This window comes from Pseudomonas sp. OF001 (genome assembly GCF_904426495.1).
In the GTDB taxonomy this organism is placed as follows: Bacteria; Pseudomonadota; Gammaproteobacteria; order Pseudomonadales; family Pseudomonadaceae; genus Geopseudomonas.
In genome coordinates this window covers 1-56138 of record NZ_CAJGBM010000001.1, presented here as the reverse complement: position 1 = coordinate 56138, position 56138 = coordinate 1, and the positions used below count along the sequence as shown (strand labels likewise).

General features: G+C 68.1%; 49 protein-coding genes (1 of these 49 running past the window's edge). 24 read left to right on the top strand and 25 right to left on the bottom strand.

Annotation, left to right across the window (positions count from 1 at the left end; all coding sequences use genetic code 11):
- On the bottom strand, window positions 1-1077 hold the 5' portion of the coding sequence (locus RA210_RS00245; protein ID WP_201485260.1) for a benzoate/H(+) symporter BenE family transporter. The gene continues 135 nt to the left of window position 1, outside the view; only the first 1077 of its 1212 coding nucleotides appear in the window; the start codon lies at window positions 1075-1077; its stop codon lies beyond the left edge, outside the window.
- 130 nt (window positions 1078-1207) lie between these two features.
- Here RA210_RS00245 and RA210_RS00240 point away from each other — a divergent pair, with 130 nt between their 5' ends.
- Window positions 1208-2098, top strand: a complete 891-nt coding sequence (locus RA210_RS00240) for a LysR family transcriptional regulator (RefSeq protein WP_136490860.1) — start codon at window positions 1208-1210, stop codon at window positions 2096-2098.
- Here RA210_RS00240 and RA210_RS00235 read toward each other — a convergent pair whose 3' ends face one another.
- The 3 genes from RA210_RS00235 to RA210_RS00225 form a co-directional block, all read right to left on the bottom strand.
- Complete coding sequence (locus tag RA210_RS00235; protein ID WP_136490861.1) at window positions 2099-3703, bottom strand: FMN-binding glutamate synthase family protein; 1605 nt, start codon at window positions 3701-3703, stop codon at window positions 2099-2101.
- Between the two features lie 92 nt (window positions 3704-3795).
- Entirely contained in the window at window positions 3796-4314 is a 519-nt protein-coding gene (locus tag RA210_RS00230; RefSeq protein WP_136490862.1) for an ATP-dependent zinc protease family protein, read from the bottom strand.
- A gap of 167 nt (window positions 4315-4481) precedes the next feature.
- Entirely contained in the window at window positions 4482-4949 is a 468-nt protein-coding gene (locus RA210_RS00225; RefSeq protein ID WP_136490863.1) for an Lrp/AsnC family transcriptional regulator, read from the bottom strand.
- Window positions 4950-5146: 197 nt separating this feature from the next.
- Here RA210_RS00225 and RA210_RS00220 point away from each other — a divergent pair, with 197 nt between their 5' ends.
- The 3 genes from RA210_RS00220 (at window position 5147) to RA210_RS00210 (ending at window position 11204) form a co-directional block, all read left to right on the top strand.
- Window positions 5147-8614 carry an indolepyruvate ferredoxin oxidoreductase family protein gene (locus RA210_RS00220; protein ID WP_201485015.1) on the top strand — a complete coding sequence of 1156 codons (3468 nt, stop codon included), beginning with the start codon at window positions 5147-5149 and terminating at the stop codon, window positions 8612-8614.
- An 81-nt stretch (window positions 8615-8695) separates the two neighbouring features.
- Entirely contained in the window at window positions 8696-9739 is a 1044-nt protein-coding gene (locus tag RA210_RS00215; RefSeq protein ID WP_201485014.1) for a Leu/Phe/Val dehydrogenase, read from the top strand.
- A gap of 67 nt (window positions 9740-9806) precedes the next feature.
- Complete coding sequence (locus tag RA210_RS00210; RefSeq protein WP_201485013.1) at window positions 9807-11204, top strand: sodium-dependent transporter; 1398 nt, start codon at window positions 9807-9809, stop codon at window positions 11202-11204.
- A 60-nt stretch (window positions 11205-11264) separates the two neighbouring features.
- Here RA210_RS00210 and RA210_RS00205 read toward each other — a convergent pair whose 3' ends face one another.
- On the bottom strand, window positions 11265-13223 hold the full coding sequence (locus tag RA210_RS00205; protein ID WP_201485012.1) for a PhoX family protein: 1959 nt from the start codon (window positions 13221-13223) through the stop codon (window positions 11265-11267).
- A gap of 197 nt (window positions 13224-13420) precedes the next feature.
- Between RA210_RS00205 and RA210_RS00200 the strand changes: the two genes are divergently transcribed.
- The gene (locus RA210_RS00200) at window positions 13421-13852 is read left to right on the top strand and encodes a CBS domain-containing protein (RefSeq protein WP_136490868.1); all 432 of its coding nucleotides are present in this window, start codon (window positions 13421-13423) and stop codon (window positions 13850-13852) included.
- Between the two features lie 3 nt (window positions 13853-13855).
- Here RA210_RS00200 and bamE read toward each other — a convergent pair whose 3' ends face one another.
- Both bamE and RA210_RS00190 read right to left on the bottom strand, forming a co-directional pair.
- On the bottom strand, window positions 13856-14113 hold the full coding sequence (bamE, locus tag RA210_RS00195; protein ID WP_136490869.1) for an outer membrane protein assembly factor BamE domain-containing protein: 258 nt from the start codon (window positions 14111-14113) through the stop codon (window positions 13856-13858).
- Between the two features lie 170 nt (window positions 14114-14283).
- Window positions 14284-15291 carry a class 1 fructose-bisphosphatase gene (locus tag RA210_RS00190; RefSeq protein WP_136490870.1) on the bottom strand — a complete coding sequence of 336 codons (1008 nt, stop codon included), beginning with the start codon at window positions 15289-15291 and terminating at the stop codon, window positions 14284-14286.
- Between the two features lie 185 nt (window positions 15292-15476).
- Between RA210_RS00190 and RA210_RS00185 the strand changes: the two genes are divergently transcribed.
- Window positions 15477-15884, top strand: a complete 408-nt coding sequence (locus RA210_RS00185; protein ID WP_136490871.1) for a YkgJ family cysteine cluster protein — start codon at window positions 15477-15479, stop codon at window positions 15882-15884.
- A gap of 46 nt (window positions 15885-15930) precedes the next feature.
- Here the strand turns inward: RA210_RS00185 and hpaD are convergent, their stop codons facing one another.
- Together hpaD and RA210_RS00175 are read right to left on the bottom strand one after the other, a co-directional pair.
- Window positions 15931-16782 (bottom strand): 3,4-dihydroxyphenylacetate 2,3-dioxygenase, encoded by an 852-nt coding sequence (gene hpaD, locus RA210_RS00180; RefSeq protein ID WP_201485011.1) that lies wholly within the window; start codon window positions 16780-16782, stop codon window positions 15931-15933.
- Window positions 16783-16986: 204 nt separating this feature from the next.
- Window positions 16987-18015 (bottom strand): AraC family transcriptional regulator, encoded by a 1029-nt coding sequence (locus RA210_RS00175; protein WP_136490873.1) that lies wholly within the window; start codon window positions 18013-18015, stop codon window positions 16987-16989.
- A gap of 236 nt (window positions 18016-18251) precedes the next feature.
- Between RA210_RS00175 and RA210_RS00170 the strand changes: the two genes are divergently transcribed.
- From RA210_RS00170 to RA210_RS00155, 4 genes are read left to right on the top strand one after another with little or no spacing between them, the layout of a single operon-like run.
- Window positions 18252-19757, top strand: a complete 1506-nt coding sequence (locus RA210_RS00170; RefSeq protein WP_268932773.1) for an efflux transporter outer membrane subunit — start codon at window positions 18252-18254, stop codon at window positions 19755-19757.
- Window positions 19754-21892, top strand: coding sequence for an FUSC family protein (locus tag RA210_RS00165; protein WP_201485010.1), 2139 nt, complete (start codon window positions 19754-19756; stop codon window positions 21890-21892). The genes RA210_RS00170 and RA210_RS00165 overlap by 4 nt, the downstream gene beginning before the upstream one ends.
- Before the next feature lie 4 nt (window positions 21893-21896).
- Window positions 21897-22097 carry a DUF1656 domain-containing protein gene (locus RA210_RS00160; RefSeq protein WP_201485258.1) on the top strand — a complete coding sequence of 67 codons (201 nt, stop codon included), beginning with the start codon at window positions 21897-21899 and terminating at the stop codon, window positions 22095-22097.
- Window positions 22098-22114: 17 nt separating this feature from the next.
- Window positions 22115-22996, top strand: a complete 882-nt coding sequence (locus RA210_RS00155; protein WP_236574590.1) for an efflux RND transporter periplasmic adaptor subunit — start codon at window positions 22115-22117, stop codon at window positions 22994-22996.
- Here the strand turns inward: RA210_RS00155 and RA210_RS00150 are convergent.
- Both RA210_RS00150 and RA210_RS00145 read right to left on the bottom strand, forming a co-directional pair.
- Window positions 22984-23919, bottom strand: a complete 936-nt coding sequence (locus RA210_RS00150; protein WP_201485008.1) for a LysR family transcriptional regulator — start codon at window positions 23917-23919, stop codon at window positions 22984-22986. The two genes, RA210_RS00155 and RA210_RS00150, sit on opposite strands and share 13 nt — an antisense overlap.
- Before the next feature lie 256 nt (window positions 23920-24175).
- Window positions 24176-24430, bottom strand: coding sequence for a DUF2790 domain-containing protein (locus RA210_RS00145; RefSeq protein WP_201485007.1), 255 nt, complete (start codon window positions 24428-24430; stop codon window positions 24176-24178).
- Window positions 24431-24690: 260 nt separating this feature from the next.
- Between RA210_RS00145 and RA210_RS00140 the strand changes: the two genes are divergently transcribed.
- The 4 genes from RA210_RS00140 to RA210_RS00125 all read left to right on the top strand — a co-directional run bounded on the left by RA210_RS00140 (window position 24691) and on the right by RA210_RS00125 (window position 27485).
- Window positions 24691-24846 (top strand): hypothetical protein, encoded by a 156-nt coding sequence (locus tag RA210_RS00140; protein WP_201485006.1) that lies wholly within the window; start codon window positions 24691-24693, stop codon window positions 24844-24846.
- Window positions 24847-24864: 18 nt separating this feature from the next.
- Window positions 24865-25074: a hypothetical protein gene (locus RA210_RS00135; RefSeq protein WP_201485005.1), complete on the top strand. Its 210-nt coding sequence runs from the start codon at window positions 24865-24867 to the stop codon at window positions 25072-25074.
- A gap of 116 nt (window positions 25075-25190) precedes the next feature.
- The gene (locus RA210_RS00130; protein ID WP_201485004.1) at window positions 25191-26249 is read left to right on the top strand and encodes a helix-turn-helix transcriptional regulator; all 1059 of its coding nucleotides are present in this window, start codon (window positions 25191-25193) and stop codon (window positions 26247-26249) included.
- 219 nt (window positions 26250-26468) lie between these two features.
- Window positions 26469-27485 (top strand): TerB family tellurite resistance protein, encoded by a 1017-nt coding sequence (locus tag RA210_RS00125; protein ID WP_201485003.1) that lies wholly within the window; start codon window positions 26469-26471, stop codon window positions 27483-27485.
- Between the two features lie 111 nt (window positions 27486-27596).
- Here RA210_RS00125 and typA read toward each other — a convergent pair whose 3' ends face one another.
- Together typA and thiI are read right to left on the bottom strand one after the other, a co-directional pair.
- Complete coding sequence (gene typA, locus RA210_RS00120; protein ID WP_136491253.1) at window positions 27597-29417, bottom strand: translational GTPase TypA; 1821 nt, start codon at window positions 29415-29417, stop codon at window positions 27597-27599.
- Window positions 29418-29558: 141 nt separating this feature from the next.
- Window positions 29559-31016: a tRNA uracil 4-sulfurtransferase ThiI gene (gene thiI, locus RA210_RS00115; RefSeq protein WP_201485002.1), complete on the bottom strand. Its 1458-nt coding sequence runs from the start codon at window positions 31014-31016 to the stop codon at window positions 29559-29561.
- Window positions 31017-31341: 325 nt separating this feature from the next.
- Between thiI and glnA the strand changes: the two genes are divergently transcribed.
- From glnA to ntrC, 5 genes are all read left to right on the top strand, one after another.
- Entirely contained in the window at window positions 31342-32748 is a 1407-nt protein-coding gene (gene glnA / locus RA210_RS00110) for a type I glutamate--ammonia ligase (protein ID WP_201485001.1), read from the top strand.
- Window positions 32749-32919: 171 nt separating this feature from the next.
- On the top strand, window positions 32920-33465 hold the full coding sequence (locus RA210_RS00105) for a DUF4124 domain-containing protein (RefSeq protein WP_201485000.1): 546 nt from the start codon (window positions 32920-32922) through the stop codon (window positions 33463-33465).
- Window positions 33466-33469: 4 nt separating this feature from the next.
- A complete protein-coding gene (locus RA210_RS00100; protein ID WP_201484999.1) occupies window positions 33470-34084 on the top strand; it encodes a DUF4124 domain-containing protein in 615 nt (204 codons plus the stop codon).
- 293 nt (window positions 34085-34377) lie between these two features.
- A complete protein-coding gene (glnL, locus tag RA210_RS00095) occupies window positions 34378-35463 on the top strand; it encodes a nitrogen regulation protein NR(II) (protein WP_136491600.1) in 1086 nt (361 codons plus the stop codon).
- A complete protein-coding gene (gene ntrC / locus RA210_RS00090; RefSeq protein WP_201484998.1) occupies window positions 35460-36890 on the top strand; it encodes a nitrogen regulation protein NR(I) in 1431 nt (476 codons plus the stop codon). The genes glnL and ntrC overlap by 4 nt, the downstream gene beginning before the upstream one ends.
- A gap of 119 nt (window positions 36891-37009) precedes the next feature.
- On the opposite strand, the gene RA210_RS00085 is transcribed toward ntrC, so the two are convergent.
- The 3 genes from RA210_RS00085 to hpaC (RA210_RS00075) form a co-directional block, all read right to left on the bottom strand.
- On the bottom strand, window positions 37010-38269 hold the full coding sequence (locus tag RA210_RS00085) for an MFS transporter (RefSeq protein ID WP_201484997.1): 1260 nt from the start codon (window positions 38267-38269) through the stop codon (window positions 37010-37012).
- Window positions 38270-38435: 166 nt separating this feature from the next.
- Entirely contained in the window at window positions 38436-38945 is a 510-nt protein-coding gene (hpaC, locus tag RA210_RS00080) for a 4-hydroxyphenylacetate 3-monooxygenase, reductase component (RefSeq protein ID WP_201484996.1), read from the bottom strand.
- Window positions 38946-39086: 141 nt separating this feature from the next.
- Entirely contained in the window at window positions 39087-39596 is a 510-nt protein-coding gene (gene hpaC, locus RA210_RS00075; RefSeq protein WP_201484995.1) for a 4-hydroxyphenylacetate 3-monooxygenase, reductase component, read from the bottom strand.
- A 490-nt stretch (window positions 39597-40086) separates the two neighbouring features.
- Here hpaC (RA210_RS00075) and tyrS point away from each other — a divergent pair, with 490 nt between their 5' ends.
- Window positions 40087-41325 (top strand): tyrosine--tRNA ligase, encoded by a 1239-nt coding sequence (tyrS, locus tag RA210_RS00070; RefSeq protein WP_201484994.1) that lies wholly within the window; start codon window positions 40087-40089, stop codon window positions 41323-41325.
- Between the two features lie 93 nt (window positions 41326-41418).
- Here tyrS and RA210_RS00065 read toward each other — a convergent pair whose 3' ends face one another.
- Both RA210_RS00065 and RA210_RS00060 read right to left on the bottom strand, forming a co-directional pair.
- The gene (locus RA210_RS00065; RefSeq protein ID WP_201484993.1) at window positions 41419-41946 is read right to left on the bottom strand and encodes a hypothetical protein; all 528 of its coding nucleotides are present in this window, start codon (window positions 41944-41946) and stop codon (window positions 41419-41421) included.
- 241 nt (window positions 41947-42187) lie between these two features.
- Window positions 42188-43687 carry an aldehyde dehydrogenase family protein gene (locus RA210_RS00060; protein ID WP_201484992.1) on the bottom strand — a complete coding sequence of 500 codons (1500 nt, stop codon included), beginning with the start codon at window positions 43685-43687 and terminating at the stop codon, window positions 42188-42190.
- Window positions 43688-44003: 316 nt separating this feature from the next.
- On the opposite strand from RA210_RS00060, the gene RA210_RS00055 reads away from it, so the two are divergent.
- Complete coding sequence (locus tag RA210_RS00055) at window positions 44004-45080, top strand: extracellular solute-binding protein (protein WP_201484991.1); 1077 nt, start codon at window positions 44004-44006, stop codon at window positions 45078-45080.
- Between the two features lie 444 nt (window positions 45081-45524).
- On the opposite strand, the gene RA210_RS00050 is transcribed toward RA210_RS00055, so the two are convergent.
- The 6 genes from RA210_RS00050 to RA210_RS00025 all read right to left on the bottom strand — a co-directional run bounded on the left by RA210_RS00050 (window position 45525) and on the right by RA210_RS00025 (window position 50395).
- Entirely contained in the window at window positions 45525-46292 is a 768-nt protein-coding gene (locus RA210_RS00050; protein WP_201484990.1) for an SDR family oxidoreductase, read from the bottom strand.
- Window positions 46289-47086 (bottom strand): SDR family NAD(P)-dependent oxidoreductase, encoded by a 798-nt coding sequence (locus tag RA210_RS00045; RefSeq protein WP_201484989.1) that lies wholly within the window; start codon window positions 47084-47086, stop codon window positions 46289-46291. The genes RA210_RS00050 and RA210_RS00045 overlap by 4 nt, the downstream gene beginning before the upstream one ends.
- The gene (locus RA210_RS00040) at window positions 47083-47904 is read right to left on the bottom strand and encodes a molybdenum cofactor biosynthesis F family protein (RefSeq protein WP_136491171.1); all 822 of its coding nucleotides are present in this window, start codon (window positions 47902-47904) and stop codon (window positions 47083-47085) included. Before RA210_RS00040 ends, RA210_RS00045 begins: the two co-directional genes overlap by 4 nt.
- Before the next feature lie 87 nt (window positions 47905-47991).
- On the bottom strand, window positions 47992-48645 hold the full coding sequence (locus RA210_RS00035) for a helix-turn-helix transcriptional regulator (RefSeq protein ID WP_201484988.1): 654 nt from the start codon (window positions 48643-48645) through the stop codon (window positions 47992-47994).
- A gap of 57 nt (window positions 48646-48702) precedes the next feature.
- Window positions 48703-49062 carry a cupin domain-containing protein gene (locus tag RA210_RS00030; protein WP_201484987.1) on the bottom strand — a complete coding sequence of 120 codons (360 nt, stop codon included), beginning with the start codon at window positions 49060-49062 and terminating at the stop codon, window positions 48703-48705.
- Window positions 49063-49096: 34 nt separating this feature from the next.
- Complete coding sequence (locus RA210_RS00025) at window positions 49097-50395, bottom strand: NAD(P)/FAD-dependent oxidoreductase (protein WP_201484986.1); 1299 nt, start codon at window positions 50393-50395, stop codon at window positions 49097-49099.
- 352 nt (window positions 50396-50747) lie between these two features.
- On the opposite strand from RA210_RS00025, the gene RA210_RS00020 reads away from it, so the two are divergent.
- From RA210_RS00020 to RA210_RS00010, 3 genes are all read left to right on the top strand, one after another.
- Window positions 50748-52166, top strand: a complete 1419-nt coding sequence (locus RA210_RS00020) for an APC family permease (RefSeq protein WP_201484985.1) — start codon at window positions 50748-50750, stop codon at window positions 52164-52166.
- Window positions 52167-52366: 200 nt separating this feature from the next.
- Window positions 52367-53311: a transcriptional regulator FeaR gene (gene feaR, locus RA210_RS00015; RefSeq protein ID WP_201484984.1), complete on the top strand. Its 945-nt coding sequence runs from the start codon at window positions 52367-52369 to the stop codon at window positions 53309-53311.
- A 312-nt stretch (window positions 53312-53623) separates the two neighbouring features.
- Complete coding sequence (locus tag RA210_RS00010; protein WP_201484983.1) at window positions 53624-54961, top strand: hypothetical protein; 1338 nt, start codon at window positions 53624-53626, stop codon at window positions 54959-54961.
- A 256-nt stretch (window positions 54962-55217) separates the two neighbouring features.
- Here the strand turns inward: RA210_RS00010 and RA210_RS00005 are convergent, their stop codons facing one another.
- Window positions 55218-55910, bottom strand: a complete 693-nt coding sequence (locus RA210_RS00005; RefSeq protein ID WP_201484982.1) for an SDR family oxidoreductase — start codon at window positions 55908-55910, stop codon at window positions 55218-55220.
- Window positions 55911-56138: the final 228 nt, after the last annotated feature.

The window sequence follows — 56138 nt, the reverse complement described above, 5'->3', positions numbered from 1 at the left end:
GGCGGTGGCGATGAAGGTGATCACCGCCGCCTCGCGATGTCCGGCATCCTCCAGCGCGCCCTGCAGGTTGGCGGTGATCGCGCCGAGCAGGGCGAGACCGGCCAGCACCGCGACGAAGGCCTGCGGCATGGCGGCGAACAGCAGGATGATCGCGCCGGCGAAGCTGCCGCCGATCAGGTAGAACAGGCCGTTGGCCATGCCGGCGACGTAGCGCCTGCCCGGGTCCTCGTGGGCCTCCTTGCCGGTGCACAGGGTGGCGGTGATCGCCCCGGTGACTATGGTGATGCCGCCGAAGCAGGCCACCGCCAGCGAAGCCAGGCCGCAGCCGGCGATCAGCGGGCGGGCCGACACCTCGTAGCCGGCGTTGCGCAGCAGGGCCAGTCCGGGCAGGAACTGCCCGGTGATGCTGACCAGCAGCAGCGGCACGGCCAGGCTCAGGGTGGCGTTCCAGCTCCACTCGGGGACGATGAACTGCGGAGTGACCAGGCTCAGCTCCAGGCTGGGCAGGCGGGTGCCCTCGACGCCGAGCGACAGCGCCACGCCGACCAGCATCAGCAGCACCAGGCAGTAGCGCGGAAACAGCCGCTTGAGCGCCAGATAGGCGCCGAGCATGCCCAGCGCCAGCAGCGGCGTGCCCTCCACCGCGCGGAAGGCACCGACGCCGAACTGGAACAGGATGCCGGCCATCATCGCGCTGGCGATGCCCCGCGGGATCAACCGGACGATGCGGTCGAAGGCGCCGGACAGGCCGATCAGCAGCACCGCCACGCCGGTGGTGATGTAAGCGCCGACCGCCTCGCCGAGGCTCAGCGCGGGAAACAGCGGGACCAGCAGGGCGGTGCCCGGCGCCGACCAGGCGATCACCGCCGGCACCTTGAGCCACCAGCTCAGCACGATGCTGCCGAGCGCCGCACCGATGGAGATCGCCCAGATCCACGAGGCCATCATCTCGTGGGACACCTGGGCGCTCTGCGCGGCCTGGAAGAAGATCACCGCCGGGCCGGCGTAGGAAATCAGCACGGCGAGGAACCCCGCCGCCACCGCGGAAAGCGAAACGTCTTTGTGCAGCATGACCATCGACCTCTTGTTCTGGTGCGCGCCGGCCAGCGGCCGGAAGCGTGCCGCCATCTTGGCTGTCTTGTCTGGATTGATAAATCCGCTGGCAATGGCAACACTGTTCTGAATTTCAGAACAATGGTCATTCGCCATGGACCGCTTCCAGGCCATGCAGCTGTTCACCCGCATCGTCGAGCTGGGCAGCTTCAGTCGCGCCGCCGAACAGCAGGGCATCTCCCGCGCCGCCGCCACCGCACTGGTCAAGCAGCTGGAGGGCCGCCTCGGCGCCCGCCTGCTGCAGCGCACCACCCGCCAGGTCAGCCCGACCCTGGACGGCCGCGCCTACTACCAGCACTGCCTGCGCATCCTCGCCGACCTCGAGGAGGCCGAGAGCGAGCTGTCGCAGACCGCCCGCCATCCGCGCGGCCGGCTCAAGGCCGACCTGCCGGCCTCGCTGGCGCGCCTGGTGGTGATCCCCGCCCTGCCCGCCTTCCTCGCACGCTATCCGCAGATCAGCCTGGAGATCGGCATCGGCGACCGCATGATCGACCTGGTGCGCGAGGGCGTCGACTGCGTGCTGCGCATCGGCGCGCTGGGCGACTCCAGCCTGGTGGCGCGCAACCTGCCGGCGCTGGAGCAGGTGACCTGCGCCAGCGCCGAGTACGTGGCGCGCCACGGCCGGCCGCTGAATCTGGCCGAACTGGCCGGGCACCGCGGCGTCGCCTACCTGTCGGCCACCAGCGGCCAGCTGCAGCCGCTGGAATTCAGCGCCGGCGGGCGGATCGAGCGCATCGACCTGCCGGCGACGCTGGCGGTCAACAACGGCGAGGCCTACGTCGCCGCCTGCGCCGCGGGCCTGGGCCTCATCCAGGTGCCGCGCTACCACGTCGCCCGCCAGCTGGCCGAGGGCAGCCTGGTCGAGCTGCTGGCGTCCTACCGTCCGCCGGCGCTGCCGATGAGCGTGCTCTACCCCCACCACCGCCACCTGACCCCGCGCCTGCGGGTGTTCATCGACTGGCTGGTGGAGCTGTTCGGCGCCTGATCAACCCATTGCGGGGGCGAAGCTGTCCGCCTGGGCCATGCGCCACATGCGTGCGTAGAACTCGCCCTCGATCTGCCCGCCGAGCAGCTCGCCGGGCTTGAGGTAGACGTGCTTCTGCGAGAACAGGCTGAGTTCGCTGGGCGACACGCGCAGCGCCAGGTGCCTGGGCTCGAGCTGCGACGGATGCTCCAGGCCGGCGGCGGCGAGCATCTCGGCCAGCGCCTTGAGGGTGTTGCGGTGGAAGCTGTGCACCCGCTGCGCCTTGTCCTCCACCACCAGCGCGCGCTGGCGCAGCGGGTCCTGGGTGGCCACCCCGGTCGGGCACTTGTTGGTGTGGCAGGACTGCGACTGGATGCAACCGATGGCGAACATGAAGCCGCGCGCCGAGTTGGCCCAGTCGGCGCCGATGGCCAGCACGCTGGCGATGTCGAAGGCGCTGACGATCTTGCCGCTGGCGCCGAGGCGGATCCTGTCGCGCAGGTTGAGGCCGACCAGGGTGTTGTGCACGAACAGCAGGCCCTCGCGCAGCGGCACGCCGATGTGGTCGGTGAACTCCAGCGGCGCCGCGCCGGTGCCGCCCTCCTTGCCGTCGACCACGATGAAATCGGGGAGGATGCCGGTCCTGAGCATCGCCTTGGCGATGGCCATGAATTCCCACGGGTGGCCCAGGCAGAACTTGAAGCCGACCGGCTTGCCGCCGGACAGCTCGCGCAGGCGGGCGAGGAATTCGAGCAGCTCCACCGGCGTGGAGAACTCGGCGTGGCGCGCCGGCGAGATGCAGTCCTGGCCGAGCGGCACGCCGCGGGTGGCGGCGATCTCGGCGGTCACCTTGTGTTTCGGCAGGATGCCGCCGTGGCCCGGCTTGGCGCCCTGGCTGAGCTTGACCTCGATCATCTTCACCTGCGGGTCGCTGGCCTGCATGGCGAACTTCTGCGCATCGAAGCGGCCGTCGGCCGTGCGGCAGCCGAAGTAGCCGCTGCCCAGCTCCCAGATCAGGTCGCCGCGGTGCTCGCGGTGGTAGGGGCTGATGCTGCCCTCGCCGGTGTCGTGGGCGAAGCCGCCGAGCGCCGCGCCCTGGTTCAGCGCGCGGATGGCGTTGGCGCTCAGCGAGCCGAAGCTCATCGCCGAGATGTTGAAGATCGACGCCGAGTACGGCTGCAGGCACTGCGGGCCGCCGATGGTGATGCGGAAGCTCGCCGGGTCGACGTGCTCGGCCGGCAGCATGGAGTGGCCGATGAACTCGAAGCCGGTCTGGCTGACGTCGCTGAGGGTGCCGAACGGCTTGTCGGCGCCCTCGTTCTTGGCCCGTGCGTAGACCAGCGAGCGCTGCGCGCGCGAGAACGGCAGGCGCTCGTTGTCGCCCTCCAGCAGGTACTGGCGGATCTCCGGGCGGACGAACTCCACCAGGTAGCGGATGTTGCCGAGGATCGGGTAGTTGCGCCGCACCGCGTGGCGGCTCTGGCGCAGGTCGTTGACGCCCACCGCGCTCAGCGCGCCGCACAGCAGGGTCAGCGGCCAGAGGTCGGCGAGGAACGGCAGGCTGACCAGGGTGAGCAGCACGCAGGCGGCGAAGAAGGCGTAACGGCTGAGCAGCGACAGATTCATCCACATGGCTCCGGGCATCTCCTGATGGGTCGGCCGGCCACTGTACCCGAGCCGGCGGATCAGGACAGTGACGGCGCGCCGGAGCCGGGGCCTCAGGCGCAGCCCGGGCGGCCGTGGGCGTAGGAGCGGGTCGGGTCGACCAGCGCGTCGAACTCGCCGAGCGCGGTCGAGCCGAGCAGCAGCGGGAAGTCGAAGGCGCTGCGGTCGGTGAGGTTGACCTCGATCTGCTGCAGGCTGTCGCCCAGGCACACCGGCATCTCGATCACCGGGCGGGCGGTGTAGGCCTCGGTATCGCCGGGCGCCATGTCGCCGGCACGGCGCTTGATGTAGCTCATGCGCACCAGCGGGCGCACCAGGGTGAGCGGCTCGGCGTGACCGTCGGCGGCCAGCTGGAAGCGCACCCAGCGCTCGCCATCGCGCTTGAAGGTTTCGATGTTGCGCGCGCTCAGCGAGGCGGTGACGGCGCCGGTGTCCAGCTTGGCCGGCAGCACCAGGTCCAGTTCGGGGAGCAGGGCTTTCTCGTGCAGGCCGTAGACCTGCTTGTCATCGGCCATGGCCTGGGCCGCCAGCAGCGACAGGCCGGAGAACAGGGCGATCAGGGAAGCTTTCATGCGGGGAACAGCGTCTCTACGTTTGCAGCGGCCGGCGCTGCCCGGGGCGGGCCGGCGGGGTGAATGGAACGGTCCGGAGCCATGCCGGGGGACGGAAAGGATAGCCGTCCCCCGGCCGGCGCGGCCAGCCCGGCGCGACGCATGACCGCTTGCCCGCCGAACGTCCCTCACTCCAGCGGCAGCTCGGTGGTGCGCTTCACCTCACTCATGGTGATGTGCGAATGGGCCTCCTGGACCAGCGGATTCTGCAGCAGGTGGTCGCGCAGGAAGCGCTCGTAGCCGGCGATGTCGCGGGCCACCACCTTGAGCAGGTAGTCGTACTGGCCGGCCATCGAATAGCACTCCAGCACCTCGGGATAGCCCACCACGTCCGCCTCGAAGGCCTCGAGGTTGCGCCGGCCGTGCGTCGACAGCTTGATGTCGACGAACACCGTCATGCCCAGGCCGAGCTTGCGCGGGTCGAGCAGGGCGACCTTGCGCTCGATCACCCCCTCTTCCTGCAGGCGGTTGATCCGCCGCCAGCACGGCGACTGCGACAGCTCGACCTTCTCGGCGATTTCCGCCGCCGACAGGTCGGCGTCGTGCTGCAGCAGGCGCAGGATGCGCCGGTCGAGGGGGCTCAGTTGGTTCTGCATGATCATTTCCCGTTTGGAGTTGTTATGGAAAGAGTCATGCACAAAATAGCCATTGCGGACGAAAAATAGAAAGAAAAAGCCCGCTGCCCTGCCCCATATTCTTGTCCACACCGTCTGCCGCGGCGATCCCGCGGACAGGCCGACCGCGGCGCCCACCGGTGCCGCTTCGCTCGCCATAAGAATAAAAGGAGCGCCCCATGTCTCTGGCCGAGATCCGTCTGGACGACAAGTACCGCCTTGCCACCGGTCATCTGTACCTCACCGGCACCCAGGCGCTGACCCGCCTGCCCATGCTGCAGAAGCAGCGCGATGCCGCCTTCGGCCTGAATACCGCCTGCTTCATCTCCGGCTACCGCGGCTCGCCCCTGGGCAACCTCGACAAGAGTCTGTGGGAAGCCAAGCAGTACCTCAGGGACAACCACATCCACTTCCAGCCCGGGGTCAACGAGGAGCTGGCCGCCACCGCGGTGTGGGGCAGCCAGCAGACCAGCCTGTTCCCCGGTGCGCGCTACGACGGCGTGTTCGCCATGTGGTACGGCAAGGGCCCGGGCGTCGACCGCTGCGGCGACGTGTTCAAGCACGGCAACTCGGCCGGGGTGTCGCCGCACGGCGGCGTGCTGCTGCTGGCCGGCGACGACCACGGCTGCAAGTCCTCCAGCATCGCCCACCAGAGCGAGCACGCCTTCATCGCCGCGTCGATCCCGGTGCTCAATCCGGCCAACGTCCAGGAAATCCTCGACTACGGCATCCTCGGCTGGGAGCTGTCGCGCTACAGCGGCTGCTGGGTGGCGCTGAAGACCATCGCCGAGAACGTCGACTCCTCCGCCGTGGTCGAGGTCGACCCGCTGCGCGTGCAGGTGCGGATTCCCGAGGATTTCGTCCTGCCCGAGGACGGCGTGCATATCCGCTGGCCCGACCCACCGCTGGTGCAGGAGGCGCGCCTCAACACCTACAAGATCTACGCCGCGCGCGCCTTCGCCCGCGCCAACCAGCTCAACCAGATCAAGCTGGATTCGCCCAACCCGCGCCTCGGCATCATCACCACCGGCAAGTCCTACCTCGACGTGCGCCAGGCCCTCGACGACCTGGGCCTCGACGACGAACTGTGCGCCCGCGTCGGCCTGCGCGTGCTCAAGGTCGGCATGAGCTGGCCGCTGGAGCCGGTGTCGGTGCACGAGTTCGCCGAGGGTCTCGACGAGATCCTGGTGGTCGAGGAGAAGCGCAGCATCATCGAGGACCAGCTCACCGGCCAGCTGTACAACTGGCCGGTGGACAAGCGCCCGCGGGTGGTCGGCGAGTTCGACGAAGACGGCCATTCCCTGCTGCCCAACCTGGCCGAGCTGACCCCGGCGATGATCGCCCGGGTGATCGCCAAGCGCCTGGCGCCGATCTACAGCAGCGCGCAGATCGACGAGCGTCTGGCCTTCCTCGCCGCCAAGGAAGCGGCGCTGGCCGCGCCCAGGCACCACACCCTGCGCACCCCGCACTTCTGCTCGGGCTGCCCGCACAACAGCTCGACCAAGCTGCCCGAGGGCAGCCGGGCGCTGGGTGGCATCGGCTGCCACTACATGACCCAGTGGATGGACCGCAATACCGACACCTTCACCCAGATGGGCGGCGAAGGCGCCACCTGGATCGGCCAGGCGCCGTTCACCGACACCCCGCACGTGTTCCAGAACCTCGGCGACGGCACCTACTTCCACTCCGGCCAGCTGGCCCTGCGCGCCGCGGTCGCCGCCGGGGTCAATATCACCTACAAGATCCTCTACAACGACGCGGTGGCGATGACCGGCGGCCAGCCGATCGACGGCGAGCTGCGCATCGACCAGCTCAGCCAGCAGGTGTTCGCCGAGGGGGTCAAGCGCATCGCCCTGGTCAGCGACGAGCCGGACAAGTACCCGAGCCGCGCCGGCTTCGCGCCCATCGTCAGCTTCCACCACCGCCGCGAGCTGGACGCCGTGCAGCGCGAGCTGCGCGAGTTCAAGGGCGTGTCGGTGATCCTCTATGACCAGACCTGCGCCACCGAGAAGCGCCGCCGGCGCAAGCGCGGCAAGCTGGTCGACCCGCAGAAGCGCGCCTTCATCAACCCGGCGGTGTGCGAGGGCTGCGGCGACTGCAGCGTCAAATCCAACTGCCTTTCGGTGCTGCCGCTGGAGACCGAGCTGGGCCGCAAGCGGCAGATCGACCAGAACGCTTGCAACAAGGACTTCTCCTGCGTCGAGGGCTTCTGCCCGAGCTTCGTCACCGTGCACGGCGGCGAGCTGCGCCAGCCCGAGGCGCAGGGCCGCAACGCGCAGTTCGCCGAGCTGCCGGAGCCGCAGCAACCGAGCCTCGCGCGGCCGTGGAACATCCTGCTGCCCGGGGTCGGCGGCAGCGGGGTGACCACCGTCGGCGCGCTGCTCGGCATGGCCGCGCACCTGGAGGGCAAGGGCTGCACGGTGCTCGACCAGGCCGGTCTGGCGCAGAAGTTCGGCCCGGTGATCAGCCACATCCGCATCGCCGCCCAGCAGGACGACATCTACGCGGTGCGCATCGCCGCCGGCGAGACCGACCTGCTGCTCGGCTGCGACCTGGTGGTGGCGGCCAGCGAGGAGGCGCTGGCCAAGCTCAACGACAAGATCGCCCATGCGGTGATCAACAGCCATGAGGCGGCCACCGCCGAGTTCACCCGCAACCCCGACGCCGAGGTGCCCGGACAGGCGATGCGCGAGGCACTGAGCGAGGCGGTCGGCGCGAGCAAGACCCACTTCGTCGACGCCACCCGCCTGGCCACCGCGCTGCTCGGCGACAGCATCGCCAGCAACCTGTTCATGCTCGGCTTCGCCTACCAGCAAGGCCTGGTGCCGGTGTCCGCCGCGGCCATCGCCAAGGCCATCGAGCTCAACGGCGTGGCGATCCAGCTCAACCAGCAGGCCTTCCTCTGGGGCCGCCGCGCCGCCCATGACCTGGCCGCGGTGGAAAAGCTGGCCGCGCCCAAGGTGGTCGAGGCGCCGCGCTGCGAGACGCTGGAGGAGATCGTTGCCGACCGCGTGGCGCGGCTGACCGCCTACCAGGACGCCGCCTACGCGCAGCGCTACCACGCCCTGGTCGAGCGCGTGCGCGCCGCCGACCGCGATCCGCAGCAGCGCCTCGCCCAGGCGGTGGCGCGCAGCTACCACAAGCTCTTGGCCTACAAGGACGAATACGAGGTGGCGCGGCTGTACAGCGACGGCGAGTTCGTCCGCCAGCTCGAGGCGCAGTTCCAGGGCGACTACCGCCTGCAGTTCCACCTGGCGCCGTCCTGGCTGTGCAAGACCGATCCCACCACCGGCGAGCCGCGCAAGCGCGAATTCGGCCCGTGGCTGCTCAAGGCCTTCGCCGTGCTGGCGCGCGGCAAGTTCCTGCGCGGCAGCGTCCTCGATCCGTTCGGCCACAGCGCCGAGCGCAAGCTGGAGCGTGCGCTGATCGCGGAGTTCGAGCAGGACGTCGAGCTGCTGCTCGGCGCGCTCAGCCCGGCCAACTACGCCAGCGCCGTGGCGCTGGCCGAACTGCCGGCGCAGATCCGCGGCTACGGCCACGTCAAGGAACGCGCGCTGGCCAGGGTTCGCGAGCAGGCCGCGGCGCTGCGCGAGCGCCTCACCGCCCGCACAATCCCGGTGGTGCAGCTCTGCCAGCCGGTGGCCTGAGCCTCCCCCGCTAACCCCATCCCCTCTCCCGCCACGGGAGAGGGCTGCCTCCCGACAACCACAAGAAACCGAGGTAATCCGATGTCCGTGTTCTCCCACCCGGAATTCGACCAGCACGAGCAGGTGGTCTTCGGCCACGACCAGGCCAGCGGCCTGAAGGCCATCATCGCCATCCACGACACCACCCGCGGCCCGGCCCTCGGCGGCTGCCGCATGTGGTCCTACGCCAGCGACGAGGAAGCGCTGCGCGACGTGCTGCGCCTGTCGCGCGGCATGACCTACAAGTCGGCGCTGGCCAACCTGCCGCTCGGCGGCGGCAAGGCGGTGATCATCGGCCATCCGCAGCAGGGCAAGAGCGATGCACTGTTCCAGGCGATGGGCGACTTCATCGACAGCCTCGGCGGGCGCTACATCACCGCCGCCGACTCCGGCACCGGGGTGGTCGAGATGCGCCTGATGGCCGAGCGCACCCGCCACGTCGCCGGCGCCAGCGTGCGCGAGGGCTTCAACGGCGATCCGTCGCCGTCGACCGCCTACGGCGTGTTCGTCGGCCTCAAGGCCGCCGTGCGCCACCGCCTCGGCCGCGACGACCTCAGGGGCCTGAAGGTGGCGATCCAGGGCGTCGGCCAGGTCGGCTTCGGCCTCGCCCGTCACCTGCACGAGGCCGGCGCCGAATTGTTCGTCACCGACATCGTCGCCGCCAACGTGCAGCGCGCGGTCGACGAGCTGGGCGCCCACGCGGTGCGCCAGCAGGACATCTACGGCCTCGACGTCGACGTGTTCGCCCCCTGCGCCCTCGGCGCCATCGTCAACCCGCACAGCCTCGAGGCGCTGCGCGCGCCGGTGATCGCCGGCGCCGCCAACAACCAGCTGGCCAGCCCGGAACTGGCCGAGGAGCTGCGCAGCCGCGGCTGCCTGTACGCACCGGACTACGCGATCAACGCCGGCGGCATCATCGACGTCGCCTTCCAGCGCGGCGACGCCACCCCCGCCGAGCTGCGGGCGCACCTCGACGGCATAGGCGCGACCCTGGCGGAGATCTTCGCCCGCGCCGACGCCGAGGGCGCCACCACCACGGCGATCGCCGACCGCCTGGCGCGCGAGCGCCTGCAGGCCGGCCGCTGATGTACCCGGGGGCGCTCGCCCGCCCCCTGTTCCTGACCCATCGACAACAACAATGAGGGCAAGCCCCATGAGTCAAGAGAGCATCGCCGCCGGCGCCATCGCCGGCTCCATCCGCGCCGAGGCCGGTCGCGGCCTGTGGTCGTCGCGCTGGGTATTCTTCCTCGCCGCCACCGGCTCGGCGGTCGGCCTGGGCAACATCTGGAAGTTCCCCTATATCACCGGGCAGAACGGCGGCGGCGCCTTCGTGCTGGTCTACCTGGCGTGCATCCTGGCCATCGGCATCCCGCTGCTGATGGCCGAGTTCATGATCGGCCGGCGCGGGCGCGCCAACCCCGAGGGCGCCATCGCCGCGGTGGCGCGCGAGGCCAGCGCCAGCAAGCATTGGCGGCGCATCGGCAGCATGGCGGTGCTCACCGGCTTCCTGATCCTCAGCTTCTATGCGGTGATCGCCGGCTGGACCCTGGCCTACACGCCGACGGCATTCAGCGGCGGCTTCACCGGGCTGGACGGCGCCAAGAGCGGCGCCCTGTTCGACGCCCTGCTCGCCGATCCGTGGCAGCTCGCCCTCTACGGCAGCCTGGTGCTGGCGGTGACCCTGGGCATAGTCGCGCTCGGCGTGCGCGAGGGCCTGGAACGCTCGCTGCGCTTCATGATGCCGGGGCTGTTCCTGATCCTGCTGGTGATGGTCGGCTACGCCGCCACCACCGGGTACTTCATGCAGGCGGTGGAGTTCCTGTTCGCCCCCGACTTCAGCGAGCTGACCGGCAAGGGCGTGCTGATGGCCCTCGGCCATGCCTTCTTCACCCTGAGCCTCGCCAGCGGCGCGATGATGGCCTACGGCTCCTACCTGCCGGCCGGCACCTCGATCGTGCGCACCTCGCTGCTGGTGGCGCTGGCCGACACCACGGTGGCCCTGCTCGCCGGCCTGGCGATCTTCCCGCTGGTGTTCGCCAACGGCCTGGAGCCGGGCTCCGGCCCGGGGCTGATCTTCGTCACCCTGCCGATCGCCTTCGGCCAGATGCCGCTGGGCGCGCTGATCGGCGGGCTGTTCTTCATCATGCTGGCGCTGGCCGCGCTGACCTCGACCATCTCGCTGCTCGAGCCGACCATCGCCTGGCTCGGCGAGCGCTTCGGCATGGGCCGGGTCAAGGCGGTGCTGCTCAGCGGCGCGGCGGTGTGGCTGCTGAGCCTCGGCTCGGTACTGTCGTTCAACCACTGTAGCGAGGTCACCCTGTTCGGCAAGACCTTCTTCGACGGCCTGGACTTCCTCACCAGCAACCTGATGATGCCGCTCGGCGGGCTGTTCACCGTGCTGTTCACCGGCTGGGTGATGCAGCGCGCCATCGCCGCGCAGGCCCTCGGCCTCGAGCAGTCCGGCGGCTTCGGCCTGTGGTGGCTGGCGGTGCGCTGGATCACCCCGCTGGCGATTGCGCTGATGTTCCTGCACAGCCTCGGCCTGTTCTAAGAACCGGCTCGGTCAAGCAGCGGGGCGGGTCGTGCGCAGGCATGGCCCGCCCCGTTTTTTTCAGGCGCCGATCACCCCGCCGTCGTCGCGGGTCACCAGCACCGTGGTCGAGCGCGGTCGGCTGCGGCCGTCGCTGGCCGGGTAGCTCAGCCCCGGGTGCTGCACGTTGACCCACATCGCCCGGTAGTCCGGGCTCCAGGTGATGCCGGTGATCTCGCAGCCGCGCGGGCCGACCAGGAAGCGGCGCACCTCGCGGCTCACCGGGTCGGCGCACAGCAGCTGGTTGCAGCCCATGGCCTGCATGGCCGGCTCGGCGTCGCCGTAGTCGGTCTGGATCCACAGGCGCCCGGCGCCGTCGAAGGCCAGGCCGTCCGGCGAGGAGAAGATGTCGCCGTGGATGGTGCCGGTGAGGTGGGCCGGCAGCGCCTGGCCCTGCAGGTCCTTCGCTCCCGGCGGCTCGCCGGCGAGCAGGAACAGCTCCCAGCGGAACTCGGTGGCGGCCGGGTCGCCATCCTTCTCGTTCCAGCGCAGGATCTGCCCGTGCAGGTTCTCGCGGCGCGGGTTGGCCGCATCCAGCGGCTGCGCCTCGCCGCGCGCGTCGTTGTTGGTCAGGGTGACGTAGACCTCGCGGCTGAGCGGATGCACGGCGACCCACTCCGGGCGGTCCATCGGCGTCGCGCCGACCTGGTCCGCCGCGGCGCGGGCGTTGACCAGCACCTCGGCCTGGCTGGCGAAGCCGTTTTCCGCGGTTAGGCCGTTCTCGCCGTGCAGCAGCGCCAGCCAGCGCCCCGTGCCGCCGGCCTCGAAGCGCGCGACGTACAGGGTGCCCTCGTCGAGCAGGTCGCGGTTGGCGCGCGGGTTCGCGGCGTCGAAGCGCCCGGCCGGGACGAACTTGTAGACGTACTCGCCCTTGGCGTCGTCGCCGGAGTAGAAGGCCATGCGCCCGTCGGCGCCGAGGGAGAGCACCGCGCACTCGCGGCCGATGCGGCCGAAGGCGGTGCGCTTGACCGGCGTGCTGTCGGGGTCGAAGGGGTCGATCTCCACCACCCAGCCGAAGCGGTTGGGCTCGTTGACCTGGCCGCCGTGGGGCTGGCCGGCGTCGGGGGTGGCGTCGAAGCGCGGGTCGGCAGTTTCCCAGGCGTAGTACTTGCTGCGCTCGCCGTTGCCGACGCCGTAGCGGCGGTGCGCCACGCGCTGCGCGAAGTCGGCCGCGTCGCGGTTGACGAAGTAGTGGGGCCAGTTCTCCTCGCAGGCCAGGTAGGTGCCCCAGGGGGTGACGCCCATCGCGCAGTTGTTGAGGGTGCCGAGCACGGTGCGCCCGGCCGGGTCGCTGGCGGTCTGCATCAGCGCGTGGCCGGCCAGCGGGCCGCCGATGGCCAGCGGCGTCAGCGCCGAGATACGCCGGTTCCAGCGCGAGGGCAGCACCCGCTGCCAGTGGCCGGCGGTGTCCTTGCGCACCTCGATAACGCTGACCCCGTGAGCCGCCTGTTCCTTCTTCACCTCGGCCAGCGGGCGCTTGCCGCCTTCGAAGGTCATGCCGGCGGGGTGCAGGGTCGGGTTGACGTACTCGTGGTTGATCACCAGCAGACCGTGGCGCTCCGGCGCCTCCGCGAAGGGGAAGAAGTGCATGCCGTCGTGGTTGTCGCCGGCCTGCTGGAGCTGCGCCTGCCAGTCGTCGCCGGCGTCGGGGTTCCAGGCCGGCGCGTCGGCCAGCACCGCATCGCCCCAGGAGAAGAACGCCCGCGCGGTATAACCCGACGGCACCAGCACGCGGTCGAAGTCGGCGGCGGTCTGCACCGGCACGCCTTCGAAGCCGAGCAGGCCGGAGCCGGCGAAGGCCACGCGGCTGCCGAGCACGCCGCCGAACAGGCTCAGCGCGGCCAGGCCGAGGCCGCCTTTGAGCAGGTTGCGCCGGCCGCGGTCGACCAGTTGGTCGAGGGTGGGGTTGGCGCTGGGGTTGATCGACTGGTCGTCGTGGGCGGCCAGCGCCGCGTGGAACTGCCGGAAATCCTCGCGCATCGCGACTCCTTGCTGATCGGTGCCCGCCCGCCGGGCGGGGCGTTGTCCGTGTTGTAGGCGTCCGCCGTGACAGGACGGTGACGGCCGGGCACATCCGGCAACATCCGCACAGGTGCGCGCGACGCGACTATCGGTTACATACTGCTTGTGTCTGGCCGCACCCGCGCCGGGCCAGGGAACCGAGACCAGGAGGACGCATGAGAACAGTCGCGCAAATGCTCCGCGCCAAGCCCAACCAGGACATCTACACCATCGCGCCCACGGCGACGGTGCTGCAGGCCCTGCAACTGATGGCGGAAAAGAACATCGGGGCGCTGATCGTCACCGAAGGCGAGCAGGTGGTCGGCATCGTCAGCGAGCGCGACTACGCGCGCAAGATGGTGCTGCAGGGACGCTCGTCGGTGGCCACCCCGGTCAGCGCGATCATGGCCGCGCCGGTGATCAGCGTCACCTCGGCGCAGACCACCCGCGACTGCCTGCGCCTGATGGGGCGCGGCCACCTGCGTCACCTGCCGGTGATCGACGACGGCAAGCTGCTGGGCATGCTGTCGGTGGGCAACCTGGTCAAGGAGGCCCTCGCCGAGCAGGACGAGCTGATCCAGCAGCTGGAGCAGTACATCCGCGGCTGAGGACTACTTGAGTCCCTTGCCGGAGAACACCAGCACCTTGTCGTTGCCGAACTGGATGCTGACGAAGGCGCCCTGCTCCTTGCCCCAGGAGCAGCTGGTGAAGCCCAGGGCGCCGGCGCATTCGGTCGGCGCGCCCAGCAGCTGCTCGACCTCGGCCTTGCTCATGCCAGGGCGGATCTTGGAGAAGTTTTCCTGGTTGACCTTGTTGCAGGCGGCCAGCAGCAGGCAGCAGGCGAGCAGGGCGAAGGAACGCAGCGACATCGGGGAACTCCTGAACGGGGAAAGGGCGGCAAGCATGGCACAGGCGCCGCCCGCCAACCCTGCGTTGGACGGCAAAAGCGCCGCCGCGTTCCGGCCGGACGGCACGACGCCGGCACGGGGCCGGCGTCGGGGATGGCAGGAACGCAGCCCTGCCGGGAGCGGAGCGCGGATCAGCCCTGGTGGTAGCCGGTGATGCGCTCGACCTCTTCCTTCGAACCGAGGAACACCGGCACGCGCTGGTGCAGCGAGGTCGGCTGGATATCGAGGATACGCTGCACACCGTTGGTCGCCGCGCCGCCAGCCTGCTCGATGATCATCGACATCGGGTTGGCCTCGTACATCAGGCGCAGCTTGCCGGCCTTGTCCGGCTCGCGGGCATCGCGCGGGTACATGAACACGCCGCCGCGGGTGAGGATGCGGTGCACGTCGGCCACCATCGAGGCGATCCAGCGCATGTTGTAGTTCTTGCCCAGCGGGCCTTCCTTGCCGGCCAGCAGCTCGCCGACGTAGCGCTGCACCGGGGCTTCCCAGTGGCGCTGGTTGGACATGTTGATGGCGAACTCGGCGGTGCTTTCCGGTACGCGGATGTCTTCGTGGGTCAGCACGAAGCTGCCCAGCTCGCGGTCGAGGGTGAAGCCCTTGACGCCGTTGCCGAGGGTCAGCACCAGCATGGTCTGCGGGCCGTAGATGGCGTAGCCGGCGGCCACCTGGCGGGTGCCCGGCTGCAGGAAGGCTTCCTCGCCGAGGTCGCAGCTGTTGTCGCACTCGTCCGGGCAGCGCAGCACGGAGAAGATGGTGCCGACCGAGACGTTGACGTCGATGTTGCTGGAGCCGTCCAGCGGGTCGAACACCAGCAGGTAGGCACCCTTCGGGTACTGGCCGGGGATCTGGTAGGCGTTGTCCATTTCCTCGGAGGCCATGCCGGCCAGGTGGCCGCCCCACTCGTTGGCCTCCAGCAGGATCTCGTTGGACAGCACGTCGAGCTTCTTCTGCACCTCGCCCTGCACGTTCTCGCTACCGGCGCTGCCCAGCACGCCGCCCAGCGCGCCCTTGGACACCGCGTGGCTGATCTCCTTGCAGGCGCGCGCCACCACTTCGATGAGGAAGCGCAGGTCGGCCGGGGTGTGGTTGCTGCGGGTCTCTTCGATCAGGTAGCGACTGAGGGTAACGCGGGACATGGACGGCTCCGAGGGTGGGGCAGGATAAAATGCGGGCATTTTAACCCGACTCGGCCGCCGCCGCCTCATGCCGCGCGTCAATCCGGCCCCATCCAGGCGACCGCCGGACGACAAAAACAGCTGCAGGCGCGCCTCCGTCTGCTTATCATCGCGCGCCTTCCGCCCTGCCACCCTGCGACCCCCCAATGAGCAAACACCTGCTGGTCGGCGCCGATCCCGAGCGCCTGGAAACCTGGATCAAGTTCAGCGGCAACGACATGTGCCACGACTGCCGCGCCACCTGCTGCAGCCTGCCGGTGGAGGTGCGCCTCAAGGACCTGATCCGCCTCGGCGTGGTCGACGAGTTCGAGGCCGGCGAGCCGCCCCGGCAGATCGCCAAGCGGCTGATGAAGGACGGCATCGTCGGCCGCTTCAACCAGAAGTCCGGCATCTTCATCCTGGAGCAGCACTCCAGCGGCGATTGCCTGTACCTGGACCAGAAGACCCGCCTGTGCACGGTCTACGCCAACCGCCCGGACACCTGCCGCAACCACCCGCGGATCGGCCCCAAGCCCGGCCACTGCGCCTTCCGCCCCAAGGCGCTGCACCGCTGAAACGACAAAGGGCGCCGAACGGCGCCCTCTGCTTTTGCTGCCGGGATCAGGCCAGCGGGAACAGCACGTTGCACTGCCCGGTGCCCGAGCTCTCGAAGTACGGGGTGAGCACCTCGGCTTTCCCCTGGTAGTTCTTCCAGCCGAGCAGGCCGTAGAGCATCGCGGTGTCGTGCATGCCGCCCTCGCCGTCGCAGTCGCGAGCGTACTGCGGCAGCATGTCGAGGAAGTCGGCGTGGTCGCCGCGCTGCCACATGTCCATCACCTTGAGGTCGACCTGCTTGTTGAACGGCCGGCTGATCTTCTGCAGGTGGTCGCTGACCTCGCGGTTCGGCGCGATGCGGTGCGACAGCGAGCCGCTGGCGAGGAAAGCCACCCGGCGGTCGGAAGCCTCCACCGCCTGGCGGATCGACTCGCCCATGGTCTTTGAGTCTTCCAGGTGCGCGTCGTACAGCCAGGCGGCGATCGAGACGATCTTCACGCGCTTGTCGATGCCCATGTAGCGCAGCGGCACCAGGGTGCCGTACTGCAGGCCGAGCGACGGCACGTCGGTGTGGCTGCGGGTGAACACGTCGTTGGCGCAGGCCGCGGCGGCGATGGCGTCGCCCAGCTCGGCGTCGCCGACGTAGTCGTAGGGCAGGTCGCGGATGAAGTGCGGGAACTCGGTGCTGGTGTACAGGCCCGAGCAGTCGGTGTTGGCGTTGATGTGGTAGCCGGCGTTGACCAGCCAGTGGGTGTCGGCGACCACGATGGTGTCGACCGCCAGCTCGCGCACCAGCTCGCCCAGACGACGATGGCCGGCGATGGCGGCGGCGCGGCAGCCGTGGTGCGGGCCGGGCTGCTCGGAGATGAACATCGACGGGACGTGGGTGACCTTGGCGGCCAGAACGATCTCACCCATGGCGGCTTCCTCTTGTTGTGGTCTCGGGGACTGGCGCCGGAGTGGCGCCTGGTGCGTCCAGTATCCGCACAGGCCGCAGGGAGAGCATTGCCGCTGGCGGCAAAAGACTAGCCTTTACGCGCAACCTGCTGCATGCAGAGGCTACCCGTAGGGTGCGCCATGCGCACCAGAGGGCATCGTCAAGACGGTGCGCACGGCGCACCCCTACGGAGCGCTTGCCCGCCCCAGCCGCGTCCGGTAGCGACTCGGCGTCTCGCCGGTCCAGCGCTTGAAGGCGCGGTTGAAGTGGCTCGGCTCGGAGAAGCCCAGCGCATAGGCCAGCGCGCTGAACGGCTGCTGCGACTGCTGCACGTAGCGCCGCGCCAGGCTGGCGCGCACCTCGTCGAGGATCTCGCTGAACGAGGTGCCCTGGCGCGCCAGGCGGTACTGCAGGGTGCGCGGGCTGCTGCCCAGCTCGGCGGCCACCGCCTCCAGGCTCGGCGTGCCGCCGGGCAGCAGCTCGAGCAGGCGCGCACGCACCTGCAGGGCCGGGTTGAGCAGCTGGTGGCGGGCCAGGTACTCGGCCACCAGGCGGTCGTTCTGCCGCGCCAGCTCCGGGTTGCCGGTGGGCAGCGGGCGCTGCAGCTCGGCGCCGTCCAGCAGCAGGCTGTTGCCTTCCGCAGCGAACTGCACCGGCGCGGCGAAGTGCTCGCGCCAGGGCACCGGATCGGCCGGCGCCGCGCGCATCAGGCTGACCGCGCGCGGCGCGAAGCTCGGCCCGCGCATGTCCTGCAGCAGCTTGCTCACCGCGCCGAGGAAGTAGTCCACCCCTTCCGGGGCGATCTGTGGCTGGCCGTCGATCTCCTGCACCAGCATGCGGAAGCGGAAGGCGTCGCCCTCGGCTTCCAGGCTCAGGTCGGCGCCGTCGTTGAGCAGCGCGGCGAAGCGCACCATGCGCTCCAGCGCCTCCAGCAGGGTGCTGCTGGCCCATAGCGAGAAGCCGAGGGCGTGGAAGGTGGTCGGGCAGACGAAGCGCGCGGCGTGCAGGCCGATGTCGGCATGCCCGGTGCGCGCCACCGCCAGCGGCCAGAAGCGCCGGGTCAGCGCCGAGGAGAAGCGCGCCTCCTGGGCGTACTTGGCCGCCGGATCGGCGCCGGCCTCGGCCAGCAGGGCGTCGGCGTCCACCCCCAGCGCCTCCAGGGTGCGGGTCACCGCGGCCAGCCAGCCGGCCACCACCGAGGATGTCTGCGTCATCTGCTGTCCCCACTGCGAGCGTTTGCGGACGCACAGCCTAGCGGGCAGCGCGCCGCTCCATCTTGCGCCGGATCAGTGCAGCCGGCAAAAGGCCACCCCGGCCAGCCGCCGCATTGTTACGGACGGCACAACTGAGCTTCTCCGCCACCACGATTTATCCACTGCCAGCCGCCTCCCTAGAATCCGGTTGCCGCATTTCCCGCCGCGTTTCCCCGTTTTCGCCAGGATCTCCCGCCTTGTCTTCTCGCACCTGCCTCGCCGGCGCCCTGCTCGCCTCCGCGCTCGTCCTCGGCGGCTGCATGAGCACCGGCGGCATCGCCCCGCAGCAGGCGCGTCTGGATGCCAACACCCTGAGCCCCGGCGCCGCCCTCGCCCAGGCGCGCCGCGAGGCCGGCTGGCCACGGGAAAGCTGGTGGCAGCAGTACCACGACCCGCAGCTCGATGCCTGGATCGCCCGCGCCCTGGAGCACAGCCCGAGCCTGGACGAGGCCGAGGCGCGCGTGCGCCAGGCCATGGCCCTGGCCGAGGTGACCCGCGCCGCCGAGGCGCCACAGATCGGCGCCAGCGCTACCCTCAGGCGCCAGCACTGGCCGGACGACGCGCTGCACGGCCCCGGCGCGCTGGGCGGCAGCAGCCACTGGAACAGCGACGCCGGCCTCGGCCTGCGCTACGCCCTCGACCTCTGGGGCCGCGAGCGCAGCGCCAGCGAGGGCGCCCTGCACGCCGCCTACGCCAGCGCCGCCGAGGGCCGGGTGGTGCAGCTGGAGCTGGAGCGCAACATCGTCCAGGTCTACGTGCAGCTGGCGCTGCGCCATGCCGAGCGCGACATCCTCAAGGCCACCCTGGCGCAGCAGGAGCATGTCCTCGCCATTGCCCGCCGCCGCCTGGCCGGCGGCCTGGGCACCGCCTTCGAGGTCAGCCAGGCCAGCGCGCCGCTGCCGGAGACCCGCCGGCAGATCGCGGAGCTGGATGCGCGCATCGCCCTGGCCGGCAACCAGCTGGCCGCCCTCGCCGGCCAGGGTCCCGGTGCGGCGGCCCAGCTGCAGCGGCCGAAGCTGCAGCTCACCACCCAGCCGGCCCTGCCGGCGGTGCTGCCCGCCGACCTGCTCGGCCGGCGCCCCGACGTGGTCGCCCGGCGCTGGCAGGTGGCCGCGCGCGCCAGCGGCGTGGACGTGGCGCGCGCCGACTTCTATCCCAACATCGACCTGGTCGCCGGCCTCGGCTTCGGCGCAGTGGGCGGCGGCGCGCTGGCGCTCTTCCAGGCCGGCAAGCTCGGCGGCAGCATCGGCCCGGCGCTCTCCCTGCCGCTGTTCGACGGCGGCCGCCTGCGCGGCCGGCTGGGCGCCGCCAGCGCCGACTACGACGCCGCGGTGGCGCGCTACAACCAGACCCTGATCAGCGCGCTGCGCGAGATCTCCGACCAGCTGATCCGCCTGCGCTCGCTGGACCAGCAGCAGCGCCTGGCCGCCGAGGCGACCGCCACCGCCGAGGCCAGCTGGCGCATCGCCGAGCAGGCCTGGCGCGGCGGGCTGACCGACTACCTCGCCGTGCTCGAGGCGCAGACCCGGCTGTTCGCCCAGCAGCGCGTGCAGCAGCAGGTGTGGGCAGCGCGCCTGGCCGCCCACGCCGAGCTGATGGCCGCCCTCGGCGGCGGCCTGCTCGACCCGCAGCACGGCCCCGCCGAGCGCCTGCTCGAACCGCGCCGCGTGCCGGTGCTGTCTGCCGGAGCCGGCTCACGATGAGCCTGCGCGACGACCTGACCGTGTGGGCGCGCAGCGAGGGCCTCTGCTGGATCTTCATCTTCAAGATGCTGGCGGCGGCGCTGACCACCCTGTGGCTGGCGATGCGCCTGGACATGCCGCAGCCGAGCACCGCAGTGATGGCGGTGTTCATCGTCATGCAGCCGCAGAGCGGCCAGGTGATCGCCAAGAGCCTGCACCGCCTGCTCGGCACGGTGATCGGCCTGCTGGCCATGCTGCCGCTGATCGCCCTGTTCAACCAGGAGCCGGTGCTGTTCCTCGGCGGCATGGCGCTCTGGGTCGCCCTGTGCACCGCCGGCGCGGCGCGCTACCGCGACCTGCGCAGCTACAGCTGCCTGCTGGCCGGCTACACCGCCACCCTGGTCAGCCTCACCGCCATCCAGCATCCGCAGACCGCCTTCATCCAGGCGCTGTGGCGGGTGCTGGAGATCGGCCTGGGCGTGCTGTGCTGCTCGGTGTTCAGCGCCGCGATCCTGCCGCAGAGCACCGGCAGCGCCATGCGCCAGGCCGTCGCCCGGCGCTTCGGCGACTTCGCCGCGCTGGCCGTGACCCACCTGCACGGCGGCGACCGAGCCACCCTCGAGGCCGCCCAGGCGCGCCTCGCCGCGCAGACCGTGCGCCTGGAAACCCTGCGCAGCATGAGCGGCTACGACGACCCGCAGCTCGCCCTGCGCATGGGCCGCCTGAGCCGCCTGAACCACGACTTCATGGCCATCGGCAGCCGCTTCCACGCCCTGCAGCAGCTGCTCGCGCGCCTGCGCAGCCAGGGCGCCAGCCTGGCCCTGGACGCCTTCGTCCCCTGCCTGGACAGCCTGAGCGGCCTGCTCGCCCCCTGGCAGCAGCGGACGCTGGACGAACGCGGCGCCGCCGAACTGGCCACGCAGCTGGAGGACTACCGCGCGCGGCTGCTGCCGCTGATCCGCCAGTGCCGCGCCGGCCTCGGCGGGCTGCCCGCGGACAGCCCGCTGCGCCTGGACTTCGACACCGCCGCCGAGCTGCTCTACCGCCTCGCCGACGACCTGCACGACTACGCGCAGACCCACGCCGCGCTGGCGCCGGCCCGCCATGCCCGCGAGCGCGGGAGCGAGCGCTTCGCGCCGCGCGCCAACCGCCTGGCCGTCGGCGTCGCGGCCCTGCGCATGCTGCTGCTGATCGGCCTGGGCAGCGCCCTCTGGCTGCAGAGCGCCTGGCCCAGCGGCCACATGTTCCTGATCACCGCGGTGATCATCGGCTCGCTGTGCTCGGCCTCGGCCAATCCGGCGCGCATGGCCCTGCAGATGGCCGGCGGCACCTTCCTCGCCGCCCTGTTCGGCTTCGTCGAGAGCTTCCTGCTATTCCCGCGCATCGGCGGCTTCCCCATGCTCGCCCTGGCGCTGGCCCCGGTGTTCCTGTTCGGCCTGTACCTGGTCACCCGCCCGCGCTGGGCCGGCTACGGCCTGGGCCTGCTGATCCTGTTCGGCTTCGGCACCCTCCCGGCCAACTTCACCGTTCACGACCCGGCCAGCCTGCTCAACAACTACATCGCCCTGGTGCTGTCGCAGCTGCTGGTGGCGGTGGTGATGGCCTGCGTGCTGCCGCCCAACCGGCCGTGGATGTGGCGCCACCTCGAGCGCGACCTGCGCCGCCGCGTGGTGCATGCGGTGCGTGCGCCGCTCGCCGGGCTGCCCGCGCGCTTCGACAGCTCCACCCGCGACCTGCTGACCCAGGCCCACGACCTCGCCGCCGGCCACCCCGCGGTGCAGCGCGACCTGCTGCGCTGGATGACCCTGGTGCTGGAGATCGGCCACGCGGTGATCGAGCTGCGCCAGGAGAAGGCCGCGCTGCCCGACGAGTCCAGCTACGCCGCGGGCACCAGCTGGCGGCTGGCCTTCGACGCCCTCGCCGCGGCGCTGGTGCGGCTGTTCGCGCGGCCCACGCCGGCGCACCTGAGCCAGGCGCTGGCCCGGGTCGAGCGGGCCATCGACGCCGTGCGGCGCACCCCGGAGGCGCGCGCGCCGCACTTCGCCAGCTCGCCGCTGCGCCGCCTGGAAAGCTACCTGCACTTCATCCGCACCGCCCTGCTCGACCCGCACTCGCCGCTGGCCGAGCGCCTGCCCGGAGCCGCCCATGCTGCCTGATCCCCTGCCGCGCGAGATCGCCTTCCACGGCGTGCTGCTGCCCAGCGTCGCCGCACTATTCCTGCTCGCCATGCTGCTGACCTGGGGCCTCGACCGCCTGCTCGCCGGCAGCGGCGTCTACCGCCACGCCTGGCACCCGAGCCTGCTGCGCATGGGCCTGTTCGCCTGCGTGTTCGCCGGCCTGGCCCTGACCGTTTACCCCTGAGCCGGAGACTGTCCATGTTGTCCCGCCAATCGTTCATCAGCTTTCTCGCCACCCTCGGCGTGGTGCTCGCCGCCCTCTGGCTCGGCCGCAGCCTGTGGGTCAACTACATGGAATCGCCCTGGACCCGCGACGGCCGCGTGCGCGCCGACGTGGTCACCGTGGCGCCGGACGTCGCCGGCCTGGTGCTGGAGGTGCCGGTGCGCGACAACCAGGCGGTGAAGAAGGGCGACCTGCTGCTGCGCATCGACCCGGCGCGCTACCGGCTGGCCGTCGACGAGGCCCGCGCCCTGGTAGCCGCACGCCGGGCCAGCCTGGCGATGCGCGAGCAGAACGCCAGGCGGCGCCTGGCGCTGGACGAGCAGGTGGTATCGCGCGAGGACCGCGACGACGCCGCCAACGCCGCCGCCGCCGCGCGCGCCGAGTACCGCCGCGCGCTGGTGCAGCTGGAACAGGCCGAGCTGGACCTGGCGCGCACCCGCGTGCTGGCCCCGGTGGACGGCTACGTGACCAACCTCGCCGTGCGCCCCGGCGACTACGCCCAGGCCGGTGCGGCGCAGCTGGCGGTGGTCGACCGCCACTCCTACTGGGTCTACGGCTACTTCGAGGAGACCAAGCTGCCGCTGCTCGAGATCGGCGCCAGGGTGGACATGCAGCTGATGAGCGGACAGCGTCTCGAGGGCCACATCGAGAGCATCGCCCGCGCCATCTACGACCGCGACAACCCGCAGAGCCGCGAGCTGATCGCCGACGTCAACCCGACCTTCAACTGGGTGCGCCTGGCCCAGCGCGTGCCGGTGCGCATCGCCCTCGACCGGGTGCCCGACGGCGTGCTGCTGGCCGCCGGCATCACCTGCACGGTAATCGTGCGCGAAGGCGCGGCGGCCACTCAGGCCCAGTAGGCGGGATTGCCCAGATCGGCCGCATCGCGCGCCAGCAGCCGCGGCAGCTCGGCCTTGAGCAGCTCGATCCAGGTCTTGATCTTGGCGTCGAGGAAGCGCCGCGAGGAGTACAGCGCATACAGGCTGCGCTCGTGCAGCTGCCACTCGGGCAGCACCCGCACCAGGCTGCCCTCGCGCAACGCTCGGGCGGCGACGAAGTTGGGCAGCAGCCCCACGCCCATGCCGGCCACCACCGCCTGCACCATGGCCTCGGAAACGTTGGCCTGGAAACCATCGCCGGGACTGATCACCTGCCGCTCGCCGGCGCGCTCGAACACCCAGTCGCCGGGATACACCGGGTCGAGCAGGCGCAGGCAGCGGTGCTCGCGCAGCGCCTCGGGACACGACGGCGTGCCCAGGCGGCGCAGATAGTCGGGCGCGGCGCACACCACGTTGAAGACCTCGCCCAGACGCTGGGCGACCAGTTCGGAATCCGGCAGCTCGCGGCAATGGGTCACCACCACGTCGTGGCCTTCCTCGAGCAGATCGGGGGTGCGCTGCGACAGGCTGAGATCGACGTCGACCTGCGGATACAGCTCGGCGTAGCGCACCACCAGCGGCATCAGGTACTGGGTGCCCAGGCCGGTGAAGGAGTGCACGCGCAGGCGGCCGCGCGGGGTCAGATGCGCGCCGCTGGCCTCGGCGGCGGCCTCGTCGACCTGGACGAGGATCTCCCGGCAGCGCTGCAGGTAGCGCTCGCCGGCCTCGGTCAGGCGCAGGCGGCGGGTGGTGCGATAGAGCAGGCGCGTGCTGAGACTGGCCTCCAGGTCGGAGACCAGCCGCGACACCTGGGCGGTGGACAGCTCGAGCGCCTGGGCGGCCGCGGTGAAGCTGCCGCTGTCGATGACCCGGGCGAACACCCGCATGGCCTGCAATACATCCATGGGAAAGACGACCTCCGCGAACAGGGATGGGGCCGATCCCCACGCGCCGGCCGCCGCTGCCAGCATAACGCAGCCGCGGCGCACCACCGCATGGGGACGACAGGCCTTCCTGCCTCGAACGGCGGCGCCCTGCCGAACGGCAAAACAAAAAAAGGCAGGCTCAGGGAGCCTGCCTAACAGGGAGCGTTGAGAAGTCAGAAACTTCGCGGGGCACTCCGTGGAGAAACGGGAAAGGAAGCGGATTACGGCAAACGGCTTACTCGCAGTACGTGTCCTGCTTGGTGTAGCTGATGGTCTTCACCTGGCCCTGGGAATCGCGGTAGGTCATCTCGGTCGGCACCAGCTCGCAACGCCCGTGGGGGGCTTCATTGATGGCGATCACCTCGGCGACATCCAGATTCATACCGTAGGTGTAGGCGGTCGCCTGCGCGTCGTTGCCTGCCGAAGCCTCGGCGGCGAAGGCCCCGGTAGAGGCCAGCATGACGGTCAGGAACAGAGCTTTGGATTTCATGAGCAACTCGACCTCTTGGGTGGAAAGCCGCCCGGAGGCTGGTTCGCTGCCGGGCATGGACATATTTTCCGCCCCGCCCGCCGCGGGAAAAATGCCGATGTGGAGAAGCCTGTTTTGCGTGGGGTGCAACAATCCGCGCCGCCCCGCTGGTGGCGCAACCTGTGCCGGAGGCGGCTGAGCGCATGCGCTGCGACACAGGCTGTCGCGCCAGCAGGGAAGATGCAGAAGACCGCCCGATGCCTTCCGCCAGGAGCAACGCCATGCTGAAGAACCTTCTCGCCACCGTCGGCCTGATCTTCGTCGCCCGGAAGGGCTACGCGCACTACCGGGAATACCGCGCACTCAAGCAGGAAAACGAGGAACTGCAGGAACAGCTGGCCAAGCGCAAGGCCCAGCCCCGCCCTGACCTGCAATGACCCGGGAGCCTCCGCACCATGCCGATTCCGCCACCGCCCTCCACCTTCCGCTGCACCGACTGTGGCTGGCGCCGCACCGTCATCCCGCGCAGCGATGCACTGATCCTCGGCGTCGACTGGTTCGAGCACTGCCCGCAGTGCGGCAGCCAGACGCTGCAATGGCGCCCGGCCAGCGCCACCGAGACCTTCAAGGCCAGGCTGCAGCAGCTCCTTGGCGGCAGGCACTGAGCGCCCGACAAGGCACTGCCCCGCTAGTGGCCAAATGCCCATCCGCCGTCTTACACTCGCCGACAAGCGGACACCGGTCACAGGCCATCCGCCAACGTCGACACGGAAGCCGCACGATGTCCGAAAACAAGGATCCACTGTTCCGCTACCTCGCCCTGCTGCAGCTGATCCCGCGCTGGCCGGGGCGCATCGCCACCCCCGTCCTGCTGGAAAGGCTCAGGGACAAGGGTTTCGAGATCGACAAGCGCTCCCTGCAGCGCGACCTGCGCGACAAGCTGGCCGGGAGCTTCCCGATCCTCTGCGACGACAGCCAGCGCCCCTACCGCTGGAGCCTCGATCGCGACGCTGCCCACGGCCTGCCCGCCCTCGACACCGCCTCCGCGCTGGCCCTGCACCTGGCCGAAAGCCACCTCAACACCCTGCTGCCGCAGAGCGTGCTGGACCAGCTCAACCCGCACTTTCGCAGCGCCCGCGACTACCTCGACGGCATGGAGCGCAACGGCCTGGCCCACTGGGCGCGCCGCGTACGCACCCTGCCCAACGGCAAGGCCCTGCTCCCGGCCCCGCTGCAACCGGCGATCTGGACGCAGGTCTGCACCGCCCTGCTCGAACGCCGCCAGCTACGGGTCGACTACCTGAGCCGCAGCAAGGGCGACGCCAGGAGCCTGCGCATCCACCCGGCCGGCCTGGTGTCGCGCCACTCCAGCAGCTACCTGATCGGCACTGCCAACGACTACGCCGACCTGCGCCAGTTCGCCCTGCACCGCATTCAGTCCGCCGAGCTGCTGGACGAACCGGCCCGCGAGCACCAAGGCTTCGACATCGACCGCTACATCGAGGGTGGAGCCTTCGCCTGGCGCCAGTCACCCGACGAAGTCGAACTGATCGCCGACGTCTCCCCGCAGATCGCCTGGCTGCTCGACGAAACCCCGCTCAGCCGCGAACAACGCCTCGAACCGCTGCCCGGCAGCGACTGGCAACGCCTGCACGCCCGCGTGCCGCTGGACCAGGAGACCCTGTGGTGGATCTTCGGCCTCAACGACCAGATCCGCGTGCATGCGCCGCAGGTGTGGGTGGAGGAGATAGGGCGGAAGGTGGAGAGGTTGCGGGGGATGTATGCCGCGCCGATTGTCTGCGACACGCTACGTCGCAGCACTGTGGAAAGTGGACATTAGGAATCGGACAACACAGCATCAGTCGGGAGAACAATCCATGCTGAAGAATATACTCGCCGCCGCCAGTCTCTAGCGACTAACAAAGCAAGATAAAAACACCACCAAGACAACGCTTGGCAAACAGTAAAATTACAAACAAAATAATTTTAACAGCCAGCAGAAAGCCTACCCCACCCAACAAAAACACCCATCAAAACTCTGCCACACCAAGGAACAAAAATGGAAGAAAAAAATAAATTATCCGCAAAAATGGAAGAACAGATAACTGAAAAACTGAGTGACGCATTCGAAAGCGTTGTAAAACAGAAAAACGAGTACTACCAAAACAACCCACAAAAGATCCCAGAAATCGGATCAACCGGAAAGCTCATAAGTTCAGCAGCGCTTACAAACTCCGCAATATCCGGCGGCGCTAGCTTGATACCTGGGCCATATGGGATGCTAGCCGTAGTTCCAGAGATAATACTTGTAACACGAAACCAGATATCCCTCATATATGACATCGCAGCTGCACATGGAAAAAGGGACCTCATGACCAAAGAACTGGCAGCCATGGTCTTTGTGTCCGCTATGGGGTCAGGAGCCGGCAGTCTTCTTGTAGTGCACGGCGGAAAATATTTGGTAAGACGAACCAGCCTGAGAGTATTCCAGCGACTGGTAACAGCTTTAGGCGGAAAGATCACTCAGCAAGCATTAAAATCAACTATAAGCAAGTGGCTTCCTGGTGTTGGGGCTGCGGCGATGGCTGCTTGGACAAACTACCTAACACGACAGATCGGAAAAAAGGCCACAGAAATTTTTTCCTCCGAATTAGAATTCGAAGACAACATAATTGACATTGAACTCATAGAGGAAAAGGAGAACAGCCCTGCCGAAGATGGATCAAAAAAATCCAACGATTACTACAAGATCCAAGCTCTTTCCAATCTAATGAAAATTGATGGTAAGTCAGACGAGGAGGAGCTAGCACTCATAGCCTCAACAATTGAGCAGAGCAACCTTACACCAGAAGAAAAAATATCGTTGATATCAAACATCTCCTCAACAGAAACAAAACTTGAGGGAATCGAAATTATCGCAGACTCACCATCAGAGTCAATCTCCCTAATAGCCGAAATGATTGCGCTAGCAAAAGCAGACGGAAAAATTCATATAACTGAAAAGTTATACATAAAACAAGTAGGAAAGATGCTTGGATTCTCAGATTCAGACATTGAAGAAATGATCTCTGCTTAAAGTTCGAAAAAACCAGGACCCACTACCAGAGCTGCGTCAAGAAAAATAGAAAAGCCCCGCCGGATCACACCAGGCGGGGCTTTTCATTTCAGCTCAAGGCCGACTCAGCGATCAGACCTTGCTGCGCTCGTAACGCTTGCGGTCGTTCTCGTTGAGCATCTTCTTGCGCAGACGGATCGACTTCGGGGTCACTTCCACCAGCTCGTCGTCGGCGATGAATTCCAGCGCCTGCTCGAGGGTGAACTTGATCGGCGGAACCAGGGCGATGACTTCGTCCTTGCCGGAAGCGCGCATGTTGTCGAGCTTCTTGCCCTTGGTGGGGTTGATCACCAGGTCGTTGTCGCGGCTGTTGATGCCGCACAGCTGGCCTTCATAGATCTCCTGGCCCGGCTCGAGGAACAGCTTGCCGCGGGCCTGCAGGGTTTCCAGCGAGTAGGTCAGCGCGGTACCAGTGGCCATCGACACCAGCACGCCGTTCTGACGGTTGGTCACTTCGCCGGCCTTGATCGGGCCGTAGTGGCTGAAGGTCGAGGTGAGGATGCCGGTGCCCGAGGTCAGGGTCAGGAAGTTGTTGCGGAAGCCGATCAGGCCGCGCGCCGGGATGGTGTACTCCAGGCGCACACGGCCCTTGCCGTCGGGGATCATGTTGGTCAGATCGCCCTTGCGCAGGCCCATCTGCTCCATCACCGGACCCTGGTGCTGCTCCTCGATGTCGATGGTGACGTTCTCGTACGGTTCCTGCTTCTCGCCGGCCTCGTTCTCGATGATCACCACTTCCGGGCGGCCCACGGCCAGCTCGAAGCCTTCACGACGCATGGTCTCGATCAGCACCGACAGGTGCAGCTCGCCACGGCCGGAGACCTTGAACTTCTCCGGGGACTCGCCCTGCTCGACGCGCAGCGCCACGTTGTGCAGCAGTTCCTTCTCCAGACGGTCCTTGATGTTGCGGCTGGTGACGAACTTGCCTTCCTTGCCGGCGAACGGCGAGTCGTTGACCTGGAAGGTCATGCTCACGGTCGGCTGGTCGACGGTCAGCGGCGGCAGCGCCTCGACGTTGTTCTGGTCGCACAGGGTGTCGGAGATGAACAGCTCGTCCATGCCGGAGACGCAGACGATGTCGCCGGCGGTGGCTTCCTCGACCTCGACGCGCTGCAGGCCGGAGTGGCCCATGACCTTCAGGATGCGGCCGTTGCGCTTCTTGCCGTCGGCGCCGATGGCGGTCACCGGGGTGTTGGTGCGCACCTTGCCGCGGGCGATGCGGCCGATGCCGATCACGCCGAGGAAGCTGTTGTAGTCCAGCTGGGAGATTTGCATCTGGAACGGGCCTTCGACGTCCACCACCGGGGCCGGCACGTGGTCGATGATCGCCTGGAACAGCGCGTCCATGTTGTCGTCCATGGCCTCGTGGTCCATGCCGGCGATGCCGTTCAGGGCGCTGGCGTAGACGATCGGGAAGTCCAGCTGCTCGTCGGTGGCGCCGAGGTTGTCGAACAGGTCGAAGATCTGGTCGATGACCCAGTCCGGACGCGCGCCCGGGCGGTCGATCTTGTTGACCACGACGATCGGACGCAGGCCGGCCTTGAAGGCCTTCTGGGTCACGAAGCGGGTCTGCGGCATCGGGCCGTCCTGGGCGTCGACCACCAGCAGCACGGAGTCGACCATCGACATCACGCGCTCGACCTCACCGCCGAAGTCGGCGTGTCCGGGGGTGTCGACGATGTTGATGTTGTAGCCGTTCCACTTGATGGCGGTGTTCTTGGCCAGGATGGTGATGCCGCGTTCCTTTTCCTGGTCGTTGGAGTCCATCACGCGCTCGTTCTCGGCTTCCTTGCGGTCGAGGGTGCCGGAGAGCTTGAGCAGCTTGTCGACGAGGGTGGTCTTGCCATGGTCGACGTGGGCGATGATGGCGATGTTGCGCAGTTGTTCGATCACTGGGGTGTCTTCTCGATAGGTAACGCTTGGATTCGGATGCCGGACGGGATTGTTCCCGCCTGCCGGCGACAGCTTGATTAACGCGGGCAGCGCCAATCGGGGGGGCGGTGGCGGATGCTGCCCCCCAGCAGGCCCGGCTGCCTAGGCCGGACGATAAACGCGCACATTGGCATGCCCCTCGCTGAGCAGGTGGTGGGCATGCAGGCGGCTCATCACGCCACGGTCGCAGTACAGGAGGTACTGGCGGTTGGCATCCAGTTCCTTGAAACGGTTGTTGATCGCGTAGAACGGCAGGGCCTGCACCTCGATGCCGGGCAGCAGCAGCGGCTCGTCCTCGGCGGCGTCGGGGTGGCGGATGTCGATGACGATCTGCCCGGGCAGCGCCTCGCGCACCTCCTCGACCTGCAGGTCCTGGCCCAGCTCGTCGATCAGGTTGTCGATGGTCACCTTGCGCGCGCGCTCCAGGGCGCGCTCGAGGATGGCCATGTCGAACTGCGCCTCCTCATGCTCGACGCGGTAGCGCTTGGCGCGGGTGGTCGGGTTGACCGAGATGACCCCGCAGTACTCGGGCATGTTCTTGGCGAACTCGGCGGTGCCGATGCGCGTCGCGGTGTCGATGATGTCCTGCTTGTGCGCGGCGATCAGCGGGCGCAGCACCAGGGTGTCGGTCACCGCGTCGATCACCGACAGGTTGGGCAGGGTCTGGCTGGACACCTGGGAGATCGCCTCGCCGGTGACCAGCGCGTCGATGTGCAGCTCGTCGGCGATCCGCGACGCGGCGCGCAGCATCATGCGCTTGAGCACCACGCCCATCTGGCTGTTGTCGACCTTGCCGAGGATCTCGCCGACCACTTCCTCGAACGGCACGCTGATGAACAGCACGCGGTGCGAGCGGCCGAACTTCTCCCACAGGTAGTGGGCGACTTCCATCACCCCCAGCTCGTGGGCGCGGCCGCCGAGGTTGAAGAAGCAGAAGTGGGTGAGCAGGCCGCGACGCATCATCTGGTAGGCCGCCACGGTGGAGTCGAAGCCGCCGGACATCAGCACCAGGGTCTGCTCGATGGAGCCCAGCGGATAGCCGCCGAGGCCCTCGTGGCGGGCGTGCTCGACCAGCAGGCGGTCGTAGCGCGCCTCGAAGCGCACCTCGACCTCGGGATGCTTGAGGTCGATGCCGGAGGCAGAGCACTCGCGGCGCAGGCGGCTGCCGACGTGGGCAGCCAGGTCGACCGAGGAGAAGTCGTGGGTATTGCCGGAGCGCTTGCAGCGCACCGCGAAGATCTTGCCGGAAAGCTTCGCACCAAAATGGAGCTTGCACTTCTCGGTGACGTCGTCGAAGTCGCCCAGCGGGTACTCGTGCACCTCGAGGAAGTGGGCGATGCCCGGCGTGCAGCGCAGGCGCTCGAGCATCTCGCGCAGCACCTGCGGGTCGCTGACCTGGGTCTGCACCTCGACGTTGTCCCATTCGCCCTCGGTGCGCAGCGCCGGATCGAGATCCCTGAGCACGGTGCGGATGTTCTTGCCGAGCTGGCGGATGAACTGCTTGCGCACCGGCCGGCTCTTGATGGTGATTTCCGCGAAGGGTTTGACGATCAGTTTCATGGGCGAACGGCGCGAAGGCAGGAGCAGCGAAAAGAGGGGCGCGGATTATAGCGGAAATTGCTCAAGCTTTGAGCAGAAATCCGCGCGACGGCAAATTGCACCAAAATGAATCAGTGCAACACTTGAAAGCACCCCCGTGGTGCACGATCCTAGCCCGCATCGCGGGCGACGCCCGGAAAAGCCGCATTTTCCGCGGCCCATGCCCATTTCCAAGCACTGGCACGCTCCTTGCTTTTGAAATCCGGACATTTTCCGGCGGGCCGAGGCCCGATGAAAAACGAATCTCGGGCGCCCCACCGCCCGTGTGTACCCCCTGGAGGACAGCATGTCGAAGGCGCTGCAACTGATTCAAGAACACAACGCGAAGTGGATCGATCTCCGTTTCACCGACCCGAAAGGCCGCCAGCACCACATCACCATGCCGGCGCGTGACGCCGACGAAGACTTCTTCGACGTGGGCAAGATGTTCGACGGCTCCTCCATCGAAGGCTGGAAGGGCATCGAAGCCTCCGACATGATCCTGCTGCCGGACGACAGCACGGCGGTGATGGACCCGTTCACCGAAGAGCCGACCCTGATCCTGGTCTGCGACGTGATCGAGCCGTCCACCATGCAGGGCTACGAGCGCGACCCGCGCGCCATCGCCAAGCGCGCCGAGGAATACCTGAAGACCACCGGTATCGGTGACACCGTGTTCGCCGGTCCGGAGCCGGAATTCTTCATCTTCGACTCCGTGAAGTACAAGTCGGATATGTCCGGCTCCATGTTCAAGATCTTCTCCGAGCAGGCAGCCTGGAGCAGCGACGCCGACGTCAACGGCGGCCAGGGCAACAACGGCCACCGCATCGCGGTCAAGGGCGGCTACCTGCCGACCCCGCCGGCCGATCCGGATCACGAGATCCGCACCGCCATGTGCAACGCCCTGGAAGAGATGGGCCAGATCGTCGAGGTGCACCACCACGAAGTGGCCGGCGCCCAGAACGAGATCGGCGTGAAGTTCAACACCCTGGTCGCCAAGGCCGACGAAGTGCAGACCCTGAAGTACTGCGTGCAGAACGTCGCCGCCGCCTACGGCAAGACCGTGACCTTCATGCCCAAGCCCCTGTACGGCGACAACGGCTCGGGCATGCACGTGCACATGTCCATCGCCAAAGACGGCAAGAACACCTTCGCCGGCGAAGGCTATGCCGGCCTGTCCGATACCGCCCTGTACTTCATCGGCGGCATCATCAAGCACGGCAAGGCGCTGAACGCCCTGACCAACCCGTCGACCAACTCCTACAAGCGTCTGGTCCCGGGCTTCGAGGCTCCGGTGATGCTGGCCTACTCGGCCCGCAACCGCTCCGCCTCCATCCGCATCCCGTACGTCGCCAGCCCGAAGGGCCGCCGCATCGAGGCGCGCTTCCCGGATCCGTCGGCCAACCCGTACCTGGCCTTCGCCGCCCTGCTGATGGCCGGCCTGGACGGCATCCAGAACAAGATCCACCCGGGCGATGCCGCCGACAAGAACCTCTACGACCTGCCGCCGGAAGAAGCCGCCAACATCCCGCAGGTGTGCGGCAGCCTGAAGGAGGCCCTGGAGGCCCTGGAAGCCGACCACGAGTTCCTGCTCAAGGGCGGCGTATTCACCAAGGACTTCCTGGACTCCTTCATCGAGCTGAAGTCCGCCGAGGAAATCAAGGTGCGCACCTTCGTGCACCCGCTGGAGTACGACCTGTACTACAGCTGCTGATCGCTGATCGGTGATGTCGCAAAGGCCTCCTTCGGGAGGCCTTTGTGCTTTTCCTGTCGCCAAGCGCAGCGGATTGCGCCGCCCCGCACAGCCCAGGACGACGACGCTTGCCAGTGCCTCGCGGCGGTGCAAGGCTTGCTGCACCGCCATCCTCTTCGCAAGGATCCGCCCATGCGCCCGCTCTGCGCCTGCCTGCTGCTCGCCCTGGCCCTGCCGGCCAGCGCCGAGATCTACCGCTACATCGACGACCGCGGCAATCCGGTCTACACCAACCAGCCGCCCGAGGGCGTGGCCAGCGAGAGCGTGCAGCTCGGCCCGACCAACACCGTGGCCGCCCCCGCACCGGCCACACCGGCCGCCGCGCCCGCCGCCGCTCAGGCCGCGAGCTACCGCCGCGTGGAAATCACCGGAGTGCCCGACCAGGACGCCACCCTGCGCGCCAATGCCGGCACCTTCAGCGTCGGCGTCAGCCTGGAGCCGGGCCTGCAGGACGGCGACCTGCTGCAGCTACTGCTGGATGGCCAGCCGGTGAGCCCCCCCGGCCGGCAGACCCAGTTCCACTTCGAGAGCCTCGACCGCGGCAGCCACAGCCTGCAGGCGGAGATCCTGCGCGACGGCGAGCCGCTGCAGCGCAGCGCCAGCGTGACCTTCACCGTGCAGCGCGTGCATATCGGCAGCCCGGCCCTGCCCCGCCCGCAACCGAAGCCACAGAACTGACCCCATGCGCGCCCTGCTCTGCTTCCTGCTGCTGACCAGCCTGCCGGCCTTCGCCGGCGTGTACACCTACCTCGACGCCGACGGCAACCGGGTGTTCACCGACAAGCCGCGCAGCGCCAACGCCCAGCGCGTCGAGCTGGCGCCGGCCAACAGCGCCAGCCTGCCGGCGCCGCCGCCCGCCGAGCCGCCGGCGCTGCCCGCCGCCCTGTTGCCGGCCTACCAGCTGCTGCGCATCACCCTGCCCGAGCCGGACGCCACCATCCGCGACAACGAAGGCAACCTGCTGGTCACCCTGGAGAGCGACCCCGGCCTGCTCGCGGGACACCGCTACCGCCTGCTGCTCGACGGCCAGGTGCACGGCGCGCCGGCGCGCAGCCCGGTGTTCACCCTCGACAACCTCGACCGCGGCACCCACCAGCTGGCCGCCGAGATCGTCGACGCCGAGGGGCGCATCGTCGAGCGCACGCCCAGCCAGCCGTTCCATCTCAGGCGCACCACCCTGGCCGACAAGCGCCGGGTCAACCCCTGCCAGAAGGGCGACTACGGCGTGCGCCCGGAATGCCCGCTGGCCGACAAGCCGGCCGAGCCGCGCCGCTTCCTCGGCGTGCCCCTCCCCTGAGCACGAGCGCACCACTTTGGTGCGCACAATGCTCCCGCGACCTATACTGAGCCACGAGTCACGCCCGGCTCGCCGCCTGCTGCGCCCCGCAGGCGGCCGCTGCGCACCCTGCCGGTGCCCGCCCCTCGCGGGGCGCAAGCCCTGTGCCACGGGCGCTGCGCCATCCGCGCGCCATCGGCGCAGTCCGCGCGGCCATGCACAAAAAGGCGGCAGACGGCCGCCCGGACCTGCACCCTCATGTCGCTGGCGCACTTCTTGCAAATACGCTGCACCCACAGGAGCGCATGCTAGCCATGGCCTACGACTCACTGCAGCGCCTGCTGCTCGACAACCTGACCACCGCGGTGATCCTGCTCAACGCCGAGCTGCGCCTGGAGTACATGAACCCGGCCGCCGAGATGCTGCTGGGCGTCAGCGGCCAGCGCAGCCAGGGGCTGTTCATCAGCGAGCTGTGCAACGAGAGTCCCGACGGCCTGCCGGCCCTGCGCCAGGCGGTGGCCAGCGGCCACCCGTTCACCAAGCGCGAGGCGCAGCTGATCACCGCCGCCGGCCAGCAGCTGGCGGTGGACTATGCGGCCACGCCGATCCCCGGCCTGAGCAGCTTCCTGCTGCTGCTCGAACTGCACCCGCGCGACCGCCTGCTGCGCATCACCAAGGAGGAGGCGCAGCTGGCCAAGCAGGAGACCACCCGTCTGCTGGTGCGCGGCCTGGCCCACGAGATCAAGAACCCGCTGGGCGGCATCCGCGGCGCCGCGCAGCTGCTGGCCCGCGAGCTGCCGGACGCCGGCCTCAGGGACTACACCGACGTGATCATCGCCGAGGCCGACCGCCTGCGGAACCTGGTGGACCGCATGCTCGGCTCCAACAAGCTGCCGCAGCTGGCGCCGACCAACATCCACGAGGTGCTCGAGCGGGTATGCAGCCTGGTCAAGGCCGAGACCCAGGGCAAGCTGAGCCTGGACCGCGACTACGACCCGAGCATCCCCGAGCTGCTCGCCGACCGCGAGCAGCTGATCCAGGCGGTGCTCAACGTGGTGCGCAACGCCATGCAGGCGATCGCCGGGCAGAAGCAGCCGCACCCGCCGGGGCGCATCCTGCTGCGCACCCGCACCCTGCGCCAGTTCACCATCGGCCACCAGCGCCACCGCCTGGTGTGCCGCATCGAGGTGATCGACAACGGCCCGGGCATCGACCCGGCGCTGCAGGACACCCTCTTCTATCCCATGGTCAGCGGGCGTGCCGACGGCACCGGCCTCGGCCTGGCCATCGCGCAGAACATCCTCAACCAGCACCAGGGCCTGATCGAGTGCGAAAGCCAGCCCGGGCGCACGGTCTTCGCGCTGTTTCTGCCGCTTGAACAAGGAGCACCAACCCCATGAACCGACCGGATACCGTCTGGATCGTCGACGACGACCGCTCGATCCGCTGGGTGCTGGAAAAGGCCCTGCAGCAGGCCGGCCTGCCCAGCCAGAGCTTCGACAGCGCCGACAGCCTGCTCAACCGCCTGGGTCTCGAGCAGCCCAGCGTGATCGTCTCCGACATCCGCATGCCGGGCGCCAGCGGCCTCGACCTGCTGGCGCGCATCCGCGAGCTGTACCCGCGCCTGCCGGTGATCATCATGACCGCCCACTCCGACCTGGAGAGCGCGGTGGCTTCCTACCAGGGCGGCGCCTTCGAGTACCTGCCCAAGCCGTTCGACGTCGACGAGGCGGTGTCGCTGGTCAAGCGCGCCACCCTGCACGCCCGCGAGCAGCAGGCGCTGGCCACCCCCGACGAGCAGGCCGCCACGCCGGAGATCATCGGCGAGGCGGCGGCGATGCAGGAGGTGTTCCGCGCCATCGGCCGCCTGAGCCACTCCAACATCACCGTGCTGATCAACGGCGAGTCGGGCACCGGCAAGGAGCTGGTGGCGCACGCCCTGCACCGCCACAGCCCGCGCGCCAACGCGCCGTTCATCGCTCTGAACATGGCGGCGATCCCCAAGGACCTGATGGAGTCCGAGCTGTTCGGCCACGAGAAGGGCGCCTTCACCGGCGCCGCCGCGCAGCGCCGCGGCCGCTTCGAGCAGGCCGACGGCGGTACCCTGTTCCTCGACGAGATCGGCGACATGCCGGCCGACACCCAGACCCGCCTGCTGCGCGTGCTGGCCGACGGCGAGTTCTACCGGGTCGGCGGCCACACCCCGGTCAAGGTCAACGTGCGCATCATCGCCGCCACCCACCAGAACCTCGAGAACCTGGTGCGCGCCGGCAAGTTCCGCGAGGACCTGTTCCACCGTCTCAACGTCATCCGCATCCACATCCCGCGCCTGGCCGACCGCCGCGAGGACATCCCGGCACTGGCCCGCCACTTCCTCGCCCGCGCCGCCCAGGAGCTGGCGGTCGAACCCAAGCTGCTCAAGCCGCAGACCGAGGAATACCTGCAGAACCTGCCCTGGCCGGGCAACGTGCGCCAGCTGGAGAACACCTGCCGCTGGATCACGGTGATGGCCTCCGGGCGCGAGGTGCACATCGACGACCTGCCGCCGGAGCTGCTGCAGCAGCCGCAGGAGGCTCCGGCCGGCGGCAACTGGGAGCAGGCGCTGCGCCTGTGGGCCGAACAGGCGCTGACCCGCGGCCAGACCGACCTGCTCGGCAGCGCCCTGCCGGCCTTCGAGCGGGTGATGATCGAGAGCGCCCTCAAGCACACCGCCGGCCGCCGCCGCGACGCCGCCCAGCTGCTCGGCTGGGGGCGCAACACCCTGACCCGCAAGATCAAGGAACTGAACATGGCGGTGGAAGGCAGCGACGAGGACGAGAGCCTCTAGCCAGGCAAAAAAAGCCCCGGCGGGCGCAAGGCCCAGCCGGGGCGAAGATTGGCAGGAAGAGCGGGCGGGGCAACCGCACCTGTCTCCTGCGCCGACACGGGAAGCACCCCCCGATCCGATCAGCGCGCGGCCTGCTCCTGCAGGTCGTCGCGCACCTGTTCACGCAGCACCCGGCGCTGCGCCAGCAGCCAGACGCAGAACACCAGCAGCACCACCCCTTCCAGCGCCAGGGTCAGCGGCGCGCCGATGCGCGCGGCCAGCAGGCCGGCGAGCAGGCCGCCGATGGCGTCGAAGCCGAAGCGGATGGAGGTGAAGAAGGACACCACGCGGCCGCGCAGCTGCTCCGGCGCCAGGCTCTGCAGCAGCATGTTGATGCCGACGTTGCCCACCGAGATGGCGAAGCCGAGCACCGCCATGGCCAGCAGCGCCAGCGGTACCAGGTGGCTGGCGGCGAAGGCCAGCAGGGCCAGGCCGCTGAGCACCGCGCCGACCAGCACGATGCGCACCAGGCCCGGCAGCGCCTGGCGGGTGGCGAGGAACAGGGTGGAGAGGAAGGCGCCGCAGCCGGCGGCGCCCCACAGCCAGCCGAGGGTCTGCGCGTCGCCGGCGAAGATGTCGCGGGCGAACACCGGCAGCAGCACCGCGTAGCTGGAGGCGGTGAGGTTGACCATCGCCAGGCTGAGGATCAGCAGGCGGATCGGCTGGTTGCCCCACACGTAGGCCAGGCCCTCGCGGAACACCGCGCCGGTCGAGCCCTTGGCGCGCGGCGGCGCGTCGATGCGGATCAGCAGCAGGCCGGCCAGCAGGGCGAGGAACGACAGGGCGTTGAGGGCGAAGCACATCGCCTCGCTGGTCAGCGCCAGCAGCAGGCCGGCCAGCGGCGGGCCGATGAAGCGGCCGATGTTGAACAGCATGGCGTTGAGCGCCAGGGCGTTGGGCAGGTCGTCGCGGCTGCCGACGAAGCTGCCGATCAGCGCCTGGCGCAACGGCGTGTCGAAGGCGTTGAGCACGCCGAGCAGCAGCGACATGGCGACGATCAGCGCCGGGCCGATCCACTCCAGCGCGGTGAGCGCGGCGAGCACCAGCGCCTGCAGGCCGAGCAGGGCCTGCACCAGGATCAGCAGGCGGCGCTTGTCGTGGCGGTCGGTCCAGGCGCCGGCCAGGGGACCGACGATCAGTTGCGGCAGCAGCGCGGCGAAGGTGGTGACGCCGAGCAGCGCCACCGAGCCGGTGAGGCGGTAGATCAGCCAGGACAGGGCGACCTGCTGGATCCAGCTGCCGAGGATCGACACGGCCTGACCGGCGAAATACAGGCGGAAGTTGGGGTGTTGCAGCGCGCGAACGGCGGCAGGCCAGGAACGCTCGGCGGACGAAGTCATGGCGCCTCCTGCGGCTACGGGGCCACGTCTGGCAGCATCGGGGGGAATTAAAACGCCGCCGCCCCTGAAAGAGGGGAACACCGCAAGGTGCCGGGGCGGCAGCAGATGTTTAACATCTTAACGTTTGCCGCGAGAGGACGCCAGCCCCGCCGGGCGGCAATCGCTCTCAGGCCACCTGGTCGCGGCTGACCACGCGGAAGGCGCGGCTGAAGTACACCAGGCTGTCGCCCTCCTCGCGCACATGGATGTCGTCCAGCTCGACCAGCAGCACCGAGTGGGTGCCGATCTCCTGGGCCTCGGCGATGCGCCCCTGCAGGTTGGCCAGCGCGCCTTCCAGCACCGGCAGGCCGCCCTCGCCCGCCTGCCAGGCGTCGCGGGCGAAGCGCTCGTCCATGGCCACGCCGGTCATCCCGGCGAAGTGGCGGGCGGCCTCCTCCTGCGCGGCGGACAGCACGTTGACGCACAGGCGGCCGTTGGCCTTGAACACCGCGTTCATCTCGCTGCCCCGGTTGATGCAGACCATCAGGGTCGGCGGGGTGTCGGTCACCGAGCACACCGCGGTGGCGGTGATGCCGCAGCGGCCGGCGGTGCCGTCGGTGGTGATGATGTTCACCGCGGCGCTCATGTGCGCCATGGCGTTGCGGAAGGCGAGCTGCCTGGGGTCGAGCTGGGACATGGACGAACAATTCCGGTGCAGGGCAAGGCCGCGCAGACTGCCGCTAGCGCGCGCATCAGGCAACCCCCAAACGCATGAGCCCGGGCCACAAACGAAAAGGCCCCGCCATCCGGCAGGGCCTTTTCGGGAACGGGCAGCCGCTTAGGCGGCGCGCTCGACGCGGCGGAAGGCGCGGCTGAAGTACACCAGGCTGTCGCCCTCCTCGCGCACATGGATGTCGTCCAGCTCGACCAGCAGCACCGAGTGGGTGCCGATCTCCTGGGTCTCGACGATGCGCCCCTGCAGGTTGGCCAGCGCGCCTTCCAGCACCGGCAGGCCCTGGCTGCCGGTGGTCCACGGATCGAGGGCGAAGCGCTCCTCCATGGCCACCCCGGTCATCCCGGCGAAGTGCTTGGCGGCCTCTTCCTGCTCGCCGGACAGCACGTTGACGCACAGGCGGCCGTTGGCCTTGAACACCGCGTTCATCGCGCTGTTGCGGTTGACGCAGACCATCACGGTCGGCGGGGTGTCGGTCACCGAGCACACCGCGGTGGCGGTGATGCCGCAGCGGCCGGCCTCGCCGTCGGTGGTGATGATGTTCACCGCGGCGCTCATGTGCGCCATGGCGTTGCGGAAGGCGAGCTGATTCGGGTCGAGCTGCGGCTTGGACATGTTCGGTACTCCTGGCGCAAGGTGGATGGCCGGGGCTGATTCCGGCCCGCGGCATCGCGTGGGGATGCCGTCGAGTGCTTGGCTGCCGTGCGTCGGCAGATGACGATGAGCGAATCATGAACATCGAAACGAAACAGCAGAATACCTTTTCCGCACTTTGCCTTGTACTTTTCGTCGCCCCGGGGCGCCAGCAACGCACGGCACAGCGGCTTCAGGGCGCGCATCGCCCGCCTGCGGCCGGGGGAAACTGGACTTTTCCCCAACTCGCCGCCCGGCCTTTCCCCGGCGGCGGGGCTTGCCCTGCCCCGCCGCCGGCGTGCTAGAGTGGCGACCATGAACCTGTTAACCGTTTCCCGCGTCCGCTATTACGCCTATTACCGCACCTCACCGAGGCGGTAGGCGCGTGCGCGCATCCGATCCGCCTGAGGCGGACCGGATCGTTTCTCCACAGTCTCCTCAGACGTTTCGCCATCCCCCCAAGGAGACTGCAATGCCCCCGATCGACACCGACCTGCTCGCCCTGCTCGAAGAGCGCGGCTTCGTCCACCAGAGCACCGACGCCGACGGCCTGCGCGCCGCCCTCGCACGCGGCCCGCTGACCGCCTACCTGGGCTTCGACGCCACTGCCGACAGCCTGCACGTCGGCCACCTGCAGGGCCTGATGCTGATGCGCTGGCTGCAGCACGCCGGCCACCGGCCGCTGCTCTTGATCGGCGGCGCCACCACGCGCATCGGCGACCCGAGCTTCCGCGACAGCAGCCGCCCCATGCTGGACGAGGCGACCATCGCCGCCAACATGCGCGGCATCGAGAGCGCGTTCCAGCGCTACCTGCGCCTCGGCGACGGGCCGTCCGATGCCCGGGTGGTGAACAACGCCGACTGGCTGGACGGCCTCGGCTACCTGGAATTCCTCAACCGCGTCGGCCGCCACTTCAGCGTCAACCGCCTGCTGACCTTCGATGCGGTGCGCAGCCGCCTGGAGCACTCGCTGTCGTTCCAGGAGTTCGGCTACACCCTGCTGCAGGCCTACGACTTCACCGAACTGGCGCGCCGCCACGGCTGCACCCTGCAGGTCGGCGGCGCCGACCAGTGGGCCAACATCATCAACGGCGTCGAGCTGTCGCGCCGCCAGGACGGCCCGCAGCTGTACGGCCTGACCATGCCGCTGCTCACCACCAGCGACGGCCGCAAGATGGGCAAGTCGGCGCAGGGCGCGGTGTGGCTGAACGCCGAACGGCTGGCGCCGTTCGACTTCTGGCAGTTCTGGCGCAACTGCGACGACCGCGACGTCGGCCGCTTCCTCGCCCTGTTCAGCGAACTGCCGATGGCCGAGGTGCGCCGCCTCGGCGCGCTGCAGGGCGCCGAACTGAACGAGGCGAAGATCGTCCTGGCCAACGAGACCACCCGCCTGGCCCACGGCGCGCCAGCGGCCGAGGCGGCGGCCTTGGCCGCGCGCGGGGTGTTCGACGGCGCCAGCGCTGGCGAGGGCCTGCCGACCCTGCAGCTTGCGCCCGCGCGCCTGGCTGCCGGGGTCAGCCTGGCCGAGCTGGCGGTGGAAGCGGGCCTCGCCCCCTCGCGCAGCGCTGCCCGGCGCCTGGCCGCCGGCGGCGGCCTGCGCCTGGACGGCGTGGCGGTGAGCGACGCCGACCAGGCGCTGGCCGGCGACGGCAACGAGTGGCGCCTGTCGGCCGGGCGCAAGCAGCACGTGCGCATCGCCGTGGGCGAGTGACCGCAGGTGCGCGCGGCGCACCCTACCCCGCGCAGTGCCTTGGCGCCCCTGCCCCGAGCAGGGAGCGCCATGCGCAGCGTCAGGCGGCAGCGCTCACTCCCGCGCCACGAACCCCTCCAGCGCTTCGGCCGCGACTTCGAAGCGCTGCGCGGCGGCGTGGGCCAGCGCGTCGGCCTGCACGCGCTCCTGCTCGATCATGTAGCGCAGGAAGGCGGCGTCCCCGGCATCCGCCGGCGGCGCGACCGCGCGCAGCCCGGCCAGGTACTTGCCGGTGCCCTCGGCCAGCATGGCAAGGAAGCGCTCGGGGAACAGCCGGGCGAACAGGATCGAGCCCCGCGCCTTGAGCGTGATCCACCAGCCGCCGCCGCTCAGGCCGTGGCGCGCGGCGACCGGCGCATAGCGCGGCGCGTTGTACCGCTCGAGGGCGACGTAGGCCGCCCAGAAGCGGCCCTGCGGCGTGCCGCGGTGGTGCCCGGCCAGCGCGCCGACCACCTGGCCGGCCAGGGCGCGGTTGTCCAGCTCCCTGGCCAGCGCGGCGCGGAAGGCGTCGTCGGCCGCCTGACTGCCCAGGCTGGCCAGGGCCAGGCCCAGGGCGGCGAACAAGGTCGGGATTCTGCGCATGGGTACTCCTCTTCCGGGCGCGCCCGCCTGGGCAGGCGCGCGGACATAAAAAAGCCCGCCACACCGCTGCCGGGGTGTGGCGGGCAACTCTCGCTCAAGTCGAGAACCTCAAACGACCGACCGTCCATGGTCGCGCGGCGTCACGCCGGCTGCTCGCTGCCAAGCTCGAAACCGCACAGCCGGCGCCGTGCCGCGCCTACCACTCCAAGAACGCAGCGGAGCGGCCGCTCCGCCCGGAATTTCAGTAGGCGATGCACACCGACTTGGTCTCGGTGAACGCCTCCACCGCGCCGCGGCCGAACTCGCGGCCGATGCCCGACTGCTTGTAGCCGCCGAACGGCATGTTGGGATCGAGCACCACGTGGGAGTTGACCCACACGGTGCCCGCCTCGATGCGCGGGATCAGGTCCATGGCCTGGGTCAGATCGTTGGTCCACAGGCTGGCGGCCAGGCCGTACTGGCTGTCGTTGACCAGCTGCAGGGCCTCTTCGACGCTGTCGTAGGCGAGCACCGAGAGCACCGGGCCGAAGATCTCCTCGCGCGCCGCGGCCATGCCGTGGTCGACCCCGGCCAGCACGGTCGGCTCGACGAAGAAGCCGGGCAGCGCGGGCGCCGCGCCGCCGGTGACCACCCGCGCGCCCTGGGCGCGGGCCTTGTCCAGGTGGCCGAGCACGCTGGCCTGCTGCTTGCGCGATACCAGCGGGTTGATCTGCGCGTTCGGGTCCATGCCGGCACCGATGCTCATGCCCTTCACCGCCGCGCCGAGGGCCTCGACGTAGGCGTCGTGGCGCGAGCGGTGCACGTAGATGCGCGAGGCCGCCGCGCACACCTGGCCCTGGTTGAGCAGGCCGCCCAGCAGCGCGCCGCCCACCGCCTTGTCGAGGTCGGCATCGGGCAGCAGCAGCATCGGGTTCTTGCCGCCCAGTTCGAGGGAGAAGCGCGTCATGTTCTGTAGCGCGCTGGCGCCGATCTGCTTGCCCACCGCGGTAGAGCCGGTGAACGACACCTTGCTCACCTGGGGATGGGCGACCAGCGCGGCGCCGGCGCTGGCGCCACGGCCGACCAGCACGTTGAGCACCCCGGCCGGGATGCCCGCCTCGATGGCCAGCTCGGCCAGGCGCAGGGCGGTCAGCGGCGTCTCGTCGGCCGGCTTGATGACGATGGTGCAGCCGGCGGCCAGCGCCGGGACGATCTTCCAGATGGCGATCATCAGCGGGAAGTTCCATGGCACGATGCCGGCCACCACGCCCACCGGCTCGCGGCGGGTGCTGGCGTTGTAGCGGGTGCCCGGCGGCACCGCGATCGACACGTCGAGGGTCTGGCCTTCCAGCTTGGTCGCCCAGCCGGCCATGTAGCGCATGTACTCGACCGAGGCGCCGACCTCGATGGCGCGGGCGATGTGGATCGACTTGCCCTGATTGAGGGTTTCCAGCTGCGCCAGCTCCTCGGCATGGGCCTCGACCACCTCGGCGAAGCGCAGCAGGATGCGCTCGCGGTCGGCCGGACGCAGGCCGCTCCACGCCCCGGAACGGAAGGCGTGGTGCGCGCTGGCCACGGCCTGCTCGACCTGCGCCTCGCCGCCCATCAGCAGCTGGCTGAGCGGCGCGCCGGTGGCCGGGTTGAACACCTCGACGACCTCGCCGGCATGCTCGGCGACGGGTGCACCGTCGATGAAGGAAGTGTGCCGGCGGTTGAGGAAGGCGGTCACCTGGGCGAGCGGTTCGAGGGCGGCGCTGGACATGGCTGTAACTCCGGGCTGATCGGGGAATCGGCGCCCTGCCCCGCCCGGGCGCCGATGGCGCTCCGGAGTCCTGGCAGGACGCCGCAGGGCGGTGGCGACGCGAGGCGCGCCACGGCCCAAAAGCATGCATCGATGATAGTCGGCAGGCCGCAGGCTGCCTTGCCCATGCCTGCCAGCTTGTTGACCGTGCATGCCGGCCTGCCACGCCGGCCGCGCAAACCGGCACGCACAGGCAAGCATCCGGCATCCGCGAGCAAGACCCGCGGCCAGGCTTGCGCCACTAATGGCCGCCCATCATCTGCCCCCGGAGGGATCCATGAAGGCTCTGCCGCTGCTGCTGTCGCTCGCCCTGACCACCTGCGCCGCCCAGGCCGAGGAGGTGCTGCGCGTCTCCAACTGGCCCGACTACATCGCCCCCGCGGTGCTCGCCGACTTCCAGCGCGAGACCGGCGTGCGCGTCGACTACCACGAGCACGCCAGCGCCGACGAGCTGGACGCCGCCCTGCGCCGCGGCGAGCGCTACGACGTGGTGGTGCCGTCGCACTTCCAGCTCGCCGCGCTGATCCGCGAGCAGCGCCTGGCGCCGCTGGACCCGCAGCAGCTGCCGCAGCTCGCCGGCGTCGACCCCGACCTGCAGGCCATGCTGTCCGCCATCCAGGCCGCCAACCGCTACGTCGTGCCCTACCAGTGGGGCGTGCTCGGCCTGGCGCTCAACCGCGCGCAGGCCGAGGCGGCGCTGGGCGGCCCCGCCGCGCCGAGCTGGGGACTGCTGTTCGATGCGCAGCAGAGCGCGCGCCTGGCCGGCTGCGGCATCGGCCTGCAGGACGCGCCGGAGGAGACCTTCTCGGTGCTGTTCACCTACCAGGGACGCAGCCTGGCGCGCAGCGGCCCGCGCCGGGTCGGCCGCGCCGGCGAGCAGCTGCTGGAGCTGCGCCGCCAGGCGCGGGTGCTCGACAACACCCGCCACACCAGGGCGCTGCAGGCCGGCGAGCTGTGCCTGACCAGCGCCTGGAGCGGCCAGGCCCTGGCCGCGGCGGCGCAGAGCGCACAGCCGCTGCAGTTCGTGATTCCGGCCGAGGGCGCGCCGCTGACCATCGAGAGCCTGGCGATCCCCAGCAACGCCGCGCGCCCCGACCTCGCCTACCGCTTCATCGACTACCTGCTGCGCCCGGACAACGCGGTGCGCAACTCGCAGGCCACCTGGTTCTACAGCAGCCTGAAGCCGACCCTCCCCGAGCTGCAGGCGCTGGCCAAGCAGCAGCCGCAGCTGCTGCCGGAGCCGGCGCTGCGCAGCCACCTGTACTTCGCGGAAAGCCCCTCGCCCAAGCTCAAGGCCGAACTGGACCGCCGCTGGCAGGCACTGCGCCAGGTGCCGACCGGCGCCAGCCAGTAAGCCTCTCCCATCCGATTACCAGGGCAGGGTCGCGTCCTGGTAGTCGGCGAAGCGGCTGTCGGATCAGTCGGCAGCTGCTTCCACCACCGCGACCAATCCGCGATGCTCTCGGAGACCATCAGCGGCACGCTAGCTAGCCCGCCGCATATCGGAATGCACGCAGCCGGATTGTCGTTTCAGTGGGTTGATGGCGCACACCCAGCCGCACATTGGAGGATTGCGCCCCGCGGCAGCCCCGTGGGAATGAAAAAGGCCAGGCCGCCCGTTGCCGCGGGTCGGACCGGCCTGAGGGTGAAACCGTAAGCAACCAGCCAGGGGGAGGGGGAGCCGGCTGCCGCCGACATGGAGGTATCAGCCCCATGTCGGCGCGCCGTGACCTTGCGTCTGACTACCAAGCCATCGCGCCGCCTAGGTGTCGCTGCGCACTAACCGCGAGATTGACGCTCAGAGCGCAACCAAGGTTTCCGGCAAGGTTGCGCCCCCATCGACAACGAGGGTCTGACCGGTGACGTAGCTCGCCGCGTCGGATGCGAGGAACAACATGGCGCTGGCGATCTCCTCCGGCAGCCCGAGGCGCCCCAGCGGGACTGCGGCAGCGATACGCTCGCTGTGCGCCGCGTCGCCCAGATTGTCCATCGCCGGCGTTCGGATCATCCCAGGCTCGACGCCGTTGACCCGCAAGCCGTGGCGAGCCAACTCAAGTGCGGCGTTGCGGATGAAGCCATTCACCCCAGCCTTGGCGGCCGCGTAATGGGTCAGCCCCGGATAGGCGACCCGCGGACCGGTAACCGAGGAGGTCACCAGTATGCTACCGCCGCCGCGGCGAGCGAACAGCGGCAGGGCAGCCTGGGTCAGCCAGAACAACGCCGACAGGTTGACCGCCAGGGTTCGCTCCAGCACCGCCTCATCGATCTCCGCCAGCGGAACCAGCGGGAAGTAGCCGGCGTTGTGCACCAGAACGTCGAGCTGCTCCAGCCGCTCCAGCATAGCGAAGATCGCCGCTCGATCGGCCAGATCCACCTCAAGCGCCTGCGCCTCAAACCCCTTACCCAGCAGTTCGGCAGCCAGTGCCTGCGCCAGCTCGACATTGAGATCGGCGATCAGCACCCGCGCTCCGCTCTTAGCAAAACCCTCGACGATGGCCCGGCCTATGCCCTGCGCCCCACCGGTAACCAGCACCTGTCGCCCGGAGTAGTCATAGTGCGCGCTCATGCAGCACCTCCGAGCCGATCGAAGGCCAAGGTAGGCACATCGACGATGCTGGAGCCACCGTCGGCGACCAACGTCGCTCCGGTGACAATCGCCGCCTCGTCGCTGATCAGGAAGCGGCAGACGGCAGCGATCTCCTCGGGCGTGGCCGGGCGACGCAGCGGCACCTCTGCAGTGACCCGCGCATAGGCCGCATCAAGGCTCTCTCCGTAGTGCTCCATCAGCGGACGCATCTCCTCGTCAGCCATCGGAGTACGCACCCAGCCGGGACACACGCAGTTCACTCGCACACCGAGCGGGCCATAATCGCGCGCCAGCGAGCGATTTAGACCAAGCAGTGCGTGCTTGGCGGTGGTATAGCCGCAGACCTCCGGCCCGGCGGCCAGCGAGGCGATGGAGCCGAGCAGCACGATACTGCCTTGCCGTTCGACCAGCAGCGGCAGGCAAGAGCGGGCACTCTGGAATGCACTATCCAGGTTACTGCGCAAGGCTGCCTGCCAAGCCTGTTCGCCAGTCTGAGTGGCGCTGCCCAATCCGAGCCCTCCGGCGCAGGCCAGCAGCGCATCGATACCGCCAAAACGCTCGCGGATCTGCTCTACGAAACCGTCCCACGCAGCGCTGTCGGCGGCATCGCCCACCAGTACCAAACCGCCGGTCTCTGAGGCTATCTGCTCCAGAGGCTCACGTCGGCGACCGATCAGGATCACATCAGCGTTTTCGGCGGCCAGGCGCTTGGCACAAGCTGCGCCGATACCGGTGCCAGCACCGGTGATGACAACGGATCGGCGCTTGCTCATACCGGCACTTCGGTGCGGTTGAGGATGGTGCAGTGCGAGGCTACCGGGAAGTTAACCAGCTCGTCGAAGCTGCCACCGGAATAGCCATAGATCTTGCCGTCGCTGCGGTGGGCTTTGAGGTCGATCAGAACCAGACCGAGGGTGGGCACGATCTTTTCACGCCAGACGAACAGGTACAGCTCATCAGCGATCTTGTAGTAGTGGCAACGGTCGGTGTCGCACAGCCCCTGCTCGACGCCCTTGTAGCAGACCCAGGTGTAGAAGTTTTCGTTGAGGTAGATGTGCTCATAGACCTCAGTGGGGCTGTAACGGTACAGATTGCGCAGGCCAACCAATTCATTGGTCGGAGCGTGCGGGCAGGCGCCCTCCTGCCAGGGCTTGTCGATGCTGCCGTGGATGAACTCGACCTTCACACCGGTCAGCTCCTTGCCAGCCAAACCACGGTAGTAAAGACCTTCGCGAGTCTCCGCTTCGTCAGGCAGATGGCCGATCACTGCGGTGAACGACTGGCTAATGGTGTCCAGCACCACGCTGATCGACCAATCCTGACCTTGCTCGCGCTTGAGGAAGTCGACCAGATAGATTCCCGGACGCAGGGCAGTGGCGCGGTATTCTGCACTACCACTCGAATGGCCGTCGGTGGCGTGCCAATGCAGTCGGTCGGACTCGAAGCGATGCTCGATCTCCCAGCCGTTGGCGAAGAAGAGAGTCATGTTCCGACCGGACAGGTCGGCCAGCTTGGGCAGAATGAAGGACTCGGGAGCGAAGCCGTCGGCAAGGGCACCTACGGGGATCCATTCGGAATTGTTGTTGTTCATGGCACGTTCCTCTACTACGGGTTGGGGACGCGTCCATCGTATGCAACCTTTGGCACACGCAACATCAACCGGATGGTTGATCCGCGACTACAAAAACAGCAATGAAACCAGTTCGGTCCGGTTGCGCGCACCGACCTTGCGAAACAGGTTGAGCAGGTGGGTCTTGACCGTCGGCAGACCTATGCCTAACCGCTCCGACAGCAACTTGTTGCTCGCGCCATCGCGCAACAACATGGCGATCTGCCGTTCGCGGGCGGAGAGCTGGAACGAAGGAGACGATGGAGTGGCTGGGAGAGTGGCGGCGGCCATCTGCATCAGCGCGTGCAACGGCTCCAGCCGACCCAGTTCGACGGCCTCGAAACGCCCCCGGGTTGCATCGCGCAGCAAAGAGATACCGGCTGCGGGGCGGCCTCCGACGCGGGCAATCACCTCCACCACGTCAATCACCGCGTGGCGACGCAGGAAGCCCTGATAGAGCCGGTTGTCCGCCTCGCCCTGACGCGCCATCCCCTCGCGCAGCGGGATGACTTTGGCGCCATGTACGTCACAGTGACCTGGGCGCAGGGGATCGAGGTGACGGTAGTGTTCGAGGTAGGCCTTGTGCATGGGCCCGGGCATGGACCACAGCAGGAAATCCCGCGCCTCAAGCGTGGAGTCGATGCGGTAGAAGGCGGCACAGCTTGCAGGCACGGCCTGCACGAAGGCGCTCAGGCAATGCTGGCCGAAGGTGCTCGAGTCCATTGTCGTGCTCCTCTAGTGAAGGGAGACGGGCCGCCCGCTTGAGCGGCCCATGACAGATCAGACCACAGCGAGATAGTGCTTGACGAAGGCCTCGCTGGCGACATCCCAGAGCACCGGGGTGCCCTTGGCGACGAACCAGCTGTCACCGGCTTTGTACGTGGCGGCCTGACCGGTGGCCTCATTGGTCAGGGTCACTTCGCCACTGACCACGGTGGCCTGTTCGTTGAACGGGTAGACCATGCGGAACTTGCTTCTGGTCACGCCGAAGTAGCCCGAGCTGACCGGATCGGTCGGCGCGCCGTAGGTCATCTTGCCGAAGGCCTTGCCCTCCCCCTCGAGAATCACCGAGCCGAGATCGGCGACGGTGCCCCAGGAGTCCAGTTCGGCGATGGTGGTGCCTTGCTTGATCGGATACATCTTTGGTTCCTCGTGACGCGGGTTGCTTGAAGGGTCAGCGGCGACCGGTCCAGTAGCCGGACAGCTGGTGCCAGCATTTGCCGCCGGTCAGCATCAGGGCGCGAAACTGGTCCTTACCCGGGATCACTGCATGGTGGATCAAGCTGATCAGGTCGTAGCGGGCCGAGCCCTCGCTCATGCCCTCAGCCAGTACCTTGCAGATGATGTGGCTGGGGGTGACGCCGAAGCCCGAGTAACCCTGCACGAAGAAGGCGTTGGGCCGCCCAGACAGCGTGCCGAGCTGCGGGAACAGGTTGGCGCTGCAGGCCATCGGGCCACCCCAGGCCAGATCGATCTTCACATCCTTGAGGTAAGGGAAGATCTTCAGCATCAGTTTGCGATTCCAAGCTTTCAGATCGCCGGGGATGTGCTCGATGAATGGGGTAGCGGAACCGAACAACAGGCGGTTCTCGTTGGTCACCCGGTAGTAGTCGATGACCGGACGGATATCGCTATAGGCGCCACGGATCGGGCTGATGCGCTCGATCAGCTCGTCCGACAGCGGCTCGGTCATGAGCTGGAAGGCATAGGTATTGATGGTGGTCTTGTGCAGCTCCGGCTCCAGCCTGTTGAGGAAGCTGTCGCAGGCCCATAGCAGCTTGCTGGCCCTGACCGAGCCCTTGGCGGTTCGAACCTCGATGCGCTCGCCATAGCTGACCTCCAGCACCGGGCTGTGCTCGAAGATCTTCGCCCCATAGCTGGCCAGCGCCTGGGCCTCGCCGAGCAGGAGGTTTAGCGAATGCACATGACCGCCGCCCATGTGCAACAGACCGCAGCTGTAGGCATCAGAGCCGATGAGGCGCTTGAGGCCAGAGCCAGTAAGCAGCTCGATCTCCTGATGCGGAGCGAGCTTCCTGAACTCGCTTTCCCAGGCACGCAGGGTCTTCTCCTGACGGGCGTTGAAACCCATATAGCCGTAGCCGTGACGGAAATCAGCGTCGATACCGTACTTCTCGATGCGCGCCTTGATGATCTGCGCGCCCTGATCGCTGATCTCGAAGATGCGGCGCAAGCCGTCCTCGCCGACGTCCGCCTTGATCGCTTCCAGATCGTGGCCGATGCCGGCCATCACCTGACCACCGTTGCGGCTGCTGCCACCGAAACCAAGGTAGCGGGCTTCAAGCACGACTATATTGGTGATGCCCTTCTCCGCCAGCTCGAGCGCGGTGTTGATGCCGGAGAAGCCGCCACCGATCACCACGACGTCCGCTTCGAGGTCGGCCTCCAGCGACGGGAAACTCAGCTCATATTTCTTGGTGGCCGTGTAGTAGGTGGGCTGTTCGATGTTGATCATGACGCAATCCCAAGGATTTTTTTGTTATAGCCGGCACGCAGCGCTGGCAAGCCCAGCACTGCCAGATTGCCGCCTTGCCTCGTAAGCCTATTAGGCCCCCCTAGCCACCACGGCGTCTTGGTCAGCGCCGCCAGATTATTTGCCCAAGACTGCCAAGCGGGATGCGAGGCAGATGTGAGGCAGGAATATTCAAAAAGCTCGGCAGGCTGGAAAAAGACAATCGCCCCGGCACTGATCAATGATTGTGAAACCTTGCTCGCACCCCACCCCCTGCGGCTCCCGCAGCAACACGGGCGACGAGACATGACAGGCGCCGCCGCGCCGCTTTTTCACACTCGGACGAGATGCACCCATGAACAAGAACAACACGAGTGCCACGCACGATAGCCTTCCAGAAGAAACATCCAGCAATCGGCCACTCAAGCGCAGCCTGGGCTTCGCCACCATGATCGCCATCTGCATCGGCGTGGTGGTGGTGCAGGGCAGCATGGTCAGTGCCCTGCAGGGCGTCGGCTTCGGTGGCGCCGGCTTCCTGGCCGCCGCCGTGGTGGCCTTCATCCTGGCCCAGTGCAACGCGATGACCTTCGCCGAGCTATCGCTGATGTTCCCCCGCTCCGAAGGCACCCTCGGCAGCTACACCGAGGCCGCGCTCGGTAATTTCCCGGCCATCGTCGCGGTATACGCCGGCTATGTGGTGGTGGCGATGTTCGGCCTGTCCGCCGAGTTGCTGCTGGTCGATGCCGTGATCGGCCAGCTGTTCCCAGGAATGGTTCCGGAGATGCTGGTGCCGTTAGGCATCCTTATCGTGCTGGCAGTACTCAACTTCTTCGGCACAGACGTGTTTGCCAGCCTGCAGAACGTCTTCACCTTCGGCATGGTCGTCGCTCTGCTGCTGGTCGGCCTGACCGCCGTCACCGGCAGCGCCAATCCGGCGCCAGCCGAGCTGGCCGGTGCGGTGCAGTGGAACTGGGATGGCATCCTCGACGGCAGCTTCCTCAGCCTGGTGGCACTGGCCATGTGGCTGCTGGTCGGTGTCGAGTTCATCTGCCCGTTGATCCGTGAAGTGCGCAACCCCGAGCGCAACGTGCCGCGCGCGATGATGCTGTCGCTGTGCCTGATACTGGGGATCTTCCTGCTTTTCATCTGGGGCGCCAGCCGCTACCTGTCGGTCGAGACACTGACCACTTCGCCACTGCCCTACCTGGACTACGTCGACGCGGTGTTCGGCAAGGCCGGGCTCATCGTCGCGACCGTGATGGCAGTGACCGCCACCTGCAGCACCGTCAACACCGTCCTCGCCGGCGTGCCGCGCATGCTGCACGGCATGGCAGTCAACGGCCAGTCGTTCCCGCAGCTCAAACGCCTGCACCCGCGCTATGGCACCCCCTGGGTTGCGCTGGTGTTCATGGTGACCATCATCGCCTTGCCCTTCCTGCTGATGGGCATCGACTCGATCATAACCCTGCTGATTGCCGCCTCGACCAGCTGGCTGCTGGCCTACATCATCGCCCACATCGACGTGATCGTCCTGCGTCGCCGCCAGCCGCAACTGCCCCGCCCGTTCCGCACACCGTTCTACCCGCTGCCGCAGCTGCTCGGCATCGCCGGTATGGCTTACGTGGCGCTGAACAACTCGCCGTCGCCGGAGATGACTCAAACCGTCTACATGCTCACCGGCGTAGTTCTGCTGATCATCAGCGTGATTGCAGCCCTGTGGGTGAAACTGGTTATGAAGCGCGACTTGTTCCAGCCGGAAATGCCTAAGGGCTGACTTCTACACCATCAAAGTGTTAGCGAAGGGCGCCTCAAGGCGCCCTTCTCGTTAGCAGCCTGTCGATCAGACTCACCACTGATCTGGCACAGCCATTACAGTGAGTGTTATGTTCGAGGTTCTGAACTGCCCCGCCCTGGCCTCAGGAACGACCCGGGTTGTGGAGTCTCCCGGCCTCGACAATCACGCGGAGCGACACAATGCGCAAACAAGATCCTGCCACCTCCCAGAATCGCTGCCAGGCCGACGACTTCGACGTCTGGGCCAACGCCCTGAGCACATCGTGTGGCACTTTCCATCCAGTGAGATCAAGCGCCTTCGACCGTCATAGCTTCATTGGCAAGGTGGTTCCGGTCACTGCGCCCGGCTCGCGCTCGACCTCCTACATCACCACCAACTGCGAGCACATCTATCGCAAGCGTAAAGATATCCACAGTGACGACCAGGACTTTTTCTATCTGGTCATGCAGCAGCGCGGTCATGCCAGAATGTGTCAGAACAGCGAAGATGCCGATCTTGCGCCGGGCGATATGGTTCTGCTGGATGCTGGCCAGCCGAGTGATTTCTACTATCACGGCCTTTCACAACAGTTGTCGATTATCTTGCCGCGTTACCTGGTGGACGACGTATTCCGCCACAAGACCATCAAAACAGGACAGCGCATCGCAGCTGACCTCAAGATCAATCGGATGATTACACTATTGGCTGCCTCCACCTTATCTCTGGAGGAGGCAGACCGCGAGGAACAGCACGCCTTTCTCGAGGCATTGGCGGCGCTGCTCAAGCCGGTCGCCTGCACCACCGACTTGCGGGATGTCTCAGCGCAGAACCAGCACCTGCTGAACAAGGCGATGACCTTCATCGACAGCATCCTCAATCAGGGGAGCATTTCCGCAGCCGCAGTCGCACGCGAGATCCATGTTTCCGAGCGCACTCTCTACCGCCTGTTCGCACAAGCCGGCATGAACATCAGCCGCTACGTTCTCGATCGCCGGCTGGAGCGATGCGCCCTCAGCTTGGCGGAAAGTCGTGATGGTCGGCCGATCTCGCTAATCGCCGAGCGGGCCGGCTTCTGCGATCTGAGCCACTTCTCTCGTACCTTCAAGCAGAAGTACGGCATCTCACCCCGCCTCTATCGCCAGTAGAAGCTCGGCAGTAATAACACCCACTGACCCTTGGGCCGGCCACCTTGCCGAGGTGGCGCACTCGTTCAAGCAAAATGGCCGGCTCGAAAAAAAAATCCCCTGGTGTTTCCTCCATCCTTGACCCACTTCAGGCGGCCTGACTTCAGGTCGACTGTCGCCACGGTTTTGAAGGGTGGCGAGAAGAACAAGGCATGACCAGCATAACCAATGGCTCCCTGTAGCCGCGGGCAGCGATCACCGCGTTCTTCTCCACCGAACACAAGAAAGCATTCGGCCGTAGCCCGACCGATAGTGCACAAAGGGGAAGCCTTCATGAGCAAGCCACGTACTCGCCACCTGGCGCGGGCCATCCGCGTCGCCACCATGTCCAGCCTTCTGGCCAGCGCCCCCTTGACCTGGGCACACGAACTCTACGCCCAGGGTGACAGCCAGCTCAGTGCCGATCTGGAAGCTGTCTTCGGCGTATTCCACAGTGCCGAAAGCTACGCTCAGTCCGGCACCTTGGAGGAAGGCTCTACCTCTTGGCAGGAGGCTTACCTCAAGTATGGATTGAGCGGCAGCCAGGGGCTTTCCGCAGCCGGCGATCAGCTCTATGGCAAGTTCAACTGGGTGAGTTCTGGCACCTTCGGCGACGGCGACGCTGCCGGCTGGAGTAACGGTAGCGAACGCACCACAAAGATCGAGGACGCCTATCTCGGCTGGCGCTCCGGCCAGCGTTTCTCGGCGCTGGGCGAAAACGGCGTGGACATCTCCCTCGGTCGGCAGAACATCGTCATCGGCGACGGCTTCCTGGTGTCTGGCGACGCACTCAACTTTGGCGACGAAATTGCCGATGGAATGCTGGATCGTGGCGGTGCCTACTACCTGACCGGCCGCAAGGCCTTCGACCAGACCGCCGTGCTGCGTTTGGGCGGAGACACGGGATTGCGCAGCGACCTGATGTGGCTCAAGTCCAACAACCGTGCCCAAGGCAAGGCCGAAATGGCCGTAGCTACCCTTGAGCAGGTGAGCGACAAGGGCACGGTGGGACTGACCTACCTGGACGTTCTGGATACCGACGAGGAGTTCGACTTCATCGGTCGCAAGGGCATCAGAACCTACAGCCTGCGCGGCCAGGGCAATGCCGGGGTGGACAACCTGTTCCTCGCTGGCGAATACGCCCACCAGGACCGCAATGGCGACGACGAAAATGCCTGGTATCTGGAGGCGGGCTGGACCTTCGCCGAGCTGCCTTGGTCGCCGAGCGTCAACTATCGCTACAGCCGCTTCTCGGCGGACTACGATCCGCTGTTCTATGGCAACGGCCGCGCACTGGGCACTTGGTTCCAGGGCGAAGTGGCATCCAACTATGCGGGCCCATTCAACAACAACACCCAGGTCCACCATGTCGGCATCAAGGCTTCGCCGATGGAAGGCCTCAGCGTCGGCGCGCTGCTCTACGATTTCGACACCTTGGAAACCGACGATCGCCTCAACCTGAGCGGCCGGGAGCTGAACCTGTACGCCGAATGGGGCGTCAGCGAGCATCTGTTCGTCATGCCGGTCCTCGGCTTCTACAAGCCGGATGTGGACGCCAGCAACGGTGGCACTCAGCTCGGCAACGACGATACCAACGTCTACGCCCAACTGATCATGGCCACCATGTTCTGAGCATTCTGCCGCTGCATCCGCAGGTGCGGCGGCAGCTGAGAAGAACCTACAGCTCCCGCGTCTCCGCAGCCCCTGGGACCGCGCTTCCATCAATCGGCGATGTACGCCGCCTTGAGCCCGCGGAACGCCTCCACCGCGCCGTGGCTGAACTCGCGACCGATGTTCGACGGCTTGATCCCGCCGAACGGCAGGTTGGTGGCCAGCAGCATGGAGTGTTGCCCCTGTATGCCGACCACGTCCGCAGGCGCATCAGCCACTACCAGGGTAGCGCCTCGCCCTGGTGGTCGACGAAGCGGCAGTCGCGCGTGCCGGCGGCCGCCTCGACCACCGCCACCAGTCCGGTCACGCTCTCCTCCACCGTCAGCGGCGCGCCGGCGCCGCCCATGTCGGTCTGCACCCAGCCGGGGTGCAGCGCCAGCAGGGCGAAGTCGCGCGCATCGCCCAGCTGCGCGGCCCAGCTGAGCAGCAGGCTGTTGAGCGCCGCCTTGCTCGCCGCGTACAGCGGCATGTCGGCGCCGGGGCTGAGCTGCAGGCTGGCCATCACCGAGCTGGTCGCCGCCAGCACCGCATCCGGCTTGAGCCGCGGGCGCAGGGCGCGCGCCAGGCGCAGCGGGGCGACGGCGTTGCTGACGAACAGCTGGCCGATCTCGGCCTCGCTGGCCGTGGCGACGTCCTGCGCCGCCGGGCCGTAGACGCCGGCGTTGAGCAGCACGCGGTCCAGGCGCGCGTCGCCGAGGGCGGCGAGGATCAGGCTGCCGGCCTGCGGGTCGTTGAGGTCGCAGGCGATGGTCTGCAGCCGCGCGCCGAACTGGCCGGCCAGCTCGTTCAGCCCCGCCGAGGCGGCCGGATCACGCGCCACCGCGAACACCCGCGCGCCGCCGTGCAGCCAGGCGCGCACCAGACCCAGGCCGATGCCCCGCGAGGCGCCGGCAATCAGTACGTCGAGCATGTGAATCTCCCGCAGTGAAAGCGGCAGGGTAACCGCGCCGGGCCGGAAAAGAAAAAGGTTCTTCGCGGGATCGTGGGGAAGAGCGGATTGACAGACAGGGAAGCAGGTAAATTGGCAGTCGCCAAACACACCAACGCCTGCCCCCTGCTGTCACCGTGCATCCTATTGATCTTGCTGCTTTCTGGCCAGGCTACGACGTTGTAGCCTGCAGCCATTCCGTCGAAAAAA

What these genes read in the sequence shown, in the direction of transcription:
- hpaD (WP_201485011.1), bottom strand. Translation starts at nt 16,782, where the DNA reads ATGGGTGAGATCGTTCTGGCCGCCAAGGTCACCCACGTCCCGTCGATG.
- RA210_RS00230 (WP_136490862.1), bottom strand. Translation starts at nt 4,314, where the DNA reads ATGAAAGCTTCCCTGATCGCCCTGTTCTCCGGCCTGTCGCTGCTGGCG.
- RA210_RS00200 (WP_136490868.1), top strand. Translation starts at nt 13,421, where the DNA reads ATGAGAACAGTCGCGCAAATGCTCCGCGCCAAGCCCAACCAGGACATC.
- RA210_RS00165 (WP_201485010.1), top strand. Translation starts at nt 19,754, where the DNA reads ATGAGCCTGCGCGACGACCTGACCGTGTGGGCGCGCAGCGAGGGCCTC.
- hpaC (WP_201484996.1), bottom strand. Translation starts at nt 38,945, where the DNA reads ATGTCCCAGCTCGACCCCAGGCAGCTCGCCTTCCGCAACGCCATGGCG.
- RA210_RS00240 (WP_136490860.1), top strand. Translation starts at nt 1,208, where the DNA reads ATGGACCGCTTCCAGGCCATGCAGCTGTTCACCCGCATCGTCGAGCTG.
- hpaC (WP_201484995.1), bottom strand. Translation starts at nt 39,596, where the DNA reads ATGTCCAAGCCGCAGCTCGACCCGAATCAGCTCGCCTTCCGCAACGCC.
- RA210_RS00105 (WP_201485000.1), top strand. Translation starts at nt 32,920, where the DNA reads ATGCGCCCGCTCTGCGCCTGCCTGCTGCTCGCCCTGGCCCTGCCGGCC.
- glnA (WP_201485001.1), top strand. Translation starts at nt 31,342, where the DNA reads ATGTCGAAGGCGCTGCAACTGATTCAAGAACACAACGCGAAGTGGATC.
- RA210_RS00215 (WP_201485014.1), top strand. Translation starts at nt 8,696, where the DNA reads ATGTCCGTGTTCTCCCACCCGGAATTCGACCAGCACGAGCAGGTGGTC.
- RA210_RS00150 (WP_201485008.1), bottom strand. Translation starts at nt 23,919, where the DNA reads ATGGATGTATTGCAGGCCATGCGGGTGTTCGCCCGGGTCATCGACAGC.
- RA210_RS00030 (WP_201484987.1), bottom strand. Translation starts at nt 49,062, where the DNA reads ATGTATCCGATCAAGCAAGGCACCACCATCGCCGAACTGGACTCCTGG.
- RA210_RS00145 (WP_201485007.1), bottom strand. Translation starts at nt 24,430, where the DNA reads ATGAAATCCAAAGCTCTGTTCCTGACCGTCATGCTGGCCTCTACCGGG.
- RA210_RS00190 (WP_136490870.1), bottom strand. Translation starts at nt 15,291, where the DNA reads ATGTCCCGCGTTACCCTCAGTCGCTACCTGATCGAAGAGACCCGCAGC.
- RA210_RS00085 (WP_201484997.1), bottom strand. Translation starts at nt 38,269, where the DNA reads ATGACTTCGTCCGCCGAGCGTTCCTGGCCTGCCGCCGTTCGCGCGCTG.
- feaR (WP_201484984.1), top strand. Translation starts at nt 52,367, where the DNA reads ATGCGCAAACAAGATCCTGCCACCTCCCAGAATCGCTGCCAGGCCGAC.
- RA210_RS00045 (WP_201484989.1), bottom strand. Translation starts at nt 47,086, where the DNA reads ATGAGCAAGCGCCGATCCGTTGTCATCACCGGTGCTGGCACCGGTATC.
- thiI (WP_201485002.1), bottom strand. Translation starts at nt 31,016, where the DNA reads ATGAAACTGATCGTCAAACCCTTCGCGGAAATCACCATCAAGAGCCGG.
- RA210_RS00020 (WP_201484985.1), top strand. Translation starts at nt 50,748, where the DNA reads ATGAACAAGAACAACACGAGTGCCACGCACGATAGCCTTCCAGAAGAA.
- RA210_RS00135 (WP_201485005.1), top strand. Translation starts at nt 24,865, where the DNA reads ATGCCGATTCCGCCACCGCCCTCCACCTTCCGCTGCACCGACTGTGGC.
- RA210_RS00065 (WP_201484993.1), bottom strand. Translation starts at nt 41,946, where the DNA reads ATGCGCAGAATCCCGACCTTGTTCGCCGCCCTGGGCCTGGCCCTGGCC.
- RA210_RS00185 (WP_136490871.1), top strand. Translation starts at nt 15,477, where the DNA reads ATGAGCAAACACCTGCTGGTCGGCGCCGATCCCGAGCGCCTGGAAACC.
- bamE (WP_136490869.1), bottom strand. Translation starts at nt 14,113, where the DNA reads ATGTCGCTGCGTTCCTTCGCCCTGCTCGCCTGCTGCCTGCTGCTGGCC.
- RA210_RS00235 (WP_136490861.1), bottom strand. Translation starts at nt 3,703, where the DNA reads ATGAATCTGTCGCTGCTCAGCCGTTACGCCTTCTTCGCCGCCTGCGTG.
- RA210_RS00130 (WP_201485004.1), top strand. Translation starts at nt 25,191, where the DNA reads ATGTCCGAAAACAAGGATCCACTGTTCCGCTACCTCGCCCTGCTGCAG.
- RA210_RS00100 (WP_201484999.1), top strand. Translation starts at nt 33,470, where the DNA reads ATGCGCGCCCTGCTCTGCTTCCTGCTGCTGACCAGCCTGCCGGCCTTC.
- glnL (WP_136491600.1), top strand. Translation starts at nt 34,378, where the DNA reads ATGGCCTACGACTCACTGCAGCGCCTGCTGCTCGACAACCTGACCACC.
- ntrC (WP_201484998.1), top strand. Translation starts at nt 35,460, where the DNA reads ATGAACCGACCGGATACCGTCTGGATCGTCGACGACGACCGCTCGATC.
- RA210_RS00025 (WP_201484986.1), bottom strand. Translation starts at nt 50,395, where the DNA reads ATGATCAACATCGAACAGCCCACCTACTACACGGCCACCAAGAAATAT.
- RA210_RS00010 (WP_201484983.1), top strand. Translation starts at nt 53,624, where the DNA reads ATGAGCAAGCCACGTACTCGCCACCTGGCGCGGGCCATCCGCGTCGCC.
- RA210_RS00175 (WP_136490873.1), bottom strand. Translation starts at nt 18,015, where the DNA reads ATGACGCAGACATCCTCGGTGGTGGCCGGCTGGCTGGCCGCGGTGACC.
- RA210_RS00210 (WP_201485013.1), top strand. Translation starts at nt 9,807, where the DNA reads ATGAGTCAAGAGAGCATCGCCGCCGGCGCCATCGCCGGCTCCATCCGC.
- RA210_RS00140 (WP_201485006.1), top strand. Translation starts at nt 24,691, where the DNA reads ATGCTGAAGAACCTTCTCGCCACCGTCGGCCTGATCTTCGTCGCCCGG.
- RA210_RS00035 (WP_201484988.1), bottom strand. Translation starts at nt 48,645, where the DNA reads ATGGACTCGAGCACCTTCGGCCAGCATTGCCTGAGCGCCTTCGTGCAG.
- RA210_RS00050 (WP_201484990.1), bottom strand. Translation starts at nt 46,292, where the DNA reads ATGAGCGCGCACTATGACTACTCCGGGCGACAGGTGCTGGTTACCGGT.
- RA210_RS00125 (WP_201485003.1), top strand. Translation starts at nt 26,469, where the DNA reads ATGGAAGAAAAAAATAAATTATCCGCAAAAATGGAAGAACAGATAACT.
- RA210_RS00040 (WP_136491171.1), bottom strand. Translation starts at nt 47,904, where the DNA reads ATGAACAACAACAATTCCGAATGGATCCCCGTAGGTGCCCTTGCCGAC.
- RA210_RS00055 (WP_201484991.1), top strand. Translation starts at nt 44,004, where the DNA reads ATGAAGGCTCTGCCGCTGCTGCTGTCGCTCGCCCTGACCACCTGCGCC.
- RA210_RS00205 (WP_201485012.1), bottom strand. Translation starts at nt 13,223, where the DNA reads ATGCGCGAGGATTTCCGGCAGTTCCACGCGGCGCTGGCCGCCCACGAC.
- RA210_RS00005 (WP_201484982.1), bottom strand. Translation starts at nt 55,910, where the DNA reads ATGCTCGACGTACTGATTGCCGGCGCCTCGCGGGGCATCGGCCTGGGT.
- RA210_RS00225 (WP_136490863.1), bottom strand. Translation starts at nt 4,949, where the DNA reads ATGCAGAACCAACTGAGCCCCCTCGACCGGCGCATCCTGCGCCTGCTG.
- RA210_RS00220 (WP_201485015.1), top strand. Translation starts at nt 5,147, where the DNA reads ATGTCTCTGGCCGAGATCCGTCTGGACGACAAGTACCGCCTTGCCACC.
- tyrS (WP_201484994.1), top strand. Translation starts at nt 40,087, where the DNA reads ATGCCCCCGATCGACACCGACCTGCTCGCCCTGCTCGAAGAGCGCGGC.
- RA210_RS00060 (WP_201484992.1), bottom strand. Translation starts at nt 43,687, where the DNA reads ATGTCCAGCGCCGCCCTCGAACCGCTCGCCCAGGTGACCGCCTTCCTC.